The sequence below is a fragment of the Candidatus Tisiphia endosymbiont of Oplodontha viridula genome (genome assembly GCF_964264865.1).
GTDB lineage: Bacteria > Pseudomonadota > Alphaproteobacteria > Rickettsiales > Rickettsiaceae > Tisiphia.
Window position 1 is genome coordinate 57,672 of record NZ_OZ183486.1, and the last position, 57,671, is coordinate 115,342.

53 protein-coding genes, 1 other RNA gene and 1 pseudogene (2 of these 55 cut by a window edge) are annotated in these 57,671 nt (G+C 33.5%); 34 read left to right on the forward strand and 21 right to left on the reverse strand.

What is annotated here, in order from left to right; all coding sequences use genetic code 11:
* From aspS to ACFEL1_RS00320, 4 genes are all read left to right on the forward strand, one after another.
* Positions 1-238, forward strand: partial view of an aspartate--tRNA ligase gene (aspS, locus tag ACFEL1_RS00305; RefSeq protein ID WP_375331083.1) — the 3' end only. The gene continues 1,577 nt to the left of window position 1, outside the view; 238 of the gene's 1,815 nt are visible here — the last part of the coding sequence; its start codon lies beyond the left edge, outside the window; its stop codon occupies positions 236-238.
* A 236-nt stretch (positions 239-474) separates the two neighbouring features.
* Positions 475-1,749 carry an MFS transporter gene (locus ACFEL1_RS00310; protein ID WP_342279200.1) on the forward strand — a complete coding sequence of 425 codons (1,275 nt, stop codon included), beginning with the start codon at positions 475-477 and terminating at the stop codon, positions 1,747-1,749.
* 377 nt (positions 1,750-2,126) lie between these two features.
* Positions 2,127-2,519: a cytochrome c maturation protein CcmE gene (gene ccmE, locus ACFEL1_RS00315; RefSeq protein WP_342278451.1), complete on the forward strand. Its 393-nt coding sequence runs from the start codon at positions 2,127-2,129 to the stop codon at positions 2,517-2,519.
* 198 nt (positions 2,520-2,717) lie between these two features.
* Positions 2,718-4,139, forward strand: a complete 1,422-nt coding sequence (locus tag ACFEL1_RS00320) for an FAD-dependent oxidoreductase (protein ID WP_375331084.1) — start codon at positions 2,718-2,720, stop codon at positions 4,137-4,139.
* Positions 4,140-4,630: 491 nt separating this feature from the next.
* Here ACFEL1_RS00320 and ACFEL1_RS00325 read toward each other — a convergent pair whose 3' ends face one another.
* From ACFEL1_RS00325 to ACFEL1_RS00355, 7 genes are all read right to left on the reverse strand, one after another.
* Entirely contained in the window at positions 4,631-5,692 is a 1,062-nt protein-coding gene (locus ACFEL1_RS00325; protein WP_375331085.1) for an IS110 family transposase, read from the reverse strand.
* A gap of 406 nt (positions 5,693-6,098) precedes the next feature.
* The gene (gene uvrC / locus ACFEL1_RS00330; RefSeq protein WP_375331086.1) at positions 6,099-8,090 is read right to left on the reverse strand and encodes an excinuclease ABC subunit UvrC; all 1,992 of its coding nucleotides are present in this window, start codon (positions 8,088-8,090) and stop codon (positions 6,099-6,101) included.
* Between the two features lie 71 nt (positions 8,091-8,161).
* On the reverse strand, positions 8,162-9,571 hold the full coding sequence (locus tag ACFEL1_RS00335; RefSeq protein ID WP_342279202.1) for a sodium:solute symporter: 1,410 nt from the start codon (positions 9,569-9,571) through the stop codon (positions 8,162-8,164).
* A gap of 59 nt (positions 9,572-9,630) precedes the next feature.
* Positions 9,631-10,065: a type II toxin-antitoxin system RelE family toxin gene (locus ACFEL1_RS00340; protein WP_341762286.1), complete on the reverse strand. Its 435-nt coding sequence runs from the start codon at positions 10,063-10,065 to the stop codon at positions 9,631-9,633.
* A gap of 21 nt (positions 10,066-10,086) precedes the next feature.
* Positions 10,087-10,251 carry a hypothetical protein gene (locus tag ACFEL1_RS00345; protein ID WP_375331087.1) on the reverse strand — a complete coding sequence of 55 codons (165 nt, stop codon included), beginning with the start codon at positions 10,249-10,251 and terminating at the stop codon, positions 10,087-10,089.
* 69 nt (positions 10,252-10,320) lie between these two features.
* Positions 10,321-10,752 carry a tRNA (adenosine(37)-N6)-threonylcarbamoyltransferase complex ATPase subunit type 1 TsaE gene (tsaE, locus tag ACFEL1_RS00350; protein ID WP_375331088.1) on the reverse strand — a complete coding sequence of 144 codons (432 nt, stop codon included), beginning with the start codon at positions 10,750-10,752 and terminating at the stop codon, positions 10,321-10,323.
* A gap of 34 nt (positions 10,753-10,786) precedes the next feature.
* Positions 10,787-11,473, reverse strand: coding sequence for a hypothetical protein (locus tag ACFEL1_RS00355; protein ID WP_375331089.1), 687 nt, complete (start codon positions 11,471-11,473; stop codon positions 10,787-10,789).
* Between the two features lie 372 nt (positions 11,474-11,845).
* On the opposite strand from ACFEL1_RS00355, the gene ACFEL1_RS00360 reads away from it, so the two are divergent.
* The 14 genes and pseudogenes from ACFEL1_RS00360 to ACFEL1_RS00425 all read left to right on the forward strand — a co-directional run bounded on the left by ACFEL1_RS00360 (position 11,846) and on the right by ACFEL1_RS00425 (position 22,029).
* Entirely contained in the window at positions 11,846-13,012 is a 1,167-nt protein-coding gene (locus tag ACFEL1_RS00360) for a phage portal protein (RefSeq protein WP_375331090.1), read from the forward strand.
* Entirely contained in the window at positions 13,009-13,272 is a 264-nt protein-coding gene (locus tag ACFEL1_RS00365) for a hypothetical protein (protein ID WP_342278458.1), read from the forward strand. The genes ACFEL1_RS00360 and ACFEL1_RS00365 overlap by 4 nt, the downstream gene beginning before the upstream one ends.
* Positions 13,269-14,672 carry a phage terminase large subunit gene (terL, locus tag ACFEL1_RS00370; RefSeq protein WP_375331091.1) on the forward strand — a complete coding sequence of 468 codons (1,404 nt, stop codon included), beginning with the start codon at positions 13,269-13,271 and terminating at the stop codon, positions 14,670-14,672. Before ACFEL1_RS00365 ends, terL begins: the two co-directional genes overlap by 4 nt.
* A gap of 370 nt (positions 14,673-15,042) precedes the next feature.
* Entirely contained in the window at positions 15,043-16,578 is a 1,536-nt protein-coding gene (locus ACFEL1_RS00375) for a phage major capsid protein (protein ID WP_375331092.1), read from the forward strand.
* A 370-nt stretch (positions 16,579-16,948) separates the two neighbouring features.
* The gene (locus ACFEL1_RS00380; protein WP_375331093.1) at positions 16,949-17,488 is read left to right on the forward strand and encodes a head-tail connector protein; all 540 of its coding nucleotides are present in this window, start codon (positions 16,949-16,951) and stop codon (positions 17,486-17,488) included.
* A 6-nt stretch (positions 17,489-17,494) separates the two neighbouring features.
* Complete coding sequence (locus ACFEL1_RS00385) at positions 17,495-17,833, forward strand: phage head closure protein (protein ID WP_342278464.1); 339 nt, start codon at positions 17,495-17,497, stop codon at positions 17,831-17,833.
* Positions 17,823-18,230 (forward strand): hypothetical protein, encoded by a 408-nt coding sequence (locus ACFEL1_RS00390; protein WP_375331094.1) that lies wholly within the window; start codon positions 17,823-17,825, stop codon positions 18,228-18,230. The genes ACFEL1_RS00385 and ACFEL1_RS00390 overlap by 11 nt, the downstream gene beginning before the upstream one ends.
* Positions 18,231-18,309: 79 nt before the next feature.
* Entirely contained in the window at positions 18,310-19,128 is an 819-nt protein-coding gene (locus ACFEL1_RS00395) for an Rpn family recombination-promoting nuclease/putative transposase (RefSeq protein ID WP_375331095.1), read from the forward strand.
* Positions 19,129-19,161: 33 nt separating this feature from the next.
* Complete coding sequence (locus tag ACFEL1_RS00400; RefSeq protein ID WP_375331096.1) at positions 19,162-19,341, forward strand: nucleotidyltransferase domain-containing protein; 180 nt, start codon at positions 19,162-19,164, stop codon at positions 19,339-19,341.
* A gap of 177 nt (positions 19,342-19,518) precedes the next feature.
* The gene (locus tag ACFEL1_RS00405; RefSeq protein WP_375331097.1) at positions 19,519-19,896 is read left to right on the forward strand and encodes a DUF2460 domain-containing protein; all 378 of its coding nucleotides are present in this window, start codon (positions 19,519-19,521) and stop codon (positions 19,894-19,896) included.
* Positions 19,897-19,975: 79 nt separating this feature from the next.
* Complete coding sequence (locus tag ACFEL1_RS00410; protein ID WP_375330797.1) at positions 19,976-20,461, forward strand: helix-turn-helix domain-containing protein; 486 nt, start codon at positions 19,976-19,978, stop codon at positions 20,459-20,461.
* A 20-nt stretch (positions 20,462-20,481) separates the two neighbouring features.
* Positions 20,482-20,979, forward strand: a complete 498-nt coding sequence (locus ACFEL1_RS00415) for an IS630 family transposase (protein WP_375330791.1) — start codon at positions 20,482-20,484, stop codon at positions 20,977-20,979.
* Between the two features lie 28 nt (positions 20,980-21,007).
* Positions 21,008-21,229: pseudogene (locus ACFEL1_RS00420) on the forward strand (DUF2460 domain-containing protein); the annotation flags it as partial.
* Positions 21,226-22,029 (forward strand): DUF2163 domain-containing protein, encoded by an 804-nt coding sequence (locus ACFEL1_RS00425; protein WP_375331099.1) that lies wholly within the window; start codon positions 21,226-21,228, stop codon positions 22,027-22,029. The pseudogene ACFEL1_RS00420 and the gene ACFEL1_RS00425, both read left to right, overlap by 4 nt.
* Before the next feature lie 274 nt (positions 22,030-22,303).
* On the opposite strand, the gene ACFEL1_RS00430 is transcribed toward ACFEL1_RS00425, so the two are convergent.
* Complete coding sequence (locus tag ACFEL1_RS00430; RefSeq protein WP_375331100.1) at positions 22,304-23,113, reverse strand: enoyl-ACP reductase; 810 nt, start codon at positions 23,111-23,113, stop codon at positions 22,304-22,306.
* A gap of 85 nt (positions 23,114-23,198) precedes the next feature.
* Between ACFEL1_RS00430 and lnt the strand changes: the two genes are divergently transcribed.
* On the forward strand, positions 23,199-24,707 hold the full coding sequence (gene lnt, locus ACFEL1_RS00435) for an apolipoprotein N-acyltransferase (RefSeq protein ID WP_375331101.1): 1,509 nt from the start codon (positions 23,199-23,201) through the stop codon (positions 24,705-24,707).
* Between the two features lie 60 nt (positions 24,708-24,767).
* Entirely contained in the window at positions 24,768-25,232 is a 465-nt protein-coding gene (locus ACFEL1_RS00440; RefSeq protein ID WP_341761007.1) for a helix-turn-helix domain-containing protein, read from the forward strand.
* A gap of 92 nt (positions 25,233-25,324) precedes the next feature.
* Here the strand turns inward: ACFEL1_RS00440 and ACFEL1_RS00445 are convergent, their stop codons facing one another.
* From ACFEL1_RS00445 to clpB, 4 genes are all read right to left on the reverse strand, one after another.
* A complete protein-coding gene (locus tag ACFEL1_RS00445; protein WP_375331102.1) occupies positions 25,325-26,500 on the reverse strand; it encodes an FAD-dependent oxidoreductase in 1,176 nt (391 codons plus the stop codon).
* Between the two features lie 123 nt (positions 26,501-26,623).
* Positions 26,624-27,406: a TatD family hydrolase gene (locus tag ACFEL1_RS00450; protein ID WP_375331579.1), complete on the reverse strand. Its 783-nt coding sequence runs from the start codon at positions 27,404-27,406 to the stop codon at positions 26,624-26,626.
* Positions 27,406-28,446 (reverse strand): mitochondrial fission ELM1 family protein, encoded by a 1,041-nt coding sequence (locus ACFEL1_RS00455; RefSeq protein WP_342278473.1) that lies wholly within the window; start codon positions 28,444-28,446, stop codon positions 27,406-27,408. Before ACFEL1_RS00455 ends, ACFEL1_RS00450 begins: the two co-directional genes overlap by 1 nt.
* Before the next feature lie 31 nt (positions 28,447-28,477).
* Entirely contained in the window at positions 28,478-31,051 is a 2,574-nt protein-coding gene (gene clpB / locus ACFEL1_RS00460) for an ATP-dependent chaperone ClpB (protein WP_375331103.1), read from the reverse strand.
* Positions 31,052-31,528: 477 nt separating this feature from the next.
* On the opposite strand from clpB, the gene ACFEL1_RS00465 reads away from it, so the two are divergent.
* Positions 31,529-32,836: an MFS transporter gene (locus tag ACFEL1_RS00465; protein ID WP_342278475.1), complete on the forward strand. Its 1,308-nt coding sequence runs from the start codon at positions 31,529-31,531 to the stop codon at positions 32,834-32,836.
* Between the two features lie 50 nt (positions 32,837-32,886).
* Here ACFEL1_RS00465 and ACFEL1_RS00470 read toward each other — a convergent pair whose 3' ends face one another.
* Both ACFEL1_RS00470 and ACFEL1_RS00475 read right to left on the reverse strand, forming a co-directional pair.
* Positions 32,887-33,468 (reverse strand): hypothetical protein, encoded by a 582-nt coding sequence (locus tag ACFEL1_RS00470; protein ID WP_342278476.1) that lies wholly within the window; start codon positions 33,466-33,468, stop codon positions 32,887-32,889.
* 41 nt (positions 33,469-33,509) lie between these two features.
* Positions 33,510-33,677: a glycoside hydrolase family protein gene (locus tag ACFEL1_RS00475; RefSeq protein ID WP_375331580.1), complete on the reverse strand. Its 168-nt coding sequence runs from the start codon at positions 33,675-33,677 to the stop codon at positions 33,510-33,512.
* A gap of 290 nt (positions 33,678-33,967) precedes the next feature.
* On the opposite strand from ACFEL1_RS00475, the gene ACFEL1_RS00480 reads away from it, so the two are divergent.
* A complete protein-coding gene (locus tag ACFEL1_RS00480; protein ID WP_342278477.1) occupies positions 33,968-34,507 on the forward strand; it encodes an invasion associated locus B family protein in 540 nt (179 codons plus the stop codon).
* Positions 34,508-34,750: 243 nt separating this feature from the next.
* Positions 34,751-36,013 (forward strand): serine hydroxymethyltransferase, encoded by a 1,263-nt coding sequence (glyA, locus tag ACFEL1_RS00485; protein WP_375331104.1) that lies wholly within the window; start codon positions 34,751-34,753, stop codon positions 36,011-36,013.
* 132 nt (positions 36,014-36,145) lie between these two features.
* Here the strand turns inward: glyA and tkt are convergent, their stop codons facing one another.
* Positions 36,146-38,170 carry a transketolase gene (gene tkt, locus ACFEL1_RS00490; RefSeq protein WP_375331105.1) on the reverse strand — a complete coding sequence of 675 codons (2,025 nt, stop codon included), beginning with the start codon at positions 38,168-38,170 and terminating at the stop codon, positions 36,146-36,148.
* Positions 38,171-38,275: 105 nt separating this feature from the next.
* Here tkt and ACFEL1_RS00495 point away from each other — a divergent pair, with 105 nt between their 5' ends.
* The 5 genes from ACFEL1_RS00495 to ACFEL1_RS00515 all read left to right on the forward strand — a co-directional run bounded on the left by ACFEL1_RS00495 (position 38,276) and on the right by ACFEL1_RS00515 (position 41,481).
* The gene (locus tag ACFEL1_RS00495) at positions 38,276-39,136 is read left to right on the forward strand and encodes a DUF1189 family protein (protein WP_375331106.1); all 861 of its coding nucleotides are present in this window, start codon (positions 38,276-38,278) and stop codon (positions 39,134-39,136) included.
* A 231-nt stretch (positions 39,137-39,367) separates the two neighbouring features.
* On the forward strand, positions 39,368-39,604 hold the full coding sequence (locus ACFEL1_RS00500; RefSeq protein ID WP_342278481.1) for an AbrB/MazE/SpoVT family DNA-binding domain-containing protein: 237 nt from the start codon (positions 39,368-39,370) through the stop codon (positions 39,602-39,604).
* 369 nt (positions 39,605-39,973) lie between these two features.
* Positions 39,974-40,672: a pseudouridine synthase gene (locus ACFEL1_RS00505; protein ID WP_342279204.1), complete on the forward strand. Its 699-nt coding sequence runs from the start codon at positions 39,974-39,976 to the stop codon at positions 40,670-40,672.
* A complete protein-coding gene (gene rsmD, locus ACFEL1_RS00510; RefSeq protein WP_342278482.1) occupies positions 40,669-41,223 on the forward strand; it encodes a 16S rRNA (guanine(966)-N(2))-methyltransferase RsmD in 555 nt (184 codons plus the stop codon). Before ACFEL1_RS00505 ends, rsmD begins: the two co-directional genes overlap by 4 nt.
* 39 nt (positions 41,224-41,262) lie before the next feature.
* Positions 41,263-41,481: a hypothetical protein gene (locus ACFEL1_RS00515; RefSeq protein WP_375331107.1), complete on the forward strand. Its 219-nt coding sequence runs from the start codon at positions 41,263-41,265 to the stop codon at positions 41,479-41,481.
* A 296-nt stretch (positions 41,482-41,777) separates the two neighbouring features.
* Here ACFEL1_RS00515 and queA read toward each other — a convergent pair whose 3' ends face one another.
* Complete coding sequence (gene queA, locus ACFEL1_RS00520) at positions 41,778-42,812, reverse strand: tRNA preQ1(34) S-adenosylmethionine ribosyltransferase-isomerase QueA (protein WP_375331108.1); 1,035 nt, start codon at positions 42,810-42,812, stop codon at positions 41,778-41,780.
* A 167-nt stretch (positions 42,813-42,979) separates the two neighbouring features.
* Here queA and ACFEL1_RS00525 point away from each other — a divergent pair, with 167 nt between their 5' ends.
* Positions 42,980-44,770, forward strand: coding sequence for an autotransporter domain-containing protein (locus ACFEL1_RS00525; protein WP_375331109.1), 1,791 nt, complete (start codon positions 42,980-42,982; stop codon positions 44,768-44,770).
* Positions 44,771-44,805: 35 nt separating this feature from the next.
* Here the strand turns inward: ACFEL1_RS00525 and gyrA are convergent, their stop codons facing one another.
* The 3 genes from gyrA to rnpB all read right to left on the reverse strand — a co-directional run bounded on the left by gyrA (position 44,806) and on the right by rnpB (position 49,607).
* Entirely contained in the window at positions 44,806-47,496 is a 2,691-nt protein-coding gene (gene gyrA, locus ACFEL1_RS00530) for a DNA topoisomerase (ATP-hydrolyzing) subunit A (protein WP_410521689.1), read from the reverse strand.
* A 314-nt stretch (positions 47,497-47,810) separates the two neighbouring features.
* Entirely contained in the window at positions 47,811-49,073 is a 1,263-nt protein-coding gene (locus ACFEL1_RS00535) for a hypothetical protein (RefSeq protein ID WP_375331110.1), read from the reverse strand.
* A gap of 132 nt (positions 49,074-49,205) precedes the next feature.
* Positions 49,206-49,607: RNase P RNA component class A (gene rnpB, locus ACFEL1_RS00540), an RNA gene on the reverse strand.
* Between the two features lie 119 nt (positions 49,608-49,726).
* Here rnpB and ACFEL1_RS00545 point away from each other — a divergent pair.
* The 3 genes from ACFEL1_RS00545 to dnaJ all read left to right on the forward strand — a co-directional run bounded on the left by ACFEL1_RS00545 (position 49,727) and on the right by dnaJ (position 53,800).
* Positions 49,727-50,350 carry a hypothetical protein gene (locus tag ACFEL1_RS00545; RefSeq protein WP_375331111.1) on the forward strand — a complete coding sequence of 208 codons (624 nt, stop codon included), beginning with the start codon at positions 49,727-49,729 and terminating at the stop codon, positions 50,348-50,350.
* Positions 50,351-50,448: 98 nt separating this feature from the next.
* A complete protein-coding gene (gene dnaK / locus ACFEL1_RS00550) occupies positions 50,449-52,335 on the forward strand; it encodes a molecular chaperone DnaK (protein ID WP_375331112.1) in 1,887 nt (628 codons plus the stop codon).
* A 337-nt stretch (positions 52,336-52,672) separates the two neighbouring features.
* The gene (gene dnaJ / locus ACFEL1_RS00555) at positions 52,673-53,800 is read left to right on the forward strand and encodes a molecular chaperone DnaJ (RefSeq protein WP_375331113.1); all 1,128 of its coding nucleotides are present in this window, start codon (positions 52,673-52,675) and stop codon (positions 53,798-53,800) included.
* Between the two features lie 43 nt (positions 53,801-53,843).
* Here the strand turns inward: dnaJ and ACFEL1_RS00560 are convergent, their stop codons facing one another.
* Complete coding sequence (locus tag ACFEL1_RS00560; protein ID WP_375331114.1) at positions 53,844-54,683, reverse strand: SAM-dependent methyltransferase; 840 nt, start codon at positions 54,681-54,683, stop codon at positions 53,844-53,846.
* Entirely contained in the window at positions 54,673-55,170 is a 498-nt protein-coding gene (gene nusB, locus ACFEL1_RS00565) for a transcription antitermination factor NusB (protein ID WP_375331115.1), read from the reverse strand. Before nusB ends, ACFEL1_RS00560 begins: the two co-directional genes overlap by 11 nt.
* Positions 55,171-55,525: 355 nt before the next feature.
* Between nusB and rseP the strand changes: the two genes are divergently transcribed.
* Together rseP and bamA are read left to right on the forward strand one after the other, a co-directional pair.
* The gene (gene rseP, locus ACFEL1_RS00570; protein ID WP_342278494.1) at positions 55,526-56,593 is read left to right on the forward strand and encodes an RIP metalloprotease RseP; all 1,068 of its coding nucleotides are present in this window, start codon (positions 55,526-55,528) and stop codon (positions 56,591-56,593) included.
* A 41-nt stretch (positions 56,594-56,634) separates the two neighbouring features.
* A protein-coding gene (bamA, locus tag ACFEL1_RS00575) for an outer membrane protein assembly factor BamA (RefSeq protein WP_375331116.1) crosses the window boundary here: on the forward strand, positions 56,635-57,671 show its beginning. 1,279 nt of this gene lie beyond the right edge of the window; the window shows 1,037 of its 2,316 coding nt (coding positions 1-1,037); its start codon is at positions 56,635-56,637; its stop codon lies beyond the right edge, outside the window.

Genomic DNA, 57,671 nt, shown 5'->3' on the forward strand with positions numbered 1-57,671 from the left:
CAGGGCTTTTAAATTTGGTGCCCCTCCACATGGGGGGATAGCCCCTGGAATAGATAGGATGGTTATGTTATTAACTGATTCAACTAATGTTAGAGAGGTAATAGCTTTCCCACTAAATCAGCAAGCGGAAGATTTATTGATGAATGCTCCTGATTATATTGATGAAAAAGCTTTAAAAGAGCTTAATATTAACTTAGCACCTTCAGTCAGAAATAAATTGTTAACTGAAGGTTCTTAAACAGAGTACCCTAGATTTTTATGTCACTACTGTTAGGAGTCCTTCCGAGCATCATTGCGAGGAGTCGCGAAAAAGCGGCGACGCGGCAATCTAGGATACACGAAGCGTTACTCTAAAAAAACAGCTTAGCTGTTTACTTGGATCGCCACGGCATCTAAAGAGCCTTGCTATGACGATTATAGAAAAATGTAGGGTACTATGGTTCTTAATCAGAGTACTATAATTATGAGCAGTATATAGTGAAAAAAAAAACAAGAAATAAAATTATCGGAGCATTTCTAGGTACAATAGTTGAATATTATGATTATGGTTTGTATGGTTTTTCTGCTGGTATTATGGCAGCAAAATTCTTTCCAAACACTGATTATCTAACTAATCTAATAAATGTTTTTGCTATTTATGCGATAGCATATTTATCAAAACCTATGGGATCAGTGATTTTTGGTCGTATCGGAGACTTGTATGGGCGTAAAACTGCATTAAGTATAACCATCATAGGTATTGGAATACCTACGATGGTTATAGGCTTCCTACCAGAATACTCATCTATTGGTGTGTGGGGTGCAATAATTTTGGCTTTGTGTCGCTTTATGCAAGGTTTTTTTATAGGTGGAGAATATGATGGAGCGGCTATTTATGTTATCGAACATTTAGGGGAGAAATACCGATATACAGCTTCAGCAATAACTCGTTGTACTGGGGTTGTAGGTTTATTACTAGGGAATGGGGCGACCAATTTTTTTAATGCCCATATTTTTCCAGATTGGAGTTGGCGTATTCCTTTTTTCTTTAGTTTACCTTTAGCTTTAATCGTTTTATATTTTCGCCGAACATTTGATGAAACACCGGAATTTAAAAAGAATCAAGACAGTAAAGCGAAGACGCAAAGCTTGGCTAGTTTAATTAAGAAGCAGTGGCGAGTTATTTTGATGGCAGTCTTTCTTGCTGGTGGATTTGGTGCAACTTACCAAATATCCGTTATGTTTATGAAACAATATTTGCCTATGGTTCTACCGCAAACTAGTTTCATTATTAGTACATTTTCAGTTTTAATAACCATATGTTTTGCCATTCCTATGCCTATTGCTGGCTTGTTAGCAGATCGGCTTAGTCAAATGTTAGTATTTAAGTTTAGCTTATTTGGTACTATTGTATCTAGTCTATTATTTATTATATCCGTTAACTATCAGATGGTTAATTTAGCTTTGGGTTCTTGTTTAATGCTAGCATGTTTTGTTGCTCCTTTCAATGCTCTTTCTCATGGTATCATGACAAAAGCTTTTGCTGTCAATGATCGTTATCGTGCAGTAAGTCTTGGTCATAATATTGGGTCAATGTTGATGTCTGGCAGTGCTAGTTCTGTTTGTTTAATATTAATGAGATACCTAAATTTTCAATTATTGCCAATCATATATCTTATGTTATTTGCAATATTAGCATATTTTATGGCAAAATGTTTTGAGAAAGATTATAAAAACAAAATTAAGTTACAAATTGATATCAATTTATAAAATTTATCTTTTATACTACTATAGTTGTAGTACTAGCGTCAAAACAATGTCATCCCACAACTGTTAAAAGTTAGTAAATACAGCTTCTTTATACGTCATGAGCTACGGAGGCTGTAAAGCCGACTAAGCAATCCAGTAATATTATCTATAGATTGTTTCCTAGATTGCTTCGCTTACGCTCGCTAATAGACGCTATGGTATAGGTATTTGTAAACTTTCAACAGTTGTGGGGGTTATGCGTAAGGAGGTGAGTTAAAGATCTTATACCAAATTGAGATTATAATAATCATAAAATTAAAAGGATATAATGCAAGAGAGATGTCAGACTAAGAAATGTCAGGCTAATATTATTATAAAATTAAAGTTAGATCTAAGTAATGCAAAAAAAGGTAAAAAATAGATTAAAGTTTATATTATTTTACCTTTTATGCAGTGCTGGGGGAATATATATGGTATTATACAATCTTGAAGATAGTATAGTATTTTTTTACCCTACGTCAAAAATTAACGAGTCAAAACTTGGCAAAGAATTGAGAGTAGGGGGCTTAGTTAAAGTAGGTTCAATCAGAAAAATTACTGCTGATAAAGTGCATTTTGTCATTACAGATGACATTAAAGACCTAGAAATATCTTACCAAGGGGTTTTACCCGCTTTATTTCGTGAGAATCAAGGGATAGTAGCTGTAGGTAAATTATCAGGTAATATATTCATAGCTCGTGAGTTATTAACTAAGCATGATGAGAATTATTCTCCAGCCTCACCTACATAGTACCCTACATTTTTTGTATAACCACTATTAATATGGCTTTCAACCGTCATTGCGAGGAGGCGATGGAATCGCCGACGTGGCAATCTTATAAAGTATTACTCCTCACTTCACGAGATCGCCACGGCACCTAACGGTGCCTCGCGATGACGGTTATACAAAAAATGTAGGGTACTATGAAAAATATGCTATGAGACAATAATGATTATTCGAATCATCTTACCAATCATCTTAATTTTAACATGTTTTTTTGTAGTTAAAGTACAAGCTTTACCTGTTACTCGTGATACAGGTAGCTTACATGATACTGAAATCTTTGGGTACGAAGTTATTCCTAGAGAGGATAGTATTGAGTATATAAAAAAAATAATTAACAAAGCACAGGATAAAAAGATTCATATTACTGTGAAAGGAACGCAGCATAGCCAAGGAGGACACAGCTATAGCCGGGGTGGTATAGTTCTAGACTTATCTAATCTTAATAATATAGAACTTTTAGGAAAGAACTTAGTGAGGATACAAGCTGGAGCAACATGGAAACAAGTGATTGAATTCCTAAATCCTCTAGGTTTATCTATTGCTGTTATGCAATCAGATTATGATTTTAGCATAGGGGGTACAGTCTCAACTAATGTTCATGGTTGGCAAGCTAATAAACCGCCAATGGTTTCTACCATTCATGGTTTTCATATTTTAACTTCTGAAGGGAAGGTAATTTACTGTAATCGAAGCGAGAATTATGATTTGTTTAAAGCTGCAATAGGTGGTTATGGAATGTTTGGAGTTATCATAGATGTTGATCTTAAAATAGTTCCAAATAGATTATATTGGTTGAAACAAGAGGTTTTTAATATAGGTGAATTTCCTAGCTATTTTCAGAGAGAGGTTAAAGATAATTCAAAAGCCAATATGTTCTTCGGTAGGTTTTCTATTAGCAAAAGATACTTTTTAAAGAGGCTTATTGTAAAGATATATGAAGATTATGATTTACCAATTGCTAATTCTTCTCTTTCCGTTTTAAACGGAACAGATGAATTTGTTAGCTTATTATTTGCCTCCACTTATAATAACCAATTTTTTAAGAAGATTCGTTGGTATATTGAGACAAGTAAAGCGGTTAACAAAGTTTTTAAAACAGCATCACGTAATCAATTATTATACCAGTCTACAAAAGTCTATACTACTAAAGATCCGAAAAAAATAGATCTGTTACAAGAATATTTTATTCCTATAAACCGTTTTAATGAATTTGTCAGTTTCTTGCAGACTCTTCAAAAGGATATTAGCCCTTATCTTATGAATCTTACCTTGAGACATATTGAGGGAGATTCTGAAACTTTGCTAAATTATGCAAAAGAAGATATGTTATGCTTTGTGATGTTATTACGTGGTCCTAAAACTGAGAAATTTGATCAAGATATAGGCAGAGTGGCAATTAAGATAACTAATAAAGCTTTACAGTTAAACGGCAGTTATTATCTTCCTTATAGACCTTATCAAACAAGGTTGCAGTTTATGCAATCTTACCCAAAATTTCATCAATTTAAAACAATAAAGAATAAATATGATCCAAAGATGATTTTTGTTAATGAATTTTATAAAAACTACTTAGAAGAGTTATGATCAAATTTAGGTTATACTCGGTGAACTTCAAGAATTGGCGTTCCCGCGACCAAAGATCTCCGCTGCTCACGTCTCATCTTCGAGATAAATATGAGCAGAAATTATGCTATAGAACGTGAGTATTATGCGACGAGTGGAGTGTAGAATTAAATTCTCGTTACTGACTACATGTATGGACCTCCTGTAAAATGCAAGAAAAAAATAACATCTAATAGCAAAAATGCAAATGCATACATGTATCCGGCTTATAGTTAATAAATTATGTGTAATTTATCCTACAGCCCTGATGAAATTCGCTGGCTTACAAACTATATACTTATCATTTTATCGGCTTCAAAGAGCCATTGTAGTCATCAGTTTCTTTGTAAGCTAAGGTTTGTCTTATTTACCATCAATATTATTATCTCACGCATATTCCGGGTTGGAATCTCTTACATATTCTTTGTTTACCTATTAATTAATAAACCACTATTTATTTTATTTTATGTTAATTATAATAGCTCTGTGCTACAAACTTTACTCTCTACATAATCATTCCCTGACCTTAGTACTGCAAACACCACTCTTGCCAGTTTATTAGCTACAGCAACTACTGTTTTATTATGTCCATTTCGCTCAGATAAATTAAACATCCACTGCGTAAATTTGCTAAAATCTTTTTTAGATTTTTGTTCTTCCGATGTAAATCTTATCTTGGCATTTAGTACAGCTCTAGCTCCTTGGATCAATAGAGTACGCAAGTAAACATCACCTCGCTTGCTAATTCCAAGCAACTTATCTTTCCCTCCACTGGAATGCTGCCTTGGCACTAATCCAAACCATGCCGATAATTGCCTACCATTCTCAAAACTTGTAGCATTACCTATTGATGCTATTAAAGCAGTAGCAGTAATTAAACCAAGACCAGGTATAGCTGTTAATCGTTGATATTGAGTTAAGTTGCTAGCTATTATTTTTAATCTTTTTTCTATCTCTTTTATTTTTTTGTCATTATCCAAAAATTCCTCTTTCAATTCACTAAATGTTTGGTAACCTAGCTGACTCAAATTTCCTTCATCTAAAATCTCAGTTAATTTTGTTACAACCTTATTGATCCCTTGAGGAATAATAAAACCAAATTCATGTAATAATCCTCTAATTTCATTCGCAAGTGCCGTACGGTTTTTTACCAATCTCTCTCTTACCCGATGAATTGACAAAATATCTTGTTGTTCTACAGTTTTAATTGGTACAAACCTCATATTTGGTCTTGTTACTGCTTCACATATAGCTTCAGCGTCAGCTTGATCGTTTTTATTAGTTTTAACATACGGTTTGACAAATTGTGGAGCCATTAGTTTTACTATATGCCCCAATTTAGTTATTTCTCTTGCCCAGTAACTAGCTCCGCCGCAAGCTTCCATACCTACCAAACATTTTGGTAAATTAGCCATAAATGTTAAAACTTGATCTCTCATTAATTTTTTCTTTAATACCGTCTTACCATTTTTATCTACACCATGAATTTGGAAAATTCTTTTTGCAATATCTATACCAATTGTGGTAACTTCCATCTTAGCCTCCTGATTGTTATTTTAATATTTAATATTAACTTTAGAAGATTAGCAACTGCTTTTCATTCTGTATATCAGGAGGTCCATACCATTATTTTTTCACCTGTGGAATTTTATAATAAAGAAATACTGATAAAAGTGTACTTTAATGACAAGAGTTTTTATTTGAAACAAAACAATGGTAATACACATAAGAAGCATTATGTTGACTAATTTTTAGTATGTCAAGTAGAAAAGTGATGTTTACATGACTACAAACTTCATTCCAAAACCACTACGAACCTGATTCTTTAGACGTTTCAAGCACTTTTTCGTCTCGAAGATGAGTCACGTACTAATGTACGCCTAGCAGCTCGACTTTGACACTCCTAGCTCTTCTTGAAGTTGACCTTCGTCTACCAACTCTTCATTTACGAGCAGTATATTTGTTATGTAATGATGTAAAAATATGCTTTGCAAGGGTTTTGCTTATACCTTTTACCTTAGATAATTCCTCAATAGTAGCATCGCATATTGCTTTATATGAGCCAAAATAATGTAACAAGGCTTTTTTTCGGATAAGACCAACTGAATTTATGTCATCTAAACTAGAGACTTTAATAGCTTTAGAACGACGTAGCCTATGATTTTTTATAGCAAAATTATGTGCTTCATCACGCAGAATCTGTAAATATTTCATGACTGGCAGGTTTTTGTTGATGGTAAAAGCTTCTTTACCAAGCATATGAAATTGTTCGCATCCAGCATTCCTGTCAGGTCCTTTTGACATACAAACAAATGGAATTTCAAGATCAAATTCTGCCATTATTTTTTGTACTACTGATAGATGTCCTTTACCTCCATCAATAATCATTAAACTAACTACACTCTTATGCTTTGAAGAATTGGTTTTTGCAAATACTTGCGGGGTATTCGCGTACTCACGTACTTCATGTACGCCTAGTTCGCTCACCCCTTGTTTATTGTCCCCATTCTCCAAATCATTTGAGTATATACTTTTTGGATGTTCTTTTTTTAATCTTGTAAATCTTCTTGTTAGGACTGTTCTTAGCATTTCGTAATCATCACCTCCTTTGGCATCTCCCTTGGCAACAGGTATATTAAATATCCTATATTCTTTTTTATCGAATCCGGATTTAGTTGCAACGATCATACTACCTACAGCAAATGTTCCCATAATGTGACTATTATCGTAAACTTCGATTCTATCTGGTAGTAGTGGTAGGTTGAATAATTGTTGTATTTGTTGGAAGATCATTTGATTTTTAGCAAATTGTTTTAAATGCTGATCAAGTGCTAGCTGACCATTCAATTTAGCATTTTCTAATAATTTGACTTTATTACCACGGATAGGATGTATTATATACAATTTATTATTACCACTAAGTTGTTTAATAGCTTTAGTTACTAATTCTAGATCAATGATTGGATGATTTATAATTATCTCATCTGGAACTGGATTAGTTTGATAAAACTGATTGATAAATTGTGTTAGAATCTCAGTTTTGTTGCTTTCATCCGTTTGAAACGGAAAATATGCTATATTTCCATAAGATTGACCAAACCTGTATACAAACAGTTGAATACAATAACAATTATTCTTTTCAACAATGGCTATAACGTCAGCATTTTTTATAGAACTACTAGATAAGGTTGATTTTAGTTGGATATAACTCAGCGCCTTTATTCGGTCTCGTATTTCGGCAGCAGCTTCAAAACGTAATTGTAGACTTAATTGTTCCATTTTGTCAGACAGAGTTTTTTGTAGTTCCTTAGTTTTGCCAGTTAAGAAGTCTCTTACTTGGCTAACCAGCTCACTATAATCTTCTTTACTAATTTTGCCAACGCATGGGGCAGAGCATCTAGCAATTTGGTATTGTAAACAAGGACGCTTGCGGTTCTTAAAATAATTATCACTACAAGAACGTAGTTTAAAAATTTTTTGTAATTCTTTTAGGGTAGTATCTACTTGCTCTGAAGAAACAAATGGACCAAAGAATTCACCACTAGATAAATTTTTTCCTCTATATTTAATTAATTGTGGGTAATCAGTATCCAAACGTAATTTGACATAGGGAAAAGATTTGTCATCTTTAAGTAATATGTTAAATTTTGGCTGAAACTTTTTGATTAATTGTGCTTCAAGTAATAAAGCTTCAATTTCAGAATTAGTAACATTATACTCTAAATGATGTGTTAGAGATACCATGCGTATTGTTTTATTGTCAAGATCAGTTTTAATATAGTTAGTAAGACGTTTTTTTAGATTCTTAGCTTTCCCCACATAGATAACTTGCTGATCAGCACTCAGCATTCTATAAACCCCAGGAAGATTAGGAGCATTCTCAAGATGAGATTTTATTAATTCACTACCTATAAGTTTAGATTTTTGTAACATAATTTACCAAACAACTAGAGTTCGACATAACATTAACTGTACGTACGACTGTACTCCTTATTTATCAAGGCTTATAGCTCAACTTTCAAATTACCCAGCTTTTTGGTAATTAATCCTATGCAGAAGACTAACAAACTGCACATAGTACCAACAAATACCCCCTTTAGACGAGAATTATGAGTGAAAAAATATGACCAAATGAGAAAAGATGTGATCCCGCTTAATCCACATAAAACCATCATGCTTTGTGTTATAGTAATGTTGAAAAGAGCAAATACTAAAGGGACTAATATTAGTGGTCCCCAAAATCCAGTAATAAACATTACTAAATCAATTACATTATTAAATTTTAAGGCAACAATTATTGCAAAACTGCCGATTATGACATTAGTAATTCTAGCAATTAACAATAATTTCTTTTGATTTTGTATTTTAAAAATAGGATTTAATAAGTCCTTCACTAAGGCTATTGAGGTAACATTTAAATCAGAATCAGCGGTAGACATAACTGCTGCAAGTAAACCAACTATCACAAAGCCTTGTAACCCTGAGGGTACTATTTGATCAATTAGGTGTGGTAATGCAAGATTAGAAGAATAGTTGGGATAAAGATTATAGGCAATCAGACCATTTAAGGTGATAAATATTAAGAATATAGCATATATAACTGATTTTATATATATAGCGGTACTAGTCTTTTTTGCATTATTATTAATTAGAGCCCTCTGAATAAAATTAGGATATAAGTTCATTACACAAAAACTTAGCATGACAGTTATCGTATTAATAAATATCTCACTGGCAAAATTATTATTATAGATAAAATACACTTTTTCACTAGGTAGTTGTTGGATAAATTCACTGATGCCAACTTTATTGAGACCACATATGGCAATAACTGGAATAGCCATTATCATTGCAAAAAATTGTAATAAATTAGTAAACATAATCGATTGTAATCCTCCAATAGTTGTGTAGATGATAACAATTCCATAACTTAATATTACTCCTTCTAAATAATTAATCTTTAAAATATATTGAAAAATATAACCACTAACACTAATTTGGGCAGCAACAAAGCCTATAGATACCATAACAGACGCAGTGCCAGCAATAAAACGACCTGATATACTATAATATTTTACCATTATATCGCCGACACTTTCTGCTCCATAATGTTTAGTTATTTGGGGTACAAGATAAATAGCTATGAGTATATCGATTGGTAGAGTGAGTATTAGTCCATAGCTATACGATAAATCACCGGAAAAGGCTTTTTCAGCAATACCAAAAGTAGCACCTCCACCAACAGATGAAGCAAAAATAGTTGCAACCAACAATAGTTTACTATTGCTAGTCTTGCCTTGAACGGTAGCATAATCTGTAAAACTTATAAGTCTAGATCTGTAGTATGTACCAACAACAAGTATTGATAGCAAGTATACCAATACAATAATATTATCAAGGGTCATTCTAATTATTTTTATTGAAAGTGGCAGAGTATAATATAAAAAAACTTTTTTGTATTACTTAAACTACGCTAACTGCAATCATCTTTATATATATCTTTTCTATGTTTTATAGCGACTATGAAAATTGTTTTAATTTTCGGCTCAATTCTATAGACAATACGATAATCGCTAACCCGGAGGCGTCTATGACCTTTCAGGCTGTAACGTAAAGGTTTTCCAAAACCAATAGGGTCGATCATCAAACGCTCTTCAATAACTTTTTTAATAAGTGCCTTAGCTTTTGTAGAGAGAGAAGGAATGTGTTTGTTTATTACTTCTTCTAAATAACATATACTCGAATGATTTGGAGAATTGGATTTGAAAATGAAGGGCGAGCGAACGGAGTGTACATTTAGTACATGAGTACGCGAGTTCCTGATATTTTCAAAAAACAATTCTTCAAAGCAGAAGAGTATACTTGATATTTTACTTCCATGCATCATCATGGCTATAAGTTTTAACATCGTCCTTATCAAGTTTCTCCGCTACTTTAGATAAATAGAAGTCCTCTCGCATTTTTCTAAAGCTTCAAGAGCTAATTCACGCACTAAACTCGCAACAGACTTATGCTCCTGATGGGCTAAATGTGAAAGTAAGCCAGCAGTTGTTTCTTCAAAAGTTACATTGATTCTTGGGTTTTTTGTTGCCATGATGTATAGCTTTATTAATGTTTAGCATAAGTGCAATGTAACACTTTTACATCACTTTGTCAAGGGATGTCAGAAATAAGAAATACTACAAGATCGTTTGTTACCTTCGAGTATTTGTAAGTGAATTTTGGTTATAGGTCTAGGTAATATTTTTTCAATTAATTCTGGCCATTCAATTAGACAAAGATTACCCTGAAAGGCTTCTTCTATACCTAGTTCATAAATTTCTTCTAAGTAGTTTAAACGATAAAGATCAAAATGATAAATCGTGAATTTTGATGTTGTATAAATTTGTAGCAAATTAAAAGTAGGACTGATGATATGAGTAGCAGGCCCACAAAAATACTTTATAATCTCTCGACATATAAATGTTTTTCCGCAGCCTAAATCACCGGAAAAAGTTATAATTTCACTCGATTCTAAATTTTTAGCAATAGTTTGTGCAAACGATATAGAGTCTTGTTCATTGTTTAAAATAATAGACTCTTGTTGAAATTTCATTGTATCTTCAAATTTGGGGATGAATCAATAGAAGCTAGGAAACTGACTGTTTCTCCTCTTCTAGGCGATCAACCTTAGTTAAGAACCAATCTGTATTTTTAGAGATAAGGCTTCTAGAAAACGTCCATTCTTCTTGCATATATTTTATACTACTAGTTATTCTTTCACCTGTGAATAATACTTTTATGAAAATATTATTAGCGAATGTATAAGCTTCAGAAATTTTGGCATCTAGTACGCTGCCATTAACAAATTCTCCATAGGTTTCAAAGAAAATATGGAATTCTTGTATATATCTTTTATCCACCAATGTAAGTAAATCTTCAATATCATCATCATTAGAGGCTTCAATAATCAGTTCCAAGGCTGCTTTTGCACTATGTAAAAATTTTCTTGCTTTAAATGATGGAAGTTTAGCCGATACAGCTTCAAGACCAGCTATTATAGCAGTGGAATTCTCTTCAACTATTAACCCATCAAGCTCCATAGGGTTAATAGGAGTGGTTTTCACCATGCTATGAGGCAAATTATTCTTAAGAATATTACTAGCAGCAGTGTTTGCTGTATAAGTAACGTCTTTGATTCCTGTTTCCCCGAAAAAGGAAGATTTGCGTTTAGCTGGATCATCCTCTGATGTAGAGCCAAGAGTAGCAATTAGCCTATTTATAATAAAAAAAGCGACTCCAGCAAAAATTAACAACTCTATTATTTGAGCAGACATTAATATAACTCTATTAGTTTGAATTCTTTATACTATTCAACAGTTGTGGCGTCATTGCGAGGAAGCCGTGAAAAAGCGGCGACGCGGCAATCCAAGATACGCGAAGCGTTACTCTAAAAAAACAGCTTCGCTGTTTATCTGGATCGCCACGGCGTCTGTCGACGCCTCGCGATGACGATTTTTTAACTTTCAACAGTTGTGATCCTAATTACACCATTTTCAATAGATTCTGAAATAAATTCAGGATGACATTTCATGGTAATAGTATTCTATTGTAAAATTTAAAGATTTGGAAGTTATTTATGCACCAAAACACTTAGTGCAAATACAAAATATGTTATAAGTGATATTTATTATTTATTTTAGGTGAATATGATAACAAAATATTTTAAAAAAATCTTTAAAGCTAAGTCCTGTAAATCACATACATTTATTGATTTTACTGCTCTAGGGAATTCGGAATTTAGGGATGTAAAAGTTGGTATAGAGGCATATCGTAAAAATGTTATAGTTTATCGATGTGTGAATTTAATAGCACAGTCAGCAAGCCATGTGCCTTGGATAGTTAGTAAAAATAATCGAGGATCTTTTGCAAGAATAGCAAATCATCCTGTTTATAATTTATTGAAAAGACCTAATCCAGAGAAAGCAGGGGCAGATTTTTTCGGTGAAGTGATAGCAAGTAAGCTGTTATATGGTAATGCCTATATTTTAGCTACATTAATGAATAATCGACCCCGGGAAATTTACTTACTGCCTAGCAATGCAACTGAGTTAGTGTTAGATAAGAACTATCCAGTAGCGTATAGATATATGAGTAGTAGTGGAGAGAAAATTTATCCTATCTCAGCAATTAATCGAATGAGTAAGGTGTTACATTTAAAAAATTATCATCCTACTAATTCGTGTTATGGATTATCTTGCCTTGATGCTGCTTCTTTACCAATTGATTTGCATTCACAGGCTACTAGCTGGAATAGCTCTTTACTAAGGAATGGAGCCCGTCCAAGCGGAGCGTTGATAGTCAAAGAGAGTAATGGTTATCTTAGTGACGAACAGTTTGATAGGCTACACGAGCAGCTTACGGAGAAATTTACCAGTAGTAATAATTCTGGTAAGCCTCTTCTTTTGGAAGGGGGACTTGATTGGCAAGAAATGAGCATTAATCCAAAAGATATGGATTTTATTGAAGCAAAAAATTCGGCAGCTAGGGAAATAGCTTTAGCTTTTGGTATTCCCCCTCAATTGCTAGGTATTAATGGCGATAATACCTATAGTAATATGCAAGAAGCTAGATTAGCTCTTTGGGAAGAGACGTTAATTCCTTTACTTGATAAATTATCAGATGCCTTAAGTAACTGGTTGTCACACTGGTATCAAGAGGGAATTATTATCGATTTTGATCGTGATAGTATTTCAGCATTAACAGAAAAACGCGAAAATTTATGGGCTAAAATCTCGAATGCTAGTTTTATGACTTTGAACGAGAAAAGGTCTCTTGTCGGTCTTAAACCAATAGATGGTGGGGATAGATTATGACAAAAGACACAATTACTACGTTATATAGTTTTATTGCTAGAATTGTTTCCCTCCTTGAAGATGAACTAGACGAGCTAGGATCAAAAAAATCCAAGGGTGAGATAATAATTAAGAAAAATATTACAGAAACGCTGAATAAATTAGTCAATTTAATTATTCAGCTAAATAAGCTCAGCAAAGATGAGGATTTAAATGAAAATACTATAGTGAAAGAAGAGGATGAAGCAATCATATCCGAGTTTTTGAGTAAATATCAATGACTTATCCAAAGAAGTTATTACATGCAATATTGAGACAAGACTTTAATAGTTTCATAAATAAAGTGTTTAATACAATTAATCCTGGGATAGAATATCAAGCCAATTGGCATATTGAGCTTATTGCTGAATATTTACAAGCAGTACAAAAGGGCGATATTAAAAGGTTAATAATCAATATGCCGCCTAGGTCTCTAAAATCTGTGTGTATTGGAGTGGCATGGCCAGCTTGGATATTAGGACATGATCCAACAAAAAGGATCATGTCTGCCAGCTATTCTCAAGTGTTAAGTGTAAAACACTCTTTAGATTGTCGTTTTGTACTTACTTCCGACTGGTACAGCCAAGTTTTTCCTAAGACCGTTTTAAGTAAAAAACATAATCAAAAAAGTAAGTTTATGACAAAGGATAATGGTTTTAGATTTGCTACGTCAGTTGGAGGTTCAGCAACAGGCGAGGGGGGTGATATACTTATTATAGATGATCCTCATAACCCGAGTCAAATCAACTCACCAAAAATGCGAAAGCGAGTAGTTGAATGGTTTGAACAAACTTTTGTCACTAGACTTAACAATAAGAATACAGGAGCAATAGTATTAGTTATGCAGAGATTACACGAAGAAGATTTAAGTGGGCATTTGCTTCTTAATTCCAATTCTTGGCATCACTTAAAAATTCCAGCTATGGCTAAACGAGATCAAGTATATTCTATTAATAATTATAAACATCAATATGTTAAAGGCGATATCTTACATGGATTTCGAGATAATCCTGAATATCTTATAAAATTAGAACAGGAAATTGGTATACATAATTATGCTGCCCAATATTTGCAAGAACCAATAGCTAATAATTGTATATTATTGAATATGGAGGATATTAGCTTTTATGAGAGCTTGCCGGGAAACTTTGATTATTTCGTGCAAAGCTGGGATACTGCCATTAAAATTTCAGAAAATGCTGATTATAGTGTTTGTACCTCTTGGGGCATTTTAGATAAGAGATATTATCTTGTATCAATGTTCAGGCAAAAACTTACTTATCCAGAGTTAAAGAGTCAAGTAGAGAAATTAGCCAAGAAATATTGTCCTAGATATATATTAATTGAAGATAAAGCAAGTGGTCAGCAAGTTATACAAGATCTAAGATTAGATGGAGTTGTTAACATAGTTGCCATAAAACCAAAACTTGATAAAATCACTAGATTTTCCTCAGTGTTAACTTTATTCCAATCTTCAGCCGTAGCTTTGCCAAAACAATCGGCTTTTAATACTACACTACTTAATGAATTGTTAAGTTTTCCACATTGCAAAAATGATGACATAGTTGATTCAGTTAGTCAATTTTTGAATTTTATAAAGAAACAAGCTAATAAACCAACAGTGAGGATACGGGGGTTTTAGTTGGTTACATTTATAAGTCATCCCCTGTTTGCTTTTTGTCATAGTACCCTAAATTTTTTGTATGACCACTATTAATATGCCTTCCAACCGTCATTGCGAGGAGGCGATGAAATCGCCGACGTGGCAATCTTGTGAAGTATTACTCCTCACTTCACGAGATCGCCACGGCACCTAACGGTGCCTCGCGATGACGATTATACAAAAAATGTAAGGTACTATGGAATTAATATACCCGTACCGCCAACAATTATTAGTAGTTTGTCTCTTTTACTAATCTCATTTTATTTTTTTATAAATTTTTTTCATAAAACACTTAGTGCTAGAGATTTATAATATATATTACCATTAGTCGTTGCAATTATAAGGTAATATGTATACTCAAAACTTACAGCAGAATCAAGTGATTCAAAATTTAATCATAAAATCTAGTACAGACAATGGCGTAGTTATTTCAGGTTATGCTAGTGTTTGTAATATTTCTGACCAGCATAATGACCTAATTGTTAAAGGAGCTTTTGCCTCAGCTAATCATTCGCATATCAAGTTTCTTTGGCAACATGATTGGCAAAAACCAATAGGTGTAATTAAGTCTTTGATAGAGGATGATTACGGCTTAAAAGTTGAAGCTGTAATTAATAATAAAATTGAAAAAGGCAAAGAGGCTATAGAACTTGTCCGTCAAGGGGCAGTTGATAGTCTTTCCATCGGTTTTAATATAAAACTATCAAATTACAATAACTTAAATCAAAGAGTTATCACTGAAGCTGAATTAATTGAGGTTAGTATAGTAACTTTTCCAGCCAATTATCATGCTAAGATTTCGCATATCACAAAACAAATATATTCAAATGATACAATTTTAATGGAGAATAACATGGATACAGAATTAATGACCAAACAAAACAATAATGAGATGAAAATCAATGAGTTACAGGAAAAAATATATAATCTAGAAAATTTTTTGTCTCGTCCAGAAATAGGGGGGATGCAAGATATTGAGTATAAAACAGCTTTTGATAGTTATATTCGTAAAGGTAGCCAAAGTGAATTAATCCAAAAATCTTTAAATAGTGGGGAGCAGGAAGGTGGGGTATTATTAGTACCAGCTTTATATAATAGTATAATCACTGAGATTAACGCTAGATCACCTATGAGGCAATTAGCATCAATTGAAATAATTTCTAGTAATGCCCTTGATATAGTAATTGAAGATGGCAATTTTGCTAGTGGTTGGGTTGGCGATCTAGAGGCAAGAGATGAAACAACTGCTCCTAAATTAAAGCAACAGAGAATTTTTGTACATGAGCTTTACGCTCAGCCAAAAGCTAGCCAAACTTTGATAGATGATTCCGCTATTAGGATAGAGAACTGGCTGATAGAACGTTTAAGAGATAGTTTTGTAAAAGCCGAAAATGATGCGTTTATTAATGGAGATGGTAAGACGAGACCGAAAGGTATTTTATCTAGATATCATGATAAAATAGAACATTTTGATATGGGTGAGCAAGTTACCGCAGAAAAATTACTGGATTTTATCAATTTGCTTGATGAAGAATATTTGGCAAATGCTAGTTTTTTAATGAACCGTACTACCTTGTCATTCATTCAAAAACTGCAAGATAATAATGGTCGTTTTATTTGGCAGCAGTCGCTCTCGGACTCTTTAAAGCAAACAATTTTTGGAGTGCCTGTGGTTTGTTGTTCTGAAATGCCCTCGATAAAGAAAGATAATATTGCAATTGCCATAGGTGATTTTAAATCAGCATATAAAATTATAGATCGTGGTGGTATTAATATCATGAGAGACCCTTATACCGATAAGCCATTTGTAAAATTTTATGCAGTCAAAAGAGTAGGGGGCGATGTAGTAAATCAGAGTGCTATTAAATTGGCGATGTTTGGCTGAGCCAGAAATAAAAGGCCTATTAGCGAAGTGCTACTGTAAGGCTTAAACCGTCTATTAGCGAGCGAACGTATGTGAGCATGGCAATCCATGAAGCTTGTCATATAGATTGCTTAGTTGCCACAAAGTGGCTCTTCGCAATGACGCTAGGCGTCAACTTAAGAGCGTAATGATTGAACATGTATAAACAAATTAAACACAGCCGTCATAGCAAGGCATCGTTAGATGCCGTGGCGATCCAAGTAAACAGTGAAGCTGTTTTTTTAGAGTAAAGCTTCGCGTATCCTAGATTGCCGCGTCGCCGCTTGCAGCGGCTTCTCGCAATGACGATCCCGCTTACGCGGGGATTATATCCTTTTTTGTTAGGTATTATATGCATAAAGAAAATATATTTAAAGTTATTGAATTAATTCCTCAGACTATTTGGACTTTAGTAGAAGTTAAAAACTATATGAGGATAGAAGGTAATTATGATGATGATTTAATTAATAGTCTAATAAATGCGGCAATTATGGCCGCTGAGAATTTTACTAAACTTACGATAATAACAAGGAGGATAGAATTTATTTGCAATATTAAAAATCAGCAAAATTTTCAGTTAAAATATCAACCGATAAAGGAGCTAGTAAAAATTACTCTAACAAATAGTGATGGATCGGCGATTGATTTGCAATCTAGGCAATATCACCTAGATATGGCTAGATCATTATTATGTTTAAATAAAAAATTAGAAAATTGTCAGCTAATGGTTGAATATTTTGCTGGTTATGATAGGATTAGTATCCCAGCATCAATAAGACATGGAATATTAATGCATATAGCAGAAATGTATGACAGAGAAAGGCAAAATGCTACTTCTTTGTCAACGGAAGTTAAAAATTTATATTTAGCATATAGACAATTAAAAATATAGTTAAAAATGAAAAAATCAGTAGCACGTAGTTTGCAGCATCAGGTAAAAATTTTAGAAAATTTTTCTACAAGTGAAATAGAGCAAGAAAAATGGCAAGAGAAATTATCTGTTTATGCTGAAATAAAACCTATTTGTGATAATCGATTTATATCGATAGAACCTGTGAATTTTGGTCATATTATGACGGAAGGGTTTTATCTGTTTAAAATAAGATTTATCAAAGGCGTTACCACCAAGATGCGTATATCATTTAGAGATAGGCAATTTGAGATTAAGCGGATTATTAACGTGGCAGAACAAAGTAAATTCTTGAATATCGTAGGGCTAGAAATATATGTCTGTTAATTTTATTCATGATTTTCACATGACAATATATAAATTATTATCTAATGACCAAGATATTAGACTTAGCGTTGATCGAATTTACATATCGGTAGTCCAAGATGCAAAATATCCGTTCTTACTAATAAATATTTTGAAAGTTGAAAATATATCAAGATTAAATCAAAATATTTACCAGGTGGAATTTGAGATAAGTGCTTTTGCTAGGGATAAAAACCAAGGTCTGTTGACTTTACTTGCTGAAAAAATTACTAATAAATTAACAGCTAATGTATGTATTCTTCAAGATTATATGGTTGCTAGTATGAAAGCATGTAATATAAATTTTCAGCGTAGTTCTGACCTTATAACTACTAAGCTTACGATAGATTATAAAGCTTTATTGAAGGGGAATAGTTGATGAAAATAAACTATTCCATATACTCAAAGATTAGAAGATGATAGAGTTGATAATATTGAAGGAAAAGGGAGTAATTGATATGGAAAAATATTTAGACCCAACAAATGATAGTCTGTTTAAGAAAATCTTCCGTGATAAGGAGAATTTAAAAGAATTTCTTAATAGTGTTCTTGATTTATCTGAAATGTACAGAATTAAGGAAATTGAATTTATTCCAGTAGAAGAATTAGCGGGGATTCATAAGGGTAGGAGAAGTGTATTTGATTTAAAAGTTAAAGATGAATCAGGAAACTGGTACATTATCGAAATGCAAAAAAGAAATGAAACCAATTATTTAAAAAGAGTACAATATTATTCTGCCCATTCATATGTTGGGCAACTTATAGAAGGTTTAACTCACTTGGATTTATTGCCAGTAATAGTGATTTCATTGGTAAAAACTAGAATATTTGACAAAGAAGTGCCTTATATAAGTATTCATAAAAATGTTGAGACTACTACTAATAAACAATATTTATTTGACCTCTCTTATATATTTATAGAGCTTGGAAAATTTAAAAAAACACAATTAACCAGTGTTGCTGATGAGTGGTTACATCTATTCAAATGTGCAACACAAGAGACAGAACCACCTAAAGATATTAAGAGCAGTAAGGTATTAGATGCTTACCATATGATTGAACGGTATAAGCTTACCCCAGCAGAATACGACTTATATATTAGAACCAAATTGCAGGAAGATGCAGAAGAAATTGCTCTAGAAGAAAATTTTAATAAAGGTAAAGCTGAAGAAAAAATAGCAATGGCAAAAAAAATGCTAGCTAATAATGAGTCGATAGAAAAAATAGTTAAATATACAGAACTATCAATAGAAGAAATAGAACAGCTAAAGAAATAGGCTTTGTATACTCAAATGATTTGGAGAAATTAAATGATTAATCTTGAACAAGAAGGTTTTTTATTATTGAAATCTATCTTAAAAAAATATCCATATACATTTCAAGCATATGGCTCTCGCAGTAAAGGTAGCAATAGGAAATTTTCTGATCTTGACCTTTGCATTATGGAGCTAATAAGTGATGAAGAATTACTTAACTTGCAAGAGGAATGAGAATGTAAACAATCAGGCTTAAAGCGGTTTGACGCCTGATTGTTAAATATTTCATTTGCTAATAGATTAAAATGCATTAGTACCAGCCGCTTCAAGAATGCATTTTTTTGATATTCTAGCCAGTTTTGGATTAAAATTTTTAATTCTAATCCAAAACTGAAGTTTATAGGAGAAATTATGAATTTTCATGATATACGTATGCCAAAATTTATTGAAACTTTTGCTGTTGGCAGACCAGAATTTGCTACTTCTTGTGCTATGACATTATCGGGCAGGGAAGTGAGAAATTTAGATAGAGAATATGCTAAACAAAAATATTTGATTAAAAATTGTCGTCTGAGTAGTCTCGAATTTGAACAGTTTAGTTCTTTCTTTAGAGCAAGAAGGGGAGGGAATTTTGCCTTCCGCTTTAGAGATAATGTCGATTATCAAGTATCAAGGCAAATTATTGGCAAAGGTGATGGGGAATTAACCCAATTCCAACTGGTTAAACTATATGAAGACCCAATTTTGCCCTACGCTAGGATAATTAGTAATACCAATTCCCTAATTTAAATTAGTATAAATAGTAGAAAAAAGATGAGATTATGTTATAATATTCCAAGTTTATGAATAAATTAAGGAAAGGAATATAATGGGATGTCATCAAAGATTAATAACAGAAGAGTTATACCAACGTGCTATTGAGCAGCTTGCAAGCATGAACCGAGATAATAGAGTTGCTATTAGACTTATGGCTATAATTGCTGCTAAAGAAAATGGTGTTGGTATAGTATGTAAGGTATTTAATATAACAACCAATACGCTTAGGAACTGGGTAAAAAGCTTTGCTCAAGGTAATGATAAAAGCCTTGAATATAAACAAGGTAGAGGACGAAAAAGTAAATTAACAAAAAATTGTTGTGAAGCAATAAATAAATGGTTACAAGACGATTGTAACATGACAATAAAAAATATCATCATAAAACTTAAAGAAAATTTGGAGATTGATGCTAGTAAATCGGCTGTACATAGAGTATTACAGAAACTTAAATTTGCATACATTACCCCAAGACCAGTGCATTACAAACAGAATAAAGAAACTCATGAAGGGTTTAAAAAAAACTTCAAGAAACAATAACAAATAACCCTAGCAGTTACTTGTATTTCTTTGATGAATCACGTTTTGGGACTCATTCTAAATTAGGTTATGGTTGGTTTCGTAAAGGTAGCAGAACTCAAGTTAAAGCCAAAATGGGCTTTCAAAATTTCTATGTTTATAGTGCGGTTAACCCAATCACAGGTGATGATTTTACTTTAATGATGCCAAATGTCAATACCGTTTGTTTAAATATATTTTTGGCAGAGATGTCTAAACAGATAGGAGAACAAAAAGCGATTATTGTTATGGATTGTGCTGGATGGCACAAAGCTAAAGAGCTAATTATTGCAACAAATATAGAAATTCTTTATTTACCCCCATATTCTCCTGAATTGAATCCGACAGAGAAATTGTGGCAATATTTAAAGTCTAATACTATAAAGAATAAAGTATATGACACAATCGAACAACTAGAAATAGTAGTATGTTCCTGCCTTAAAAATTTAAATGCCTCACTAATTAAATCGATTTGTTGTATGAATTATTTGCTAAATTAAATTAGGGAATTAGTATAAACCGGTATTTGCTAGTGGAGAATTCTATGTTAATGATATCAATACAGAGGTGCAAGTTGATTATAATACTGGAGTAGTAACCTTGCCAAAACCATTAGATAAAGATCAAATTTTGACAGGTAATTTTATTTTTGATGTAGCTGTGCGATTTGCTAGTGATAGTTTTGAGTATTTTTATTCTTCTGATGGGTCAATAGAATTATCTCCCATAGAATTATTGGAGGTTATATGACAGTAGCTTTAACAGAAAACATTGATAATCCCATAGCTGAATTACAGGGGTTTACTTATTGTTTCCATATAAAACTACAAGACAATCTTGATCTGTATCTTACCGAGTCTGATAGATCTTTATCAATTGATAATATAATATTTGTTCCGAATTCTGGAGTGACTTTAAAGGAAGGAGGATTTAATGATTCTGCTCAGAATTACATTATCTTAGAAGGAGTTTTTGAGAATGAGGGAGTAAAGCAACATTATGATTTAGCCCAGGCTATGGTCAAGATATATGTTTGTTTTGCTAACTCTTGTAGGCATTTTGTTACTTATCGCTGCATCACTTATACTAAAAGAGATTTGGATTTTACTTTACGTTTAGAGCCAAATATAGATGTATATAATCAGTCGTTACTGCAATCTTTTAGTAAGAATTGTCGTGCTAATTTTGGTGATTTGAAATGCAAAATAGATAAAACAGTTTATAGTCAGATATATAATATTAAGGAAATGTTTGGTAGAACTATGGTTATCTCAAACCTTGATAAAGAAAATGGTTATTTCAATTACGGGGATGCTATTTTAGCTAATAGTCAAGCTGATGTTCAATTTTATAGTAAAATCCTTAGTCATTCTGAGAATTTAATTACATTGGATAAAACAATTCCCGATAGTATGAAGCATAACAAAACTGTTTTACTTACTGTAGGTTGTGATAAAAAATTTACAACTTGTTGCAATAAGTTCAACAATGCAGTAAATTTCAGAGGAGAGCCATTGATTCCTGATGATAATTTTATCAAAGTGATTTAGGTAAGGCAGAACTATTAAAATGGCTGCTGATCGTCTATTAGCGAGGAGACCGTAGGTCGACGAAGCAACCTATATGACAAGTTGTTTCATGGGGGTTGCCACCATAACTGTTGAAAGTTTACAAATACCTATACCACAGCGTCTATTAGCGAGCGTAAGCGAAGCAATCTAGGAACAATCATAGATAAATGATGTTACTAGATTGCTTCGTCGACCTACAGTCTCCTCGCTAATAGACGGTTTAAGCCTTACAACAGTGCTTCGCTAGTAATAGTTAATGGCAATTACTAGAACCTTTACCCATCCCTACTGTAGTGTTATAGCCACAATCTACATAATGTATTTCACCAGTAACTCCTTCTGCTAAGTTACTCAGCAAATATAATGTCGCCCCTGCAACATCACGCTGAGAAGTGTTTCTGCGTAACGGTGATGCAGCTTCATGGAAAGCTAACATAGTTTTGAAATCACTAATACCACTAGATGCTAGAGTTTTTATAGGACCAGCTGATATGGCATTTACTCGGATGTTATCTGATCCCATATCAGTTGCAAGATATTTTACACTAGATTCTAACGCAGCTTTAGCAGGTCCCATGACATTATAATTAGGAACTACTTTTTGTGAGCCATAATAAGTTAGGGTAAGGATACTACCACCATCTTTCATCAAAGGTTCTGCACGTTTTGCCAAGGCAATTAGAGAATAACATGATATATTCATGGTATTAAGAAAGTTAGACAATGAGGTATCTATGTATCTGCCTTTTAATTCATTTCTATCAGAAAAAGCAATAGAATGAACCAAGAAATCGAGTTTGCCCCACTTCTGCTCAATAATTTTAAACAAATTATCAAGTGATTCTTCATCTGTTACATCACACGGAACAACGAAATCACACTTAATTTCTTCAGCAAGTGGTATAACGCGTTTTTCAAGTACTTCTCCTTGATAGGTAAAGGCTAAGTTTGCACCATGTTCTTTGGCCATTTGAGCAATAGCCCAAGATATTGATAAATTATTAGCGACACCTGTAATTAATCCTTTCTTACCATCAAGCAAAGCAGTGACTTTAACTTGCATATATATTCCTTATTTTTATTAAAACCTTGCCCAAACAATAGCATGATGTATATTTTTGTAAACAATTTTTATCAAAGTAACATTAATGTTCTCATCCAAAATATTCACCCTGATTTCAGGTATGATTAGTGCTTTAGTTTTTGCTCCAATTTTCTTTATACCTGGATTATTTGCCTTGGCACTGCTATGTTATCAAGTACAAATTGCTAATAGCTGGAAAGAAGCTTCTATATTAGGTTTTATATTTGGCTATGGGCATTTTTTAGTCAGTATGTACTGGATTAGTATAGGGGTTACTGTTTATATTGATGAATTTTGGTGGGCAGTGCCACTGGCATTATTTGGTCTACCAATTATTTTGGCTTGTTTCATTGCTACAATCTGTGGTTTCGGATTCCTAGCCAAGAATCATCATTTTTATCAGTTTATTTTTTGCCTTTATTGGGTATTTTTTGAATGGGTAAGATCATGGATATTTACCGGATTACCATGGAATTTGCTTGGATATGCTTTTTCATTTTCTGATATTCTAATTCAGTCTTCTAGTATCATAGGAATATATGGTTTAAGTTTTATTGTAATATATATATCAACTAGTTTTTATCATATCTTTACTAAACAATATAATCTATTAAAAATATTATTAGCAAATTCATTGGTAATAATCGCTCTAATAACTTCCTATGGTTTATTAAAGCTACATAACAATCCTACCAGCTTCTCAAATATAAAAGTCCGACTAGTTCAGCCAAGTATTCCACAAATTGCTAAGTGGGACGTTGAAGAATTTTGGAAAAATTTTAATCTTCATATCGCATTGTCTAAAGAGCCGGGCAACGTAGACCTAATTATATGGTCGGAAGCTGCTATGGTAGCACCGCATGATTACCAACCAATCAAAATAAAAATATTAAAGATGCTAAAAATTAAAAAGGCAATTTTAATTACTGGTGGTATAACAAATAATGGTAAGAACGGGGAGGATTTTGAAATTTATACGAGTTTATACGCTTTAACAGAAGTGGGAAATAAATTATTTGAGTATCATAAATCTCATTTAGTACCATTTGGTGAGTATATGCCTCTCAAATGGCTATTACCATTTAAGAAATTAACCGCTGGGTTGTTAGATTATACCGCAGGAGATAGACAGCTCGTTAGTCTTGATAAACCTAATATAACCATAAAACCACTTATTTGCTATGAATCAATTTTTCCAAATTTTGTCCGAACGAGTAATAAACTCTCAGATGTGATCATTAATGTCACTAATGATGCATGGTATGGAAACTCCACTGGTCCATACCAACATTTACAGATTAGTCGTATGCGTAGTGTAGAAAACGGTCTTCCTATGCTTAGAACGGCTAATAATGGTATATCGGCTGTAATAGATCCCGTAGGCAGAATTATTCAACAACGTCACATCAATGAAGTAGGTTATATAGATAACTTACTTCCTAACAAGCTAAAATTTGAAACTTTATATTCACAATTTGGAGATATATGTGCCTTGTTAGCAATAATAACTACCCTTATTAGTTACATATTAATAAAAAATATTATTAATATCAATAAAAAATTACTTGATTAAGCTAGAATATTATACTATCATTAGTTGTAATAGGTAGAGAAATATTAAATTATTATAACAATGAATAAATATAATGAATCAAAAGAAAGAATAAATATAATTGTAGGTATGCGTTTAAAAAAGCGTCGTATAATGCTCGGCATGAGCCAACAAGAATTGAGTGAAGCTATTAATCTTAGTGTAAAACAGATACAAAAATATGAAAATGCTACTACCCCCATAGCTGGCAGTATATTGTATTTTTTTGCAAAAATATTAAATGTATCTATTGAATATTTTCTTGATATGACTAAAACTACTGAGGTATCAGAGGATTACCTATTTGGTACGCAAGACAACAATAGTCTTGTAAATAATATTATTGCTGAAGATAAAGCAGAGTATTTAGTACCTTTAAAATACGACACAGAAAAAGAAGTATCTTATCTTGTGGAAGGATTTACCGAGATTCAAAATCCACATATTAGGCAGAAAATAGTTGAACTGATTAAGTCAATAGTAGCATCTCAAGGTAATCAAATATAAACCGTAGTAATTAACTAGCTTTACAAGTTGGTCAACTATCGAATTTGGGATAAGAATTGACTAATTCTTATCCCAAATTCGCGTAGCTAGGGTTATTTTTTTGCTTTACTAGCATCAATATCATAAAAACTCCTTGCTCTTTCAACTATCAGATCAAACTGTTCTTCATTGGGAGTTTGTGGTGTAGCTCCTTCAATAAATGTTTTACCAATAACCCCTACATCATCAGCACTACTGCTAGGTAAATGCTTTGGATGCATGTAAAAATACCAATTTACTGCTTGCCCAGAACTAGTTTTACCATTACCTAAATTAACTGAAATTAAATATTTCACATCTTCAGTATCTTGGTTTTTTAACATAATTAAATGTCCTTGGCTAGGAGTCATTGCATTATCATTATCAAGTTCTTTAGCACCAAGACCGGTACAATCTACTATATATTTAGTTTTAATTTCTGCAAAATTTTGAATTTTATTTTTAATAATTCCGTCATCGTAAGCTACCATAACTCTTGTTGTACCATTACCAAAATCAAGTACTACATCTTTGGCTGGTTGCATTACCCCGGCAGTTACATAAGGTTCTAGATCTGATTCTTCCCTAGTTGGAAAGTAAGCTGGCATTATAACAGCTCCATCTATAAAATTACTCTGTTGTTTTTTAGCAATAGCAGAATAAACTTTATAAGCATTAACAGCTATTTTATTCATCATGGGTCTTGCATTTGGTGGATAATCCATGAAAGAAGGCTTAAGCAATCCACCAGCATTATTAGAAGCCAGTCCATCAAATTGGTCAGCAATAATAGTGATGTTACTATACCCCTTTTCAATCAGATCATAAGCACTCCATAACCCCATAACACCAGCTCCGATAATAGTAATGGGAGTATCAGGTTTTAAATCAGTAGCATATTCTGATTTTTGCAATAATTCATTAACATAAGCAATAGCTCCTGGTGCTAATGTCCAACCGCTACCACTATGACCATAATTATGGGCAATAACTTTATCACCTAGCTTAGTAACAGTCATATTTGGTATACCATGCCTTGTAGGGCGATAACATATAATTCTTTGACCAAGATTAACAGCTTCTAGTTTTAGTGGGACAATTTTTCGTATTTCAGGTTGAGCTTGTGGTTGAGCGTACACCGTTGGTAACATAAATATTAGAACCATAGCAAAAGATTTAACAGAATTAACCAATATGTTCCAATATTGATATAGAGTAGGAGGTAGTAACTTCAATAAGGTGGTAAACATATTTAACTCATTAATTAAAGTTGATTATTAACTATTAGCAACATCATACGCATTAGTCTATTATGTAAATAAATCTGATCTAAAGATATATTATTTTTATTAGCAATATGTGATAATTTCCTTTCAAACAGTAGTTGAATATATAAGATGTGTTTTAGTAAATAAAGACATAAAATTTTTGGAAGTGGCACTTGCTACTATTTCTAGGTTTGTTTCCTTTATTTCAGCTATTTTTTCTGCTACATATTTAACAAAAGCTGGCTCATTTTGCTTTCCACGCATTGGAACAGGGGCTAAATAAGGAGAATCTGTTTCAATTAATAATCTATCTAGTGGAATATAACGTACTATATCCTGTAAACTAGCTGCATTTTTAAAAGTTACAATTCCAGCAACCGATATATACATACCAAGGTCAAGCATTTTTTTTGCCAAATGTTCTGAGGAGGTAAAGCAATGAATAAGACCGGTAAATGGTGCATTTTGCATTTCACTGCTTAAAATATCAATGGTGTCTTCTTCTGCTTCTCTTGTATGTACTATAATTGGTAACCCGGTACTTTGAGATGCTTGTATATGCTGTGCAAAAGAACCAATCTGTTTATTTTTGTCGGATGTTTGGTAATAATAATCAAGACCAGTTTCACCAATACCAATAATTTTGGGGTGATTACAATATTCCATAATAGTTTCGTACGAGACAATTTCCTTGACTTCATTGGGATGAACACCGCATGAGGCAAAGATGTTTCCGTATTTTACGGTTATTTCTAAAATAGCTGGTAATTCCTCAAGCGTAGTACAGATAGTCTGCATGTACTGAACACCATTATCCTTAGCCCGAGCTATTATTGCCGATAAATCTTCTTTTAACATGTTAAGGTGACAATGAGAATCAATTAATATCATGAGCGTATCCAATTTTTTGAGACTATTCTATTAGCAATTATATTAGCAATTTTTTCTACTTCATTAAGTGGGATATAATTATACTGTTCAAGCTGAGTTACAGATTCGTCTAATATTCTCGCTATTCCTAATTCTACCAATTTTTGTATAAACGATAGATGTTTAGGTAATTTAAAATTATTAGGGCAAAATATGTAAAGAGGCTTGCCGGTGGAGGCTGCCTCACTACACATTGAAATCGAATCAGCAGTGGAAATTATGTAATCTGCCTGTGATAACATACCAAAATAAGGGTTAGGTTTAGTGTTTTCCTCTGTTGGATCGTAAATAATAGCAGAGGAAGATACATTGTTTTTAATAATTTCTTTTGCTGAATTGGGGGTGCGTCTACTAAAACTAATAAACAAGCTATATTCTTTGCTTTTTTGTATAAGATTAGATAATATTGTTACAATTTGGCGAGCATTATCATCGGTAAAAGTATAATTTTTACTATTACCACCGATAATTACTGAGATAAATTTCCCAAGTTTTGGATAATTTTTACGTAATTCAATGCCACCATCCTGTATTTTTGCTTGGACATTGTTCAGAGCCCCAGTAATTCTCAATATACTCAAATCACTTGAGTACATATTTAGTTCTTCCTTACTAACTTTATCATGGTGTGGTAAAATAATTAGATCAAATTGCTTGAGCGGTAGGTTAGGGTGCATAATTTGAACAATTTTTATTCTACCATTAGACTTATGTTTTAAATAACTTGCTAAAGAAGCAGTTCTTCTCCCAGCAGAAATTATTAAATCTGGGAATCCTTGCCTGTCTGTAATAGTTTCCCACGATTGTAATAGTTCCTTTTTTACATGGATAGGGCTTAATCGAAGTAAGAAATTTGGCAAATTACCCCAAAAATTATATTCAATAGGTTTTAATTCATAACCAAGCTTGATATTTTCTGCTAGAGCTATGGCTTGATTAACGTTACCTACGCAGCTGTCAGCTAGTACCCAAATTTTAGGTTTAGTAGTATCTATCATATTTTTTTCTATCTATATTATTATTCCTAGCTCAAGCCTTATTAATAGCCAGTTGACCATTAGTTGATTTTATGTTTACCGTATCACCGCTCATAATACTACTCGAAAGAATCATTTCGGCAAAATGATTCTGTAGTTCTCGTTGAATAACTCTCTTTAATGGTCTAGCACCAAACATTGAGTCATAGCCTTTATCAGCAAGGTAATTTATAGCTGATTCATCAAATTGCAATATAATATTTTGTTGCAAAAGAATTTTTTCCAAATTATCCAGTTGTATTTTAACAATATCATGTATGTTGGCACGATTTAGTTTATGGAATAGAATAATCTCATCTAGCCTATTTAAGAATTCAGGTTTAAATACAGCTCGTACATATTCCATTACTTGTTCTTTGATTTTATGTTGATCATCTTCTTCTCGTTGATTAATAAGTATTTCAGCTCCAAGGTTAGAAGTAAGAACAATAATGGTATTTTTAAAATCAACGGTTATCCCTTGACTATCGGTTAGTCGTCCTTCATCTAAAATCTGCAGCATGATATTAAAAATATCTGAATGAGCCTTTTCTACTTCATCAAATAAAATAACTTGATAAGGTCTCCTGTACACTGCTTCTGTTAAAGTTCCTCCCTGTTCATAACCAACATATCCTGGGGGTGAGCCAATCAAACGTGATATGGAATGTTTCTCCATATATTCAGACATATCAACTCTGAGAATAGCGTTACGATCATTAAATAAAAAAAGTGCTAAAGCTTTGGTTAGTTCAGTTTTCCCAACACCAGTTGGGCCTAAGAATAAAAATGACCCAAGTGGTCTATTAATATCTTGCAAACCAGCACGAGATCGACGTACGGCATCGCTGATTCCTCTTATAGCTTCATCTTGACCGATCACTGACTTGCGAAGTTTATCTTCCATAGCTAGTAGTTTCTCACGTTCGCTTGATAGCATTGTATCAATCGGTATACCAGTAATTCTAGATATGATTATAGCTATATCGTTTTCCGATACGACTTCTTTTGATAGTTTGTTATCTCCTCCTTCTATTGCTTGTTGTAGTTTCTTAGTCAAATCAGGAATAATACCATATTTTAGCTCACTAGCCCGTGCAAGATCGCTACTTCTTTCTGCTCGTTCAAGTTCTGCTTTAGCTTTTTCTAGTTCCTCTTTTAATTTTTGCTCAATATGTATTTTTGATTTTTCAGCTTGCCAGCTAGCACTCATATCATAAGAAAGAGATTCAAGTTTTTCTAATTCATCTGTTAAGAGGATAATTTTCTTTTTTGAATGTTCATCATTTTCTTTTTTTAGAGCTGCTAGTTCAATCTTTATTTGAATAATACGGCGATCAAGTTCATCCAATTCTTCCGGTTTAGTAGATAATTCTATTTTTAACCGACTACATGCTTCATCAATCAGGTCAATAGCTTTATCTGGTAAGTAACGATCAGTAATATATCTATTAGATAAAGTGCTGGCAGCAACTATAGCACTATCAGCAATTCTTACACCATGATGTAATTCGTATTTGTCCTTAATACCACGTAAAATTGATATAGTATCTTCTACTGTTGGTTGGCTAACATAAACTGCCTGAAACCTTCTAGCAAGAGCTGTATCTTTTTCAATATATTTACGGTATTCATCTAACGTGGTAGCACCAATACAATGGAGTTCTCCTCTAGCAAGCATGGGTTTTAGTAAATTTGATGCATCCATAGCCCCATCTGTTTTGCCAGTTCCTACTAAAAGATGTAGTTCATCAATAAATAAAATGATTTCCCCGCTAGATTCTTTAATTTCACTTAGTACAGCCTTTAAGCGTTCTTCAAATTCACCGCGGTATTTAGCCCCAGCAATTAAAGCTCCCATATCAAGTTCAATGATACGACAATTTGCTAGTGTTTCTGGAATGTCTTGGCTAAAGATTCTTTGAGCTAACCCCTCTATTATGGCTGTTTTACCAACTCCTGGCTCTCCTATCAGTACTGGATTATTCTTCATTCTTCTTGATAAAACTTGTACGGTTCTTCTAATTTCCTCATCTCTGCCAATTATTGGATCAAGTTTACCAAGTTCTGCCAGCTCAGTAACATCTCTACCATATTTCTTTAGGGCATCGTAACTACTTTCAGAAGATTCGCTATCTGCTTTCTTACCTTTTCTTAACTGCAGAATTGCGGCGTTTATTTTTTTACTAGTTATTGAATTATCCAATAAGATTTTACCAGCAGGTGTTTGGTCATACGATAATGCTTCAAAAACTCGCTCAATAGTGATAAAACTATCAGCATTATCCTTAGCAATATCTAGGGCTTTATTAAGTAATTTTAAGCTTTCCGATGATAAATAAATCTGTCCTCCTCCCTCAATTTGTACTTTTGGGATTTTGTTTAATTCTATAGTTACAGCTTTATTTAAATCGTCTAAGCTACTACTCAAAATATTAATGAGATTAGTAATAATGCCGCTATCATCATTTAACAAACTCGCCAGTATATGTAATGGCAATAGTTGCTGATGATCATTTTTTGCTGCTAAGCTTTGGGCATTAGAGATGACAGATTTTGTATGTGTAGTAAATTTATCCATGTCCATTTCAATAACCTTATAAATTTTAAATTAGGTCAAACTTTACTAGAATATATCATACTATTTGACCCCACTAAGTATTTTATATTAATATTTTATATAATTAATGATTAATAATAATACAAGGGGCTATAACCATAACTATTGAAAGTTTACAAATACCTATACCACAACGTCTATTAGCGAGCGTAAGCGAAGCAATCTAGGAAACAATCTATAGATAAATGATGTTACTGGATTGCTTCGTCGACCTTACGACCTCCTCGCTAATAGACGTATAGAGAAGCTGTATTTAGTATTTGGCATAGAGAAGATGTCAGCATTGCTTGGGGATCGGGAGTTGATTCTTGCATAGTTCTATTTTTTATTTAATTATTTTAACACACATTTGTTATTATTAACATAACTATTAGTAAGAAATTCATTTTAACTTAATATTAATAATGTTAAGATATATTAAAATAGTATGTAAAGGGTATAACTATGGATGCAATTATTCAATCAAAGGTAACACTTACTCAAACTCATCTAACAACAGAGCAAAAATATACTACAGGTTTACTTTTAATAGGTACATTTTTAGAGTATTTTGATCTGATGCTGTATATTCATTTAGCAATTCTGTTAAATGATCTATTTTTTCCTAAGACTGACCCACACGCTGCTTCACTCCTAGCTGCTTTAACTTTTTGTTTGACCTATATATTTAGACCTGTTGGTGCTTTGATTTTTGGTTATATAGGAGATAATGTTGGTTATAAAGCAACAATCATTATAACAACGTTTATAATGGCTATTTCATGTATTACTATAGCTAATTTACCTGTTTATGATCAAATAGGTATTGTCTCTACTTGGATAATTATAATATGTCGGATTTTTCAAGGTATATCTTCCGTAGGAGAGATAATAGGTGCTGAACTATATCTGACTGAAATGACCAAACCACCTATCCAATATCCAATTGTAGCGTTAGTTTCAGTTTGTACTATCATAGGAGGAATATTTGCACTTGGTTTAGCATCTTTTAGTACGTCATTTGGAATTAGTTGGCGTCTAGCTTTTTGGGCAGGTGCAACAATAGCCATTGTTGGGACAATGGCTAGGACGATGCTGAAAGAAACACCAAAATTTCTAAGGCAAAAATCAGTAGTGGATAATTCTATTGGACCGACAAAATTTAACATGACAACAATGTTAGCTTACTTCGTGATACAGTGTGGATGGCCTATATGCTTCTATTTTGCTTATATCCATTGTAGTAGCATTTTAAAAAACTCTTGTGGTTATTCGCCGGAGGCAGTAATTCATCATAATTTTCTTCTTGTAATGCTATCTTTAGTTAGCTCTTTAATTTATGCATATTTAAGTTATAAAATATACCCATTAATAATTCTTAAGGTGAGACTAGCGATATTCTGTATTTTTATTGTTAGTTGTCCTTATTTACTAGACCATTATAAAACCCCAATTGTCATATTTTTAATCCAATTAATGACTGGGCTATTTGGTATCTGTACCATGCCAGCGGATACAATTTTTTTCCGGCATATTCCTATTTTTAGACGATGTACTTACGTTAGTTTGTCTTTCGCTTTATCGCGTACTTTAATCTATATTATTGCTTCTTTTGGTCTTGTGTATCTAATAGAGTATTTTGGTAATTATGGATTATTAGTTATTATGATTCCAATAACTCTAGGGTTTGTTTTTGGCATCTATCACTTTGAAAAGTTAGAGAAGCAAGCTGGTTTTATCAATCCGGTAACTATACAAAACTTACAAACTTAACTGCTATAAGCAATATCATAATGAGTATCACAAAGGTAAGTATTATCATTTTAATACAGCTTAAAATTTCGAGTAGAGATTTCTTTGACGTATGTAGTATACAGGTCAGGAAAATCTTCTTTAAACTTAGGTATTTCAAAGGTTTTGCGAGTGGTGCTTTTCCATGAAACAAGAATATGATCACCTTTTTTTAGGTAAGTGTGCAATTGCATATAGTTCATCACTTCAAGTTTTAAGGTATTTTCCGTGGCAAGTAGGGTTTGTTGTAGTTCTTCCAGCTTGTTCAACTCTGCTACTTTCTCGGCTATCGACTTATTGGCTTCGATGATATTTTGGCTGACACTATTATCACTGGAAATGGCATAGAGTTTTCTTGCCTGCTCAATAGTTTGGGGTACTGCTGAAGGGGCAAGAGAAGGAAGAAGTGAAGTTTGTTCTATAGGAGAATTTGGCAGCTGCTCATCAACAATAGTATCTTGCAATTTATTATTTTTTTTCGTTTTTTTCAAATTATTTGAGTACATCGCTGAGGGCAACGCTATACTATGTTGTATAGTACCATTTGCTTTCTTTTTGATTGGACTAATAGCATGTTGGTTATTATCTATATCTTGATTAGTTTGGGTTAGCATTTTACTCCTCGTGACATATTATTAATTTTATTATTTTGTTGTTAACTAATTCCTTGCAAAAATACTTCTCTCTCTAGCAATCGTCTTCTAACCAAGCCTTGAAGTCTAATACCGCAAGCATGAACCCATTTAGGAAATTCATCAGCCGCTAGTAAATATTCACCACGTAGTAGTTTTTGCCTCAGTACAGGACAAAGTGGCGTGGCGATTCAAATAAACAGCAATTATCTTTTTAAAAAAACAAACTTTTCTATCATTAGTTGGGAATTTTAAATTACCCTGAACTAGCACTTATTTTAACAGATTGACAAATATATTAAATTCAGATATCCTCTAGTCCTTAAATTCGAGTAAGCGAAGAAATCTTAAGGACTAGGTTTTAAGGACTGAAAAAGAGAGATTAGGCGTCAAAATTACGACATCCTTGCTTTTACGAAAGGGCGGCAGCTCGAATCTGTCATTGCCCGCTAATAATATAAATAATTAAATAAGTAGAATTATGACAAACTGTATTAAAAAATCATTATTTGTTACAGCTGGTCTTGCTGTAATGGGTTTGGGACTATTTTTGGGTAATCCTAGTAGAGTTGATGCTGCGGTTAAAGAGGGACAAAAATTTTCAGATTGGGTAGTTAACTGCACCACAGATGCTGAAAAAAGACAGGTCTGTTATTTAAGTCAAGCAATTAACTCTACTAATAAAGATGGTAAACAACAAGTGTTAGCTGTGTATCAAGTAGGTTATTTGGGTAGTGGTAAGGCAAAAAGTTTAAAAATGATACAAATAGTTCCTACTGATGTTTCTGTTGCTCCAGGTACGTCAATTATTAGTTCCCAAAAATTAGTTGCTCCAGGTAAGTACGTTACTTGTACAAAAGAATCTTGTCAGGCTGTTGTTGAAATATCAGATAAAGATCTTAAAGATATTTTATCAAAAGATGCTAATCCTATCGTGGGGATAATGAATTCAGCTGGTCAACAAGTAAATCTTCCACTCTCTACGAAAGGTCTTGAAGAAGGCTTGAAAGCGTTGAAGTAACCTGAGTTCACGTCAATTTGGGATAAGAATTAGTTAATTCTTATCCCAAATTCGGTGAAATTATAGATTGCTTCGTCGACCTATGGTCTCCTCGCAATGACGTTTTATAGACGTATATGTCATTGCGAGCGAACGTACGTGAGCGTGGCAATCCATGAAGCTTGTAATATTATAGATTGCTTCGTCGACCTACGGTCTCCTCGCAATGACGATTTTTTTACTTTCAATAGTTGTGGGGTTATCATGAGTATTTGTCCTAATAAATTATCTGAAACAGATAATGAAATATACCAAATTATTAATGCTGAAAAAAAGCGTCAGCATGATTTTATCGAATTGATTGCTTCTGAAAATTTTGTAAGCCCTGCAGTATTAGAAGCACAGGGGTCAGTTCTTACCAATAAATATGCTGAAGGATATTTTGGAAAACGCTATTATAATGGTTGTGAAGAGGTTGATAAAGCTGAGCTTTTGGCGATAGAACGAGTAAAAAAACTATTTAATTGTAACTATGCTAACGTTCAGCCTCATTCCGGCTCTCAGGCTAATCAGGCAGTATTTTTAGCCCTATTAAAACCACATGACACCATACTTGGTATGTCGCTAGATACAGGGGGGCATTTGACTCATGGTGCTTCCCCTAACTTGTCTGGCAAATGGTTTAACTCTGTATCTTATTCGGTGAATAAAGAAACTTTCTTAATTGATTATTCACAAATAGAGCAAATGGTCGTGCAGCATAAGCCTAAATTGATTATAGCTGGCTATTCTGCTTACTCACGTCAATTAGATTTTAGCAAATTTAGGGAAATTGCTGATAGAGTAGGGGCATATTTGCTAGCAGACATTGCTCATATTGCCGGACTTGTTGCTACAGAGGAACATCCAAGCCCCTTACCTTATGCTCATGCTGTTACCTCTACTACTCATAAAACTCTGCGTGGTCCACGTGGTGGTATTATTCTTTCAAACGATGAGGAATTGGGCAAAAAGATAAATTCTGCTTTATTTCCTGGCATGCAAGGTGGACCGTTAATGCATATTGTTGCAGCAAAAGCAGTAGCGTTTTTGGAAAACTTACAACCAGATTATCATCTTTATATAAAACAGGTTATGAGTAATGCAAAAGCTCTTGCTAACAGTTTAATGGCAAGAGGCTATGATATTTTAACTAATGGCACTGATAATCATATAGTATTAGTGGACCTACGAAAATATGGTATAACTGGTAAGATGGCCGCAGATTCACTTGAAAGAGCCGGCATAACCTGTAATAAAAATGCTATACCATTTGATACAACTTCACCGTTTATTACTTCTGGTATTAGGCTTGGTACTCCAGCATGCACCACTAGAGGTTTCAAAGAAAAGGAGTTTATAGAAGTTGGCGAGATGATTTGCAACGTATTAGATGGGTTGAAAGCTACGCAAGATAATAGTGATTGTGAGCAAGAAACTCGCAAGCAAGTTAAAAAATTAGTAGATAATTTCCCGATTTATGTTTAAACATATTGTTTCCTAGATTGCTTCGCTTACGCTCGCAATGACGCTGTGGTATAGGTATTTGTAAACTTTCAACAGTTGTGGGATGACACCCTAAACTATTAAACCGATGCCTTACATCAAACTCAGGTTAGGTTAGCTATAACTCCCTTTCATTTCCTTAATTTTTGCAATAATCTTTTCTAGGATATTTGAAGGAGTAAGGCCAAAATATGAGTATAGCTCTTCAGAACAACTAGATAGACCAAATTGGTCGACTCCAAAAAACAGTCCGTTTTCTCCGATGATTCGATGCCAGCCGAAGCTACTTGCAGCTTCTATAGCCACTTTTAAGTTACCCCTAGATAAAATATTTTGGATATAGCTAGGTTTTTGTTTAAAAAATAGCTCAAAACATAATATTGATATGACCTCAGCTTTAAAACCATGGTTAGTTAGCAGCTCTTGTACTTTTAGAGCAATTGATAATTCAGAACCTGTGGCAAAGATAGCAACATCTACTTTTTCTTGATTATTCCCTAACAATATATACCCACCTTTAGAGCATAAATTTTGTGAACTGATGTGGCTAACTATTTGATTTTCCCTATGTTGAACCTTAGTAACTTGAGGGACAGCTTGTCTTGTTAAAGCAAGAACAGAAGACCCTTGTTTATTAGATAGTGCAATTCGCCAAGACTCGGCTGTTTCTATATAGTCTGCAGGGCGTAGTACCATCATATTTGGTAAGCTTCGGAGGGCTGCTAGATGCTCAACTGGTTGGTGAGTAGGCCCGTCTTCTCCTACACCGATTGAATCATGAGTCATTATATAGATTACTTGTTGCTGCATAATAGCAGAAAGTCGCATACTTGGCTTCATATAATCAGAAAAGGCTAGAAAAGTAGCACCTACAGGCAGAAATCCTGATAATGACAGTCCGTTCATGATAGAACCCATAGCATTCTCACGAACACCATAATGGATGTAGTTACCACTAAAATCATCTTTACTGATTACTTTACTATGATTATTTTTGATATTATTGGATAATGATAAATCAGCTGATCCAAAAATAATTTTATCAGATAGTTTGCTTAATTCTTCTACAATTCTACCGGATGAACTACGGGTTGCTTCATCTTTTACCGGGATAGGGATATTATCAAGAAAAGAACAATCGATATTAGGTCTAGCAAAATACGCTTTTTGTTCTTGACTTATATCAACAAAGTTTTCTTGCCAATTATTATAACTCACTTGATTTCTTAGCCAAGCGATGCCCCATAGGTCTTTTAATTCTTTTGGCAGACCAAACTCTTCATCCTTAAAACCTAAATTTTCTTTTAGCAATTTAACTTCGTCTTTGCCAAGGGGCGAACCATGGGCTGCATTTGAATTTATCTTGTTAATAGAACCTTTGGCAATTAAAGTACGACAGGCAATGAAGTAGGGTTTATCAGAATTTTTTGCCCTAGTTAAGCTGGCATTAATTTGCTCAAAATCATGTCCATCAATAGATTCGGTAATCCAACCCATGGCAGTAAATTTAAGCAAATGGTCTTCAGATACGGTAAGGTTGGTAGAGCCATCGATGGAAATTTTATTATCATCAAATAAAACTATTAGGTTATTAAGGCATAAATGCCCAGCTAAAGAAGCAGCCTCGTAGCTTATACCTTCCATTAGGCATCCATCTCCAATTATACAGTAAATTTTATGGTCACTAAGATCTTTGCCTAATTTTTGTTGATATTTTTTTTGGCCAATAGCCATACCCACTGAAGTAGCAAATCCCTGACCTAAAGGACCTGTAGTAGCCTCAATAGCTTCATATGCCCCATATTCTGGATGTCCAGGAGTTTTTGAATGTAATTTTCGGAACTGTTTTAAATCTTCTAAGTGGAAATTTCTATAATTTGTTAAATAATAAAAACTATAAAGTAACATAGAACCATGCCCAGCTGATAGAACTAGGCGATCACGGTCAAACCAAGTTGGATCATTAGGATTGAATTTAAGAAAATCAAATACTAAAACTGTCATCACATCTGCCATGCCAAGTACCATACCCGGATGCCCTGACTTGGCATGCTCTATGCTATCACTTGCTAAAACTCTAATACAGTCACTTAATTTGCAATATTCTTCTGAATATTTTGGTATTTTATTAAACTTCATTATGATAAATATCGCTTTTATGTTAAAAGATATATACTTTTCTAGTTTCAAGAATTGGAATATATTGATAAAAATTTTTTATGAATCTACATCAAAATAGATATTATGACAACAAAACTATTATCCGTTTTCTCGTGGTTTACTACTTTATTTCATCAATTACGGTTATCAATCAGTTCAATAAATTTTTACCAAGATGTTTATAGATCATATACAGGATATGGAATTAAGTACATATTTACTGTATCTTTTATATCATCATTGATTTTTTGTCTTTTTATATTTAATTATTTGTTGGCTTTGACGGATTATTTTACTGAAAACCGCTCTACAAAAAGCACCACAACTATTGAATATATATTAAAACAGTTACCGGAAATCTATTATGATGGTAGTAAAATTTCAGTTGATCAAGATGAACCTATATATTTACTCGATGAAAATGGTAATAAAATTGCTGTTATAGACTCAAAGAATCAACTACCTTATAGCGAGAAAATTAAAGTTCCTCTCCTCTTTAGTAGCAATAATATAACCCTTACTACGATTGAAATAACTGATAAAAAAAAGAATGCATTTAGTATTGGATATTCTAAATTATTTACTTCTGATCGAAAAATTTTAACTGAAGAAGTCATTAAAAAGCATTTCTCCGAGATACTTACACAAGCACTGAAGGTATTTATTTACATTTTAATGCCAATAATGATAGTCTATCGTTTTGTAATGATTTTATTCGAAAAAATCTTTATTATCATATTAGTATATCTGTTAACTAATTATTTTGGGCCTAAATCCTCTTGGCAAACATGCACTAGGATAGTATTATTTTCAAGTGGAGTGGCCATTTTATTACAACCTATTATTGTTATATTTTTACCAGCATTGAGTAGCATGCTATTTTTTATACAAATGTTTGCCTATTTTTTACTCTTTTTGGGGATGTTGCAAATACGAAGTAAATAGGGCTAGGTGATGCACACAAAATTCTTCAACGTCATTGCGAGGAGGCATGAGCCGACGAAGCAATCCACAAAAAATATAATAAGTAATTTGGATTGCCGCGTCGCCACTAAAGTGGCTTCTCGCAATGACGTTTGTTGAACTTTTGACAGTTGTGCCTTGCAATGGACGAAAAAGAATTTTTAACTTTGTATTGTATATACTTGTTTATACAGTAACAATATTAATGATATTATGCAAATTCAAATCCAAAAATGGGGAAATAGCTTGGGAATTAGAATTCCTAAACATCTAGCTGATAAGTTACATTTTCAACAAGGTACATTTGTTAATTTAGAAACAGCTGATAACTATTTGATTATCAGTACAGAAACATCAGAATTAGATATATTATTGGATAATATTACAGATTCTAACTGTCATCATGAAATATTAAATGATGACATTGCTGTAGGTAATGAATCGTGGTAACATTCATACCTGAAAGAGGGGATGTAGTTTGGCTTAATTCTGAACCTCAAAAAGGCAAAGAGATTCAAAAAACATGACCAGAGGTAGTTCTTACTCCTCATAGATATAACCTCATTAAGACTATTATTGTAGTTATACATTGCTATGAAACAAATATATAAATCGTCTATTAGCGAGGAGTCGCTGAAAGCGGCGACGCGGCAATCTAGGATACGCGAAGCGTTACTCTAAAAAAACAGCTTCACTGTTTACCTAGATCACCACGGCATCTAAAGAGCCTTGCTATGACGATTATAAAAAAAGTACTATGCTCGCAATGACGTATCTAGTAAGTAAAAAATATAGGATGTTTATTTGAGACAGGATAGTATACAAAGACTAGCAAAAGCGATTAGTAACGCAGGGATATGTTCAAGACGTGATGCAGAACTGCTTATTAAAAATAATCAAGTAAAAGTAAATGGCGTTATTATTGATTCACCAGCAACCAATGTTGATGAAACTAGTGTTATTGAGGTGTCGGGAAAACTAATAAATCAACAACATATCCCGCGTTTATGGGTATATTACAAACCTGTTGGACTCATTACTTCGCATAAAGATACAAGTGGTAGAGAAACGGTATTTGCTAGTCTTGCAAAGATGAATCTGCCTAGAGTAATCTCAATAGGGCGACTGGATATCAATAGTGAAGGGCTATTGTTACTAACCAATAATGGTGATTTAGCGAGAAAGTTTGAGCTACCATCAAGTAAAATAGAACGTGTATATAAAGTCAGAGCATATGGTAACCCAAATCTTTTGCTAAAAAATTATAAAAATATAGAAATTGATCAAATACGTTATGATCCTAAATCAATTAAATTAATAAAATCAGGCAGAACAAATTGTTGGTTTGAAGTAGTCTTGACTGAAGGTAAAAATCGTGAAATTAGAAAAATATTTGAATATTTTGGCTTGACTGTTAACCGGTTAATTAGAATTAGCTATGGAGATTTTTTATTAGGTAATTTGCAACCAAATCAGTATAAAGAACAGACATTAGAAAAATTTAAGAAATTTTTATGATTAGAATTATAGCAGGCAAACATAAAAATCGGATCATACCTACCTTAAAAAACTCTAACTATCGTCCTTCCACAGGGAAAATCCGAGAGGCCATCTTTAGTATACTAACTTCAGGAGAATTTAGTGACGGCAGATTATTTAGCAATGAATCTCAAGTTCTCGATTTATTTGCCGGCACGGGTAGTCTAGCTTTTGAAAGTTGTTCTAGAGGTGCTGGAGCAATTACATTAGTTGATATAAATAGTGATTATTTGCAGGCAGCAAAAGAATTTGCCAGTAAAATAGGTGAGCTGGATAAAATGACTTTCCTAAATATTAATGCAGCAGCTCTACCTTCGGCTTATCACAGCTTTGACTTAATTTTTATTGACCCTCCATATTATCATAATCTTGTACCGAAGGCAGTTAATGCTTTAAAAAAAGGTCAATGGTTAAAAGATGGTAGCATTATTGTAGTCGAACTTGCTAAAAGCGATGACTTTAGCGATGATTCTTTACAGCTAATTAAAGAAAAAATATACGGTGATAGTAAATTGCTTATCTTTACATGAATATTCTATAATATATATTATGGAAAATAAACTTTTGATTTGTTATATATAGCAGGTTTAAAACAAGGGAATCCTGCACTTGTAGTGGCAGAGGCTTTAGGAGCTGAAGCTGCATTGGCATGTTTAACAGGAGCAGTTAATACAGCTGTAGACAATTATCAAGCTACCTGTACGAATCATTCTTCTACTGTAGAGACAACGGGTGAAACTATCTATAATTGGCATGATGATATGCAGAAGAACTATAGTGGCTATTGATTGGCATATTATTCAAAGGTTTAAAATCTATATTATTTTAGATTTCCTGATTATAAGCACTTATGCTTTTAAAGCCTTAAGAGTTCTTTGTAAGAAAGATAAGAATTACCAAGTGTGTAAGTTTAAGTAGGTATTTGTAAGACTTAAACCGTCATTGCGAGCAAACGTATGTGAGCGTGGCAATCCATGAATCTCTTGTCATATAGATTGCTTCGTCGACCTACGGTCTCCTCGCTAATAGACGATTTTTTAACTTTCAACAGCACACTTAGTAGAATTATTAATTCTTATCTTTCTTATAGCTTTTTATAAAGAAGCATTGCATCACCATAACTAAAAAACCGCATTCTCTTATCTATAGCATATTTGTAGATATCAGTTATTTCCTGATAACCCGCGAATGCACACACTAACATTAATAATGTAGACTTTGGCAAATGGAAATTGGTAACTAACATATCAACAATTTGAAATTTAAATCCTGGTCTAATAAAAATGGTTGTTTCAAATTCTCCGTCTTGTATTTGTCCATGTCCATCAATGCTACTGCTTTCTAACGCCCGTAAGGACGTCGTTCCCACGGCTATTATCCGTCGGCTTTCTTTTTTTGCCTTATTAATGATATCTGCAGTTTTTTTATCTATATGATAATATTCTGAATGCATTTTATGTTGATCAATATCCTCAGTTTTAACTGGTAGGAACGTCCCTGCCCCAACATGCAAAGTAATAAAAGCAGTTTCAATATTTTTTGCTTTAATTAATGCAAGTAATTCATCAGAAAAATGTAGCCCTGCAGTTGGAGAGGCTACTGCTCCAAGTTTTTTACTATAGACTGTTTGATATCTATTATTATCTTCTAGTAAATTTTCCTGCCTCTTTATATAAGGAGGTAGCGGGATTTCACCGTATTTTTCTAAAAATTCAAAAACTGAGAGATTATCTAGAAAAAATTCGACCTCAACCTGCCCCATTACAAGTTTTTTACTTATAATAATCTTATTACAACCAAAATCAAATTGATCTCCTTCATTAAGTCTTTTTGAAGGCTTGGCAAAACCATGCCAATAATTATTATTTATTGGCTTATTTAGGTATAAATCGATCTTTTTTCCATCTTTATTCAATAGCAATTTAGCTTTAATAACTTTACTATCATTAAACACCATTAAATCACCAGGGCATAGATAGTCAATTATATCATAAAACTTGCTCTGCACTAAGTCTTTATTTGGTGCTACTGCCAACAAATTAGACTCATCTCGTTTTTTTTCTGGTTTCTGAGCTATTAACTCAGTCGGTAAGGTAAAATCAAAATCAGATAATTTCATTGTACCTCTCATATAAATTTTGGGGCGATTATGTTTTAATATAATCTGCTCGTCAATGATTATTTCACAAATCCCTTGTGTTACTGTAATATTAGCTAGACAATTATAGGTTTCTTTTCTACTATTCTATACCAATTATTGTATTTTAACCTATTAAAACAGGTTCTATGTGCTTATCTAAGGTTAAAATACTTATAGCAAAGGTGCTATTTGTAATATCTGCATTGGGAACTGTAATTATTCCACCAATTACGGTATATGGAACTGGTGATTCATCTAGGCATAAGGCTGTAGAACTTTTTAATACTCCATTGGTTATTAATGAAAAACGAACATTTGAACAGTTTAAAAAACAGTTGGGTGTTAACCGACCCAACTCTTACCTAACTAAGGTGGCTAGTTTTTTCTATAAAAAACAAGGACAAAATGAATTCCCACTAGAAGAGCTGAATGTTGAATTTATTTCCTCTGAATTTTATGATGATATAGCCCCTGATGAACCTTATGTGGATATAGAAAAAACAAAAAAAAATCAGGAGGATACAACCGATGGACAACAACCAATAGTGCCAGTAGCTAATATACCACAACAAGCAGGATTAGAAGGAGTTGGAGCAGGACATAATCCTGCCCCACTTCTATTGCCTAATAATGGAGTACCACCAGCAGGGGAAGATGGAGCTGTTGGAGTACCGCCAGCAGAAGAAGCAGAAGAAGAACATGTACCACCAGCAGGGGGAGAAGTAGCACCGCCAGCAGGAGGAGAAGCAGCACCACCAGCAGGAGGAGAAGCAGCACCGCCAGCAGGGGGAGAAGTAGCACCGCCAGCAGGAGGAGAAGCAGCACCACCAGTAGGAGGAGCAGCAGCACTACCAGCAGGACCTACATCGCCAGCAGAAGCTATAGTGCCACAAGAAAAAGTTGCACAGATAGCAAGGGTAACAGTGGCATTAGCGGAAGAATTATTACAAAAACAAAAAGAAACAGTGAGAAATATTGCCTTAGCACTGAATGAAATAATTATCTTGTCTCATGAATTCGCAAACTCATCTATTGATTTAAGATTAAGCGATTTAAAACATCTAAACAATCTTTCTCCACCCGCTGCTGATGATGAAGATGATATTGTTCCTAAAAATGTGTGGGTTAGTGGTACGATAGGTATAACCAAATATAATGGGAAATGCTTGTTAAGTAGCTATACTGGCAGAACTAGTGCTGCAACTATTGGAGGCGATTTAGAGTTACCTAATGGCAGCATTATTGGAGGAGCTTATAATTATGTTCTCTCTAACTTTAAATACAAGAATCGTACTGAGAAATTTACTGCCCACACCCACGTAATATTTATGTATGGTCAAACTAACTTGTCTGAGAAACTAATATTACAAGGATTCCTTTCCCTTGCTTCGGGTAATGTTTCTGCAAAATTACCAGTACAAAACCAGCTAGCTAAAGCTAAATTTGCTAATAGCTCATATAGTAGCAAGCTAGTAGTTGCTTACAAATCAAAGGTTGGTAAAGCTTTAATTATCCCCCATATTGGGCTTAAATATGGGGGGCAGGATATTGCTGGATATGAGGCAAGCTTTGAAAGACAAAGTCTATCGGTAGCTGCTACTAACAGCCGAAGATCTTCGGGGCTTATAGGATTTGAAGTAATTATGCCAATGAAGATTAGTGATACTACCCAAGTGATTCCTAGATTGCATATGGAAGTCGAAAAGTTTTTGCATAATAAGCAGCAGAAGCTTCATATGCAGGTCATGTCATATCCATCTAGCAGCAGAGAAGAAATATTGCTGCTTGAAAAACCTACTAAATACAACTACAAAATTGGCGGAACTATCACTATAAAACGTGGAGCAACAGAAATCATGGCAGTATATAACTATTTAGCATCTAATAATAAATATTCAAGCCATCAAGGTTCACTTAAATTAAAATTATCGTTCTAGCCTCAACTATTAAACTAAACTCAGATTATATATTATCATTCGAGTATATCCACATCCCCCTCTTCCTCAGGGCTATCAGCAATCAATGCGGTAGAAACTACTTTTTCTCCTTGTTCGGTTTTGAATAATATTACACCACTAGTATTACGACCAGTTATACGTACAGATTCAAGTTTACACCTAATTAGTTTGCCATTATTAGTAATTAACATCAACTCATCAGACATATCAACCGGCATTACTCCAACAACTAATCCAGTTTTGTCAGACACATCCATATTAACAATACCGCTACCACCACGGTTAGTAATCCTATATTCGTATGCGGAACTTCTTTTTCCGAAACCATTTTCACTAACAGTAAGAATAAATTCTTCTGAAATAGCCATTTCTAAAATCTGCTCTTTACTTAAATGTACACCAAATTCTTCCGGGGTAAATTCCTTGCCACCTGCTATTAACAACCTATTCTCTATAGGAATTGATAGATAGGCTTCTCTTTCCTCCATTGTACATGCTATGCCTTTTAATATTGTCATAGAAATAACGTAGTCACTAGCAGCAATCCTCATACCTCTTACACCATCAGAAGTACGGCTTTTAAATACCCTAACTGAACTAGCTGGGAATCTTACAGCTTTACCAGCTTTGGTTGCCAATAAAACATGGTCTTCATCCTTACAAACTTTAACATCTATTAAATGGTCATTATCATCAAGTCTAATAGCAATTTTGCCATTTGATTGAATACGTTTAAAGTCTGATAAATCATTCCTTCTAATGTTACCTTGGCTTGTAGCAAAAATAATATTCAAACTATCCCACTCATCCTGATTTTCAGGCAAGGGCATAATATTATTTATACGTTCTCCTTCTTTTAAAGGTAAAATGTTGACTATTGGTCTTCCTTTACTCTGAGGATTACCAAGTGGCAGTTTATATAATTTTAAGCTGTATACCTGCCCGGTATTTGAGAAAAACAACATCGGTGTGTGAGTACTGCCAACAAATATTTGAGTGGTAATATCTTCGTCCCTCATTGACAGCCCTGACCTCCCCTTTCCTCCTCGTTTCTGTGCTCTATAGGTAGCAAGAGGTACACGTTTAATATAACCGCCCAATGTCACAGTCACAACCATTTCTTCTCTTTGGATAAGATCCTCAATATCTTGATCAAAGTCACCTAATTCAATGCTAGTAAGGCGGGGGGTAGCGAATTCATCTTTGATTCTAATTAACTCATTTTTTAGGATATCTAGAAGTTTCTCACGTGATGCTAGAATGTCAGTATAACCGCTAATCTCCGTAGCTAGTTCTGCAAGATCATTTTCTAATTTATTTTTCTCCATAGCAGTTAAACGTTGCAATCGCATTTCAAGAATTGCTTTTGTTTGTGTTTCAGTAAAATAACATTTACCATCATCTGCTATCATTGCCCTATCATCAACAAGTTTTACTAGGTCTATTATAGATGACGCATCCCAAGTTCTTTGCATTAGTTGCTCTTTAGCACTTGCCGGATCATTTGAAGATTTAATTATTCTAATAACCTCATCAATATTACTAACAGCAATCATTAGTCCCAATAAAATATGAGCCTTATCACGAGCCTTATTTAACAAATATATCGTCCTGCGAGTTATTACTATTTCTCTAAAATTGACAAAAGCAGCTATCACTTCTTTTAAGTTCATAACTTCTGGTAGCCCATCTCTTAGAGCTAACATAATCACACCAAAACTAGTTTGTAGCTGGGTATAGGAATATATTTGATTCAGCACCACTTCTGTTACAGCATCTTTCTTTATTTCAATTACTACTCGAATACCATCCTTATTTGATTCATCTCTAAGATCACTGATACCTTCAATACGTTTTTCCTTGACTAGTTCGGCAATTTTTTCAACCAATTTAGCTTTATTAACCATATATGGTATTTCTGTAATAATAATAGCCTGTCTATTATTAGATATCTCTTCAATTTCGCTGCGTCCTCTAGTTAAAATACTCCCCCTACCCGTTAAATAAGCTGACCTAATACCGCTTGTACCAAGTACGATACCAGCAGTAGGAAAGTCAGGCCCTTTAACTACTGACATAAGTTCTAATATTTCTACATCGTTATTATCAACATATAGGCAGCAAGCATCAATTATTTCTCCAAGATTATGAGGAGGAATATTGGTAGCCATGCCAACAGCAATACCATTAGTTCCGTTTACCAAGAGATTGGGAAACATTGATGGTAGTACCAATGGTTCTTTTTCAGAACCATCATAATTTGGCGTAAAATCAATGGTTTCTTTATCAATATCTTCGAGCAATGTATGAGCAACTTTAGCAAGTCTTGACTCTGTATACCTCATAGCAGCGGCAGCATCACCATCTCTTGAACCAAAATTACCCTGCCCATCAACGAGCAGTACTCTTAAAGAAAAGTCCTGTGCCAGCCTCACTAATGAGTCATAAATTGCAGCATCACTATGCGGATGGTATTTACCCATCACATCACCGACAGTTCTTGCTGACTTACGATAAGGTTTGTTAAAGTAATTAGATGCTTCATACATTGCATAAAGGATTCTGCGATGCACTGGCTTTAGACCATCACGTACATCTGGAATGGCTCTACTGACGATTACACTCATAGCATAATCTAAGTAAGAGCCTTTCATCTCATCTTCAATGCTAATAGATATTAAGTTTTGACGATCTAAATTAGTCACAGTTAGAACCTACATTTATTAAAATAATATTGGAATAGTTTAAGTATATTACATATTCAGAAAAAAATCTATTGCTGAATGAGCGTAGACTAGCTGGAAAAGCTATTTTTTTCCCAGTGTAGCTATAACCCGAAGAACAGATTCCCCAGTTGAGGGGAAAAAAGGAATTAAATAGATAGGGACAAGTTTAAAAGTTCGAGACGTCATTGCGAGGAGCTGCGATGCAGCGACGAAGCAATCCATTTTTAATCACTTTTATGGATTGCTTCGTCGGCTCATGTCTCCTCGCAATGACGCCATTTTACTATGGTTAGCTATACATAACATCTTTTTTTAGATTGCCTGAATTTCAAATAAATCGGCAGGCTAAATAGCGTTAGAACTCTTATAACATAATAATAACGATAATCGGATGCCATAGTAGCAAAAAATAGTACTATTGAAAAAACAATAGATATTGCTACGATATATGCCAAAATAACTTTCTCGGGACTATTAGATTGTTTATTTGTTAGAATAGATAAATATACAAATATTAATATAAAACTAATAAGATTTATTGTTAAAATCTTTGGATATAATTTTAAATATTTAATTGTCCAATTTTTTAAGTAATTCTTTTTAATATCCATACCATGTTTTTGAGCTTCGTTAAGTTCAATAAAGGCGTAATGATGGAATCCCCAGTTTTTAATTAACATAACAAAATTCATTGTACGATGTTTAAGAAAATCTAGTGGATAGTAAGTGATGGCTTGTTTATAAGCAGATTCCATTTCTTGTAACTTTACAGGATCTGCTGTAAAGGCATAAATCCTAGTATCAGCAAAAATTAATGGATCAACCCGTCTAGGAGTGTAATGAACTTTAAGCTTCTCAAAACTATATAAATCTTGGTCTTCTTTAACATATTTTGGCACTAAATCATCGTTATTGATAGCAACACTTACTCCAGCAATATCAAATAATTGACGTAATTGCTCTGAATGACTTTCAGTGGAAAAATGCTTAGTAAGTTTAGCATTACCATATATTATTAATAGCGAAATGATGCAGGTTAGTATTATTCTTATTAACAAGCTAGTTTTAAGATAAATTGACAATACAAACAAAATCAAAATTGGAGCTATAAATTGTGCTTGAAATTTAACACCAACAATATAAAAAACAATTAACAATAATCCAATAACTACCAACAAAGAAGCAGGTTTTCGGCGATAAGTATAAAAAATACAAGTAGCTACTACAAAGAAACTACCAAAGGCAAAAGCTACATCTTTCCAAATTGTTCCAGATTGGGATAATATATTAGGTAGAAATGGTATTAATAAGTAAAGCCATCTGTATTTATTTTGTTGATCAGCGTAAAGAAGTAATAATATTCCACCCCACAATAATGCTAAATTTAATAGTAGCATCGTCTGCGGACCTTGGTAAATATAGTGAAGTAAAGACCACACCATTGACATTAACGGTGGGTGATGAGAGAAATAGTTTTTATTAATACTCTGCCCATATTGATCGAAACTGTCATATGACATACCACCAGGATAGGCAGAGGCAAAATGTAAAGACATTAAAAATAAACACAAAATGACAGGGTAATATTTACGCAAAAACTCTGTACAGCAATTCATGTTCACAATTTATTCTGATATTCCAGCCAGTTTTGGATTAAAATTTTTAATTTTAATCCAAAACTGAGGTTTCAAATATGATGGTCTATAAGCCGGATTTTGTATAAATAATATTTCTATTATCTACTGCAGTTATTTATCTAGGATAAATATTACCATTTATCTCAAGCGATCCACCCACATTACTTCTAGTCAGAGATGCCTAGGAACACGTAAGTTCTATAATGCCTATTTGATCTTGCTCTTGGTGGGGTTTACCATGCGTAGCTTGTTACCAACCTACCGGTATGCTCTTACCACACCATTTCACCCTTACCAAAATTTGATAACAAAGTTTGGCGGTATATTTTCTGCGGCACTTTCCCTAAAAGATTACTCTTCCGCTGGACGTTAACCAGCACCATATCTCTGTAGAGTCCGGACTTTCCTCGTAAATTCTAGTATAGATATTTACGCAACTGCACGACCATCGAAGTGATTATGTTCTGAAATAATCTTTCCGTCAATGATTATTTAAAATTATTCTTCTAGGATGCTTAGTGCTAGTTAAAAACCTGTTATTATTGATATTTTCAAGATAATAAGTTAAATTTATGGTAGTGAGTATAAAATTTGCCGCTGAATTACGGGATAAATTATATGGATTAAATCTTTCTGACCCAAAATATCTACAATTTTACCAAGAAATGGTATTTACTTTTATTAAAGGTAATGAAAATGAAATATTACAAGTATATAAAGATATTAAGGGGTACAACACTATAGGGATAGGCTTTAACATGGATAATCCAAGAGCAAAAATTGTGTGGCAGACAATATTCCAAGGTTCTTTATCATTTGACAAAGTTTATAATGGCAATAAAGCTATTACAATACAACAATCTCGAATGATATATGATTGTAAGAGTGCTGTTAATCGCCTAGAGCTAAAAAATATTTATGGTAAGTCTTGGGATAAGTTAAAACCTAACGAGATGCTGATGATTGAGGATCTGTATTGGAATGGTGGTAATAAGCTAGTAGGTAAATATACCAAGTTTTTTAAATATATGATCCTTTATACTGAAAGTTCTAGATTAAAATATCTTATACAAGGATTAATCGAGGTAAGAGAAAATTCTAATAAAGAGAGAATTAGGGGTGTTCAAAATCGTAGAAATGTACAAAGTGAAATAGGTGACTCGTCCAAATGTTCTGCTCCAGTGATAAGGACCTGATATAACTTTTTTTCACAGCTACCTCTTGTAAAATAAACGAGGAGACACTATATCAAAACTTATCAAATTGATTTATTAAATTGGGATTAGGAGTGTATATGGCGAAGATCATAGGTATAGATTTAGGAACAACAAATTCTTGCGTCGCAGTAATGGAAGGAAAAGAGCCAAGAGTCATAGCAAATGCTGAAGGAGTTAGGACTACTCCTTCAATGGTAGGATTTGGTAATGACGGTGAAAAATTAATTGGAGATTCAGCAAAACGTCAAGCTGTAACCAATCCACAAAATACTTTATACGGTATTAAAAGATTGATAGGTAGAGGTTTCTCTGATCCTATGGTAAAAAAAGACCAAGATCTTGTACCATACAAGATAGTAAAAGCTGCTAATAACGATGCTTGGGTTGAAGTTAAGGGCGAAAAATATTCTCCAAGCCAAATTAGTGCTTTCATTTTACAAAAAATGAAAGAAACAGCTGAGAATTATCTTGGTGAGAAGGTAACACAAGCAGTCATTACTGTACCAGCATATTTTAACGACGCACAGCGCCAAGCAACCAAAGATGCTGGCAAAATTGCTGGTTTGGAAGTATTAAGGATAATCAATGAACCAACAGCAGCCGCTTTAGCATATGGTTTCGATAAAGCTGAGAGCAAAATAATTGCAGTTTATGATCTTGGTGGTGGTACGTTCGATGTATCAATTTTAGAGATAGGTAACGGTGTATTTGAAGTTAAATCTACCAACGGTAATACTTTCCTTGGTGGTGAAGATTTTGATTCTAGAATTCTAGATTATTTAATTGATGAATTTAAGAAAGAAAGTGGTATAGATTTACGCAAAGATCCTTTAGCTTTGCAACGTCTGAAAGAAGCTGCTGAAAAAGCTAAAAAAGAATTATCATCTGTACCTCAAACTGATGTTAATTTGCCATATATTACGGCTGATAGCTCAGGTCCTAAGCATTTAAATATAAAATTTACTAGGGCGAAATTAGAATCCTTAGTGGCAACATTAATTGATGATACAATAGAACCATGTAAGAAAGCTTTAAAAGATGCTGGGCTAAAAGCTTCGGATATTCAAGAAGTAGTACTTGTTGGTGGTATGACTAGAATGCCAAAAGTTATTGAGAAAGTAAAGGATTTCTTTGGTCGTGAACCACATAGAGGAGTTAACCCCGATGAAGTCGTGGCTCTAGGTGCTGCTATTCAGGGAGGAGTGTTAAATAAAGAAGTTACTGATATATTATTGCTAGACGTTACCCCTTTATCTTTAGGTATTGAAACTCTTGGTGGGGTATTTACTAGGCTGATTGATCGTAATACTACTATTCCAACTAAAAAGAGTCAGGTATTCTCTACTGCTGATGATAACCAGCATGCTGTAACGATTAGGGTATTCCAAGGTGAACGGGAAATGGCATCTGATAATAAGATACTTGGCCAATTTAATCTTGATGGCATTCCGCCTGCACCACGAGGATTACCGCAAATTGAAGTAACTTTTGATATAGACGTTAATGGTATAGTTCATGTTTCTGCCAAGGATAAAGCTAGTGGTAAGGAACAAAAAGTAACTATTCAAGCTTCTGGAGGTCTTAATGATGCGGAAATTGAACAAATGGTAAAAGATGCAGAAAAAAACGCTGAGGATGATAAAAAGCGTCGTGAATTAATTGAGGCTAAAAATAGTGCTGATAGCTTAATTTATTCAACAGAAAAAACTCTAAAAGAACATGATAGTAAAATATCAGCTAGTGATAAACAAGAAGTAGAAAATAGCATAACAGAGTTAAAAGCAGCTTTAGAGTCTGATAATCTTGAGCAAATTAAAGCAAAAACTGATGCTCTTATGGCTAGTAGTATGAAAATAGGAGAAGCTATGTATAAATCTCAGCCAGATGATCATAGTGAGGAAAAACCTGGGACGAATGATGACAAAGTAGTTGATGCTAACTACGAAGATGTCAGCAACAAGTAGGAATTTTTGGATGTCACCCCATAACTGTTGAAAGTTAAAAAATCGTCTATTAGCGAGCGAACGTACGTGAGCGTGGCAATCCCACAACTGTTGAAAGTTAAAAAACCGTCATCGCGAGGCGTCGATAGACGCCGTGGCGATCTCATGAAGTAAGCTCTTCTTCACAAGATTGCCACGTCGTCGCTTACAGCGACTCCTCGCTAATAGACGGTTTAGGGCTTACAAAGCTCATCGCGATGACGATCTTTTAACTTTCAACAGTTGTGGACATCACCCCTCATGGTGAGGCTGCTAAAAAGGATAATTTAAACTAAATTAAAAATCAGATATTCTTATTATGTCGACAAAAGATTATTACCAAATACTTGGGGTTAGTAAAACTGCTACCCAAGAAGAGCTAAAAAAAGCTTATCATAAATTGGCGATGCAATATCATCCTGACCGTAATACACAGGATAAACAAGCAGAAAAAAAGTTCAAGGAAATAAGCAGTGCTTATGATATCTTAAAAGATGAACAAAAAAGAGCTGCCTATGATCGTTTTGGACATGATGCCTTTCAGAATTCAGGTGCAGCATCGTCAGCTGGAAGACATAACAATAATGGACCTGATATAAATGATATATTTGGTGAGTTTTTTAATGATTTTATGGGTGGCAGGGCAAGAAGACAACGACCATCAACTACCATTAGAGGCTCAGATCTAAAATATGATATCACAGTTACTTTGCAAGAAGCATTTCGTGGTATCGACAAAAATATTAGTTTTACCAGTGAAGTAAAATGCCAAACATGTAATGGCAGCGGATCAGAAAGTAATGCCGGAATGACCGAATGCGACGCTTGTGCAGGACAAGGGGTTACCAGAAGACAAGAAGGCTTCTTGACATTTAAACAAACTTGTGCAAAATGCCAAGGTGCAGGACAAATCATTAAAAATCCATGCAAAAAATGTTATGGTCAGGGGCGTTACTCACAACATAGAAATTTATTAGTAAATATTCCAGCTGGTATTGAAGAAGGTACTAGAATAAGGCTTATGGGTGAAGGAGATGCCGGAGTGCGAGGAGGAAATAACGGGGATTTGTATATTTTTATTACTATTAAACCGCATGACCTCTATAAAGTTGATGGAATTAATTTGCATTGCAGACTACCAATTAGCTTTATTAAAGCTATTTTAGGTGGAGAAGTAGAAGTTCCAGACATAGAAGGTGGTAAGGTAAAATTACAAATACCCGCTGGTACACAAAATGGCGAACAACTTAGGTTAAAAGGCAAAGGTATGTCTAAGGTTAGATCAAACATTAGAGGTTATATGTTTGCCCACATACATATTGAGATACCAAAGAATCTTACTAAAAAACAAAAAGAATTACTAGAATTGCTGGATAAAGAATTTACAAGCGACAAAGATGAGGATGACGCTAGTTTTTTTAATAAAATGAAAAACTTATGGTCATGAAATTTTATCCATTTTACTCGATAATCAAGTTTTTCCTTAACTATCATTCAGATTTCTTATTTAAAGCAATTAAATAAACCTCTACTGACTCTTTACGACTAGAAGATGGTTTAAAATGCTTGACCTTATGAAAATTAAGTTTAACTCTGTTTAGCACATTATTCTCCGTACCACCTCGAAAAATTTTAGCAATAAAATGCCCCCCTGGTCTTAAAATTTTTAAGGCAAAGTCAAGGGCATGCTCACATAAGTCAAGAGTCCGAATATGGTCAGTTGTTGCATGCCCCGTCGTATTAGCAGCCATATCACTCATTACCACATCAGCACTACCATCGAGCATCTTTATAATAATCTCTTTGGTATCTTCAGCATAAAAGTCTTTTTGTAAGCAATGCACACCAATAATTGGCTCAATGTCAAGCAAATCAACTGCAATTATCGTGCTATTATTACCACTAGATTCATCAGATTTAATAGACTTCCTGCATAATTCTACTTTTGCTGGTAATTTGTGCGTGATACCGGTACTCTGCTCCTCACGTACATTTGAGTACGCTGCGGGTCGAGGTTCCGTGTCTCCTACAAATTCCTCAGCAAAAGCGAATTCTGCAGGAAGTCTAATAATTTTGCTAGCCACTTGACTCCATCCACCTGGTGCAGCACCTAAATCGACTAATTTCATCCCTGGTTTTAACAGATTAAATTTTTCATGGATTTCCAGCAACTTATAAGCTGACCTAGACCTATAACCATCAAGCTTTGCTTTAGAAACATATGGATCATTTAATTGGCGCGTGAGCCACTTTTTCGATGAATTTTTACGCTTTTTTGCAGTTTTAACGGCAACAAATTTACCTCTAAACCCTAATATATTAGATGTCATGACACATGATCTCACTAGATTTTTTAGCAATTCTATCCAATACAGAATTAACAAAACCAACCTCGTTTTCATTCAACATATCACTTGTAATGTCGGTGAATTCATTAATTACCACTTTACTTGGAACATTTGGAAGAAATTGTAATTCACAAATTGCCACACGCAAGAGAGCAAGAAGCAAAACAGGTAAGCTGGTAATTTGCCATTCCGATGTCAAATGCCTTGATATCATCTTATCAATTTGAGGTAAATTTAGAACTACAGACTTTACTAACAATTCAAAATAGCTTATACTTAGCTTTACTTTTATTGGTTTATTGAAATTGGTTGTTAAATCATTAGCTACTCGTTCATCATGATAGAATTGAACAATTTGCTGCATAATCTGGTCTATGTTTTGATCAGGAATCTCCGGTTTATACTGATAAATTGCCTGCACCGCAGCAATACGTGCTATCGTTTTGGTACTAATCTTGGTTGAGGTCATAAAAATTTTTGATGTATTGGTAACATATTTAATCTATTACTCGATAATCAAGTTTTTTAGAATTATTAAAAAATACGTCTATTAGCGAGAAGCCGCGAAAAAGTGGCGACGCGGCAATCTAGGATACGCGAAGCATTACTCTAAAAAAACAGCTTCGCTGTTTACCTAGATCGCCACGCCACTTTGTGGCTCGCGATGACAACTATTTATTTCTATAATTTAGTATTTTCTATCATTAGCTGGGACTTTTAAACTGCCCTGGCGATGACGGTTAAGGAAAAACTTGATTATCGAGTATATTAGCTATAGCAAAAAAGCATAATTTAGTAAACCTATTTAAAAAATAATGAGTTGTATGTTATCAATATTCGGATTTATTCTAACAATCAGCTTATTAGTCTTTATTCATGAGTTTGGTCATTATTACATAGCTAAAATATTTGGAGTAAAGGTCGAGGAATTCTCGATAGGTTTTGGTAAGGAACTCTTTTCTAAAATAGACAAAGATGGCGTAAAATGGAAAATTTGCACCCTACCCTTCGGTGGTTACGTTAAAATTTATGGATTTGACCCTGCAACACTTGAAGATGCACAGGATAATAGACCTCTAGCTTTTCTTAGCAAGCCTCTATGGGTTCAGTTCTTAATTATAGCTGCTGGACCTATAGCTAATTACTTGTTAGCCATTCTCATATTCACAACTATTTATTTTTCCCATGGTCAAGTAGAGATAGCTCCTGTAATTGGTGAAGTGGTGGCTAATTCCCCCGCTGAACTAGCTGGTCTTATGGAAAATGATAAAGTTATTATGATTGGCACTAATAAAATTGATAGTTTTGTCGATTTACAGAAAAATATATTCATGAGCGGGACTAAACCCATCAATCTTTTAGTTGAAAGGCATGATGAGATTATTAATATTGTTATAACTCCAAAGGAGATTAGTCAAAAACTGGATAATCAACCTGAGATAAAAAGACCTTATATAGGAGTTATTGCTAAGAATGAACCTATTTTTATAAAAATGAATATTTTTCAAAGTATCTATCAAGGATCGAAAGATGTTATTTATATTTCCAACTTAATTTTAAGAAACTTTGGACAAATGCTAATGGGTACAAGATCTTTAAATGAGATTGGGGGACCAATTGCCATTGCTAAGGAGTCAGGGAAATCTTTAGAACAAGGGGTAGCAAATTTCGCACTATTTGTAGCCATGATATCAATTAATCTAGGTTTACTTAATTTGCTACCGATTCCAGTTCTTGATGGTGGACATTTATTATTTATAATATATCAAATAATATTTGGCAAACCACTTAGTGCATCTATAAAAAATGTTATACTAAGACTAGGTATGGGGATAATTATTTTTCTTATTGTAATTTCCTTGTCAAATGATATAAAAAACTTAGTATTTTAAATTTTAGTATGACTTATAAAACCAAACAAAAGAAGGTTCTTGTGAAAACAAACGTCAAATCAACTATTAAACTAGCTATTTTGGCAACAACTGTTTTATATAATACATCAGCTTTATCGGCTGAGTATATAAAAAAAATAACTATTCAAGGTAATAAAATAATCGAAAACTCGACTATTGAAAATTACTTAAAGCTTCAAGTAGGAGAAGAATATACTTCATCCAAAGGAGATGAAGCAATTAAAAACCTTTACTCAACGTCTCTATTTGAAAATATAAGTATTACACTAGTCAATGGTGGCAATTTGATAGTTACTGTATCAGAAACTCCGTTTATTACTAAAGTAGTGTTTACAGGTAATTCTAAAATCAAAACATCTTCATTATCGAAAGAATTGCTTACTATGTCTGGTGAATCAATGAGTCCAGCTAAAATCCAACTAGATGTGGAAAAAATTAAAGAGATATACAAACGTTCAGGTCGTTTCTCTACAACCGTAACGCCAAAAATTGAAAGGCTTGAGAATGACAGAGTAAAAGTTACTTTTGATATTGCAGAAGGACCTAAAACAACTGTTAAAAAAATCTATTTCAGTGGAAATAATAATTACCGTAGTACAGAACTACAATCTGTTATCCTAACAAAACAGTCAAGATGGTTTAACTTTTTAGAAACAAATGATACTTACGATCCAGACCGCTTAGAGTATGATAAAGAATTGTTAAAGGAATTCTATCAGTCAGTAGGATTTGCCGATTTTCGTGTTATTTCTGTTACAGCAGAACTCAATCCAACCAAAGAATATTTTACCATCACTTACTCTATTGAAGAAGGGGCAAAATATAATTTTGGCAACATTACTATTGACAATAAATTACCTAATATTGATATAAATGAAATTAAAAAATATATTAATGTTAAGTCAGGTGATACATTTAATATTAATAGTTTGAATAAAATAGCAAATAAAATCTCTTCACATTTTGCAAGTAAAGGTTATCCAGGAATTAATGTTTACCCTGATATAAGTAGTAAAAACCCTGATCATACTGTCGATATTAAATTCGTGATAGATAA

Excerpts from the sequence above, each read along its gene's own strand:
- ACFEL1_RS00445 (WP_375331102.1), bottom strand. The coding sequence starts at position 26,500 with ATGTTTACCACCTTATTGAAGTTACTACCTCCTACTCTATATCAATAT.
- ACFEL1_RS00375 (WP_375331092.1), top strand. The coding sequence starts at position 15,043 with ATGTATACTCAAAACTTACAGCAGAATCAAGTGATTCAAAATTTAATC.
- ccmE (WP_342278451.1), top strand. The coding sequence starts at position 2,127 with ATGCAAAAAAAGGTAAAAAATAGATTAAAGTTTATATTATTTTACCTT.
- rseP (WP_342278494.1), top strand. The coding sequence starts at position 55,526 with ATGTTATCAATATTCGGATTTATTCTAACAATCAGCTTATTAGTCTTT.
- ACFEL1_RS00385 (WP_342278464.1), top strand. The coding sequence starts at position 17,495 with ATGAAAAAATCAGTAGCACGTAGTTTGCAGCATCAGGTAAAAATTTTA.
- dnaJ (WP_375331113.1), top strand. The coding sequence starts at position 52,673 with ATGTCGACAAAAGATTATTACCAAATACTTGGGGTTAGTAAAACTGCT.
- nusB (WP_375331115.1), bottom strand. The coding sequence starts at position 55,170 with ATGACCTCAACCAAGATTAGTACCAAAACGATAGCACGTATTGCTGCG.
- ACFEL1_RS00495 (WP_375331106.1), top strand. The coding sequence starts at position 38,276 with ATGACAACAAAACTATTATCCGTTTTCTCGTGGTTTACTACTTTATTT.
- ACFEL1_RS00535 (WP_375331110.1), bottom strand. The coding sequence starts at position 49,073 with ATGTCTTTACATTTTGCCTCTGCCTATCCTGGTGGTATGTCATATGAC.
- ACFEL1_RS00320 (WP_375331084.1), top strand. The coding sequence starts at position 2,718 with ATGATTATTCGAATCATCTTACCAATCATCTTAATTTTAACATGTTTT.
- tkt (WP_375331105.1), bottom strand. The coding sequence starts at position 38,170 with ATGAAGTTTAATAAAATACCAAAATATTCAGAAGAATATTGCAAATTA.
- ACFEL1_RS00355 (WP_375331089.1), bottom strand. The coding sequence starts at position 11,473 with ATGTCTGCTCAAATAATAGAGTTGTTAATTTTTGCTGGAGTCGCTTTT.
- ACFEL1_RS00410 (WP_375330797.1), top strand. The coding sequence starts at position 19,976 with ATGGGATGTCATCAAAGATTAATAACAGAAGAGTTATACCAACGTGCT.
- ACFEL1_RS00500 (WP_342278481.1), top strand. The coding sequence starts at position 39,368 with ATGCAAATTCAAATCCAAAAATGGGGAAATAGCTTGGGAATTAGAATT.
- ACFEL1_RS00440 (WP_341761007.1), top strand. The coding sequence starts at position 24,768 with ATGAATAAATATAATGAATCAAAAGAAAGAATAAATATAATTGTAGGT.
- uvrC (WP_375331086.1), bottom strand. The coding sequence starts at position 8,090 with ATGTTACAAAAATCTAAACTTATAGGTAGTGAATTAATAAAATCTCAT.
- ACFEL1_RS00560 (WP_375331114.1), bottom strand. The coding sequence starts at position 54,683 with ATGACATCTAATATATTAGGGTTTAGAGGTAAATTTGTTGCCGTTAAA.
- ACFEL1_RS00360 (WP_375331090.1), top strand. The coding sequence starts at position 11,846 with ATGATAACAAAATATTTTAAAAAAATCTTTAAAGCTAAGTCCTGTAAA.
- ACFEL1_RS00525 (WP_375331109.1), top strand. The coding sequence starts at position 42,980 with ATGTGCTTATCTAAGGTTAAAATACTTATAGCAAAGGTGCTATTTGTA.
- dnaK (WP_375331112.1), top strand. The coding sequence starts at position 50,449 with ATGGCGAAGATCATAGGTATAGATTTAGGAACAACAAATTCTTGCGTC.
- ACFEL1_RS00340 (WP_341762286.1), bottom strand. The coding sequence starts at position 10,065 with ATGTTAAAACTTATAGCCATGATGATGCATGGAAGTAAAATATCAAGT.
- ACFEL1_RS00480 (WP_342278477.1), top strand. The coding sequence starts at position 33,968 with ATGACAAACTGTATTAAAAAATCATTATTTGTTACAGCTGGTCTTGCT.
- ACFEL1_RS00325 (WP_375331085.1), bottom strand. The coding sequence starts at position 5,692 with ATGGAAGTTACCACAATTGGTATAGATATTGCAAAAAGAATTTTCCAA.
- terL (WP_375331091.1), top strand. The coding sequence starts at position 13,269 with ATGACTTATCCAAAGAAGTTATTACATGCAATATTGAGACAAGACTTT.
- ACFEL1_RS00395 (WP_375331095.1), top strand. The coding sequence starts at position 18,310 with ATGGAAAAATATTTAGACCCAACAAATGATAGTCTGTTTAAGAAAATC.
- ACFEL1_RS00390 (WP_375331094.1), top strand. The coding sequence starts at position 17,823 with ATGTCTGTTAATTTTATTCATGATTTTCACATGACAATATATAAATTA.
- lnt (WP_375331101.1), top strand. The coding sequence starts at position 23,199 with ATGTTCTCATCCAAAATATTCACCCTGATTTCAGGTATGATTAGTGCT.
- ACFEL1_RS00365 (WP_342278458.1), top strand. The coding sequence starts at position 13,009 with ATGACAAAAGACACAATTACTACGTTATATAGTTTTATTGCTAGAATT.
- ACFEL1_RS00545 (WP_375331111.1), top strand. The coding sequence starts at position 49,727 with ATGGTAGTGAGTATAAAATTTGCCGCTGAATTACGGGATAAATTATAT.
- ACFEL1_RS00465 (WP_342278475.1), top strand. The coding sequence starts at position 31,529 with ATGGATGCAATTATTCAATCAAAGGTAACACTTACTCAAACTCATCTA.
- ACFEL1_RS00380 (WP_375331093.1), top strand. The coding sequence starts at position 16,949 with ATGCATAAAGAAAATATATTTAAAGTTATTGAATTAATTCCTCAGACT.
- ACFEL1_RS00455 (WP_342278473.1), bottom strand. The coding sequence starts at position 28,446 with ATGATAGATACTACTAAACCTAAAATTTGGGTACTAGCTGACAGCTGC.
- queA (WP_375331108.1), bottom strand. The coding sequence starts at position 42,812 with ATGAAATTATCTGATTTTGATTTTACCTTACCGACTGAGTTAATAGCT.
- ACFEL1_RS00400 (WP_375331096.1), top strand. The coding sequence starts at position 19,162 with ATGATTAATCTTGAACAAGAAGGTTTTTTATTATTGAAATCTATCTTA.
- ACFEL1_RS00470 (WP_342278476.1), bottom strand. The coding sequence starts at position 33,468 with ATGCTAACCCAAACTAATCAAGATATAGATAATAACCAACATGCTATT.
- ACFEL1_RS00405 (WP_375331097.1), top strand. The coding sequence starts at position 19,519 with ATGAATTTTCATGATATACGTATGCCAAAATTTATTGAAACTTTTGCT.
- tsaE (WP_375331088.1), bottom strand. The coding sequence starts at position 10,752 with ATGAAATTTCAACAAGAGTCTATTATTTTAAACAATGAACAAGACTCT.
- ACFEL1_RS00345 (WP_375331087.1), bottom strand. The coding sequence starts at position 10,251 with ATGGCAACAAAAAACCCAAGAATCAATGTAACTTTTGAAGAAACAACT.
- glyA (WP_375331104.1), top strand. The coding sequence starts at position 34,751 with ATGAGTATTTGTCCTAATAAATTATCTGAAACAGATAATGAAATATAC.
- clpB (WP_375331103.1), bottom strand. The coding sequence starts at position 31,051 with ATGGACATGGATAAATTTACTACACATACAAAATCTGTCATCTCTAAT.
- ACFEL1_RS00430 (WP_375331100.1), bottom strand. The coding sequence starts at position 23,113 with ATGCAAGTTAAAGTCACTGCTTTGCTTGATGGTAAGAAAGGATTAATT.
- rsmD (WP_342278482.1), top strand. The coding sequence starts at position 40,669 with ATGATTAGAATTATAGCAGGCAAACATAAAAATCGGATCATACCTACC.
- ACFEL1_RS00425 (WP_375331099.1), top strand. The coding sequence starts at position 21,226 with ATGACAGTAGCTTTAACAGAAAACATTGATAATCCCATAGCTGAATTA.